Source organism: Streptomyces sp. TBY4 (genome assembly GCF_024213195.1).
Taxonomy (GTDB): domain Bacteria; phylum Actinomycetota; class Actinomycetes; order Streptomycetales; family Streptomycetaceae; genus Streptomyces.
Genome location: NZ_JANAVF010000003.1, coordinates 471,054 through 526,765, shown reverse-complemented (window position 1 = coordinate 526,765; position 55,712 = coordinate 471,054). Strand labels below are relative to the sequence as shown.

At 73.2% G+C, this 55,712-nt stretch carries 51 protein-coding genes (2 of these 51 cut by a window edge); 27 read left to right on the top strand and 24 right to left on the bottom strand.

What is annotated here, in order from left to right; all coding sequences use genetic code 11:
* The 3 genes in view from NLX94_RS10390 to NLX94_RS10380 are tightly spaced (at most 53 nt apart) and all read right to left on the bottom strand, a layout consistent with a single transcriptional unit that may run on beyond the window.
* A protein-coding gene (locus NLX94_RS10390) for a sulfite exporter TauE/SafE family protein (protein ID WP_254382337.1) crosses the window boundary here: on the bottom strand, positions 1-533 show its 5' portion. The gene continues 280 nt to the left of window position 1, outside the view; the window shows 533 of its 813 coding nt (coding positions 1-533); its start codon is at positions 531-533; its stop codon lies beyond the left edge, outside the window.
* Positions 534-586: 53 nt separating this feature from the next.
* Complete coding sequence (locus NLX94_RS10385) at positions 587-1,267, bottom strand: response regulator transcription factor (protein WP_254382336.1); 681 nt, start codon at positions 1,265-1,267, stop codon at positions 587-589.
* Entirely contained in the window at positions 1,264-2,388 is a 1,125-nt protein-coding gene (locus NLX94_RS10380; protein ID WP_254382335.1) for a sensor histidine kinase, read from the bottom strand. Before NLX94_RS10380 ends, NLX94_RS10385 begins: the two co-directional genes overlap by 4 nt.
* Positions 2,389-2,575: 187 nt before the next feature.
* On the opposite strand from NLX94_RS10380, the gene NLX94_RS10375 reads away from it, so the two are divergent.
* The 3 genes from NLX94_RS10375 to NLX94_RS10365 all read left to right on the top strand — a co-directional run bounded on the left by NLX94_RS10375 (position 2,576) and on the right by NLX94_RS10365 (position 5,582).
* Complete coding sequence (locus NLX94_RS10375; protein ID WP_254382334.1) at positions 2,576-2,929, top strand: DUF6223 family protein; 354 nt, start codon at positions 2,576-2,578, stop codon at positions 2,927-2,929.
* A 221-nt stretch (positions 2,930-3,150) separates the two neighbouring features.
* Positions 3,151-4,080, top strand: coding sequence for a hypothetical protein (locus tag NLX94_RS10370; protein WP_254382333.1), 930 nt, complete (start codon positions 3,151-3,153; stop codon positions 4,078-4,080).
* Positions 4,077-5,582, top strand: coding sequence for a hypothetical protein (locus NLX94_RS10365; protein ID WP_254382332.1), 1,506 nt, complete (start codon positions 4,077-4,079; stop codon positions 5,580-5,582). Before NLX94_RS10370 ends, NLX94_RS10365 begins: the two co-directional genes overlap by 4 nt.
* Here the strand turns inward: NLX94_RS10365 and NLX94_RS10360 are convergent.
* Together NLX94_RS10360 and NLX94_RS10355 are read right to left on the bottom strand one after the other, a co-directional pair.
* Positions 5,569-6,525 (bottom strand): sigma-70 family RNA polymerase sigma factor, encoded by a 957-nt coding sequence (locus NLX94_RS10360; protein ID WP_254382331.1) that lies wholly within the window; start codon positions 6,523-6,525, stop codon positions 5,569-5,571. The genes NLX94_RS10365 and NLX94_RS10360 overlap by 14 nt on opposite strands.
* A 10-nt stretch (positions 6,526-6,535) precedes the next feature.
* On the bottom strand, positions 6,536-7,738 hold the full coding sequence (locus NLX94_RS10355) for an NAD(P)/FAD-dependent oxidoreductase (RefSeq protein WP_254382330.1): 1,203 nt from the start codon (positions 7,736-7,738) through the stop codon (positions 6,536-6,538).
* Between the two features lie 251 nt (positions 7,739-7,989).
* Here NLX94_RS10355 and NLX94_RS10350 point away from each other — a divergent pair, with 251 nt between their 5' ends.
* Complete coding sequence (locus NLX94_RS10350) at positions 7,990-8,487, top strand: GtrA family protein (RefSeq protein WP_254382329.1); 498 nt, start codon at positions 7,990-7,992, stop codon at positions 8,485-8,487.
* A 19-nt stretch (positions 8,488-8,506) separates the two neighbouring features.
* On the opposite strand, the gene NLX94_RS10345 is transcribed toward NLX94_RS10350, so the two are convergent.
* Positions 8,507-10,321 (bottom strand): alkyl/aryl-sulfatase, encoded by a 1,815-nt coding sequence (locus NLX94_RS10345; RefSeq protein WP_254382328.1) that lies wholly within the window; start codon positions 10,319-10,321, stop codon positions 8,507-8,509.
* A gap of 89 nt (positions 10,322-10,410) precedes the next feature.
* The gene (locus NLX94_RS10340; RefSeq protein WP_374683931.1) at positions 10,411-11,262 is read right to left on the bottom strand and encodes a helix-turn-helix transcriptional regulator; all 852 of its coding nucleotides are present in this window, start codon (positions 11,260-11,262) and stop codon (positions 10,411-10,413) included.
* A 313-nt stretch (positions 11,263-11,575) separates the two neighbouring features.
* On the opposite strand from NLX94_RS10340, the gene NLX94_RS10335 reads away from it, so the two are divergent.
* Complete coding sequence (locus NLX94_RS10335) at positions 11,576-12,406, top strand: alpha/beta fold hydrolase (protein ID WP_254382326.1); 831 nt, start codon at positions 11,576-11,578, stop codon at positions 12,404-12,406.
* 38 nt (positions 12,407-12,444) lie between these two features.
* On the opposite strand, the gene NLX94_RS10330 is transcribed toward NLX94_RS10335, so the two are convergent.
* Positions 12,445-13,017, bottom strand: coding sequence for a GNAT family N-acetyltransferase (locus NLX94_RS10330; protein WP_254382325.1), 573 nt, complete (start codon positions 13,015-13,017; stop codon positions 12,445-12,447).
* Between the two features lie 12 nt (positions 13,018-13,029).
* Positions 13,030-13,668 (bottom strand): TetR/AcrR family transcriptional regulator, encoded by a 639-nt coding sequence (locus NLX94_RS10325; RefSeq protein WP_254382324.1) that lies wholly within the window; start codon positions 13,666-13,668, stop codon positions 13,030-13,032.
* A 96-nt stretch (positions 13,669-13,764) separates the two neighbouring features.
* Here NLX94_RS10325 and NLX94_RS10320 point away from each other — a divergent pair, with 96 nt between their 5' ends.
* Complete coding sequence (locus NLX94_RS10320) at positions 13,765-14,751, top strand: GlxA family transcriptional regulator (protein ID WP_254382423.1); 987 nt, start codon at positions 13,765-13,767, stop codon at positions 14,749-14,751.
* A 20-nt stretch (positions 14,752-14,771) separates the two neighbouring features.
* Here NLX94_RS10320 and NLX94_RS10315 read toward each other — a convergent pair whose 3' ends face one another.
* On the bottom strand, positions 14,772-15,713 hold the full coding sequence (locus tag NLX94_RS10315) for an alpha/beta fold hydrolase (protein WP_254382323.1): 942 nt from the start codon (positions 15,711-15,713) through the stop codon (positions 14,772-14,774).
* A gap of 132 nt (positions 15,714-15,845) precedes the next feature.
* Here NLX94_RS10315 and NLX94_RS10310 point away from each other — a divergent pair, with 132 nt between their 5' ends.
* Entirely contained in the window at positions 15,846-16,484 is a 639-nt protein-coding gene (locus NLX94_RS10310; RefSeq protein ID WP_254382322.1) for a TetR/AcrR family transcriptional regulator, read from the top strand.
* On the opposite strand, the gene NLX94_RS10305 is transcribed toward NLX94_RS10310, so the two are convergent.
* The 5 genes from NLX94_RS10305 to NLX94_RS10285 form a co-directional block, all read right to left on the bottom strand.
* Entirely contained in the window at positions 16,438-17,919 is a 1,482-nt protein-coding gene (locus tag NLX94_RS10305) for an alpha/beta hydrolase (protein WP_254382321.1), read from the bottom strand. The two genes, NLX94_RS10310 and NLX94_RS10305, sit on opposite strands and share 47 nt — an antisense overlap.
* An 87-nt stretch (positions 17,920-18,006) precedes the next feature.
* Positions 18,007-18,294, bottom strand: coding sequence for a hypothetical protein (locus NLX94_RS10300; RefSeq protein ID WP_254382320.1), 288 nt, complete (start codon positions 18,292-18,294; stop codon positions 18,007-18,009).
* 40 nt (positions 18,295-18,334) lie between these two features.
* A complete protein-coding gene (locus NLX94_RS10295) occupies positions 18,335-19,084 on the bottom strand; it encodes a CbtA family protein (RefSeq protein ID WP_254382319.1) in 750 nt (249 codons plus the stop codon).
* A 50-nt stretch (positions 19,085-19,134) separates the two neighbouring features.
* The gene (locus tag NLX94_RS10290; RefSeq protein WP_254382318.1) at positions 19,135-19,353 is read right to left on the bottom strand and encodes a CbtB-domain containing protein; all 219 of its coding nucleotides are present in this window, start codon (positions 19,351-19,353) and stop codon (positions 19,135-19,137) included.
* Positions 19,354-19,568: 215 nt separating this feature from the next.
* Entirely contained in the window at positions 19,569-20,879 is a 1,311-nt protein-coding gene (locus NLX94_RS10285) for a phytase (protein WP_254382317.1), read from the bottom strand.
* A gap of 127 nt (positions 20,880-21,006) precedes the next feature.
* Here NLX94_RS10285 and NLX94_RS10280 point away from each other — a divergent pair, with 127 nt between their 5' ends.
* Positions 21,007-21,507, top strand: coding sequence for a histidine phosphatase family protein (locus tag NLX94_RS10280; protein WP_254382316.1), 501 nt, complete (start codon positions 21,007-21,009; stop codon positions 21,505-21,507).
* A 66-nt stretch (positions 21,508-21,573) separates the two neighbouring features.
* Here NLX94_RS10280 and pucL read toward each other — a convergent pair whose 3' ends face one another.
* From pucL to NLX94_RS10265, 3 genes are all read right to left on the bottom strand, one after another.
* Positions 21,574-22,491, bottom strand: coding sequence for a factor-independent urate hydroxylase (gene pucL, locus NLX94_RS10275; protein ID WP_254382315.1), 918 nt, complete (start codon positions 22,489-22,491; stop codon positions 21,574-21,576).
* A 257-nt stretch (positions 22,492-22,748) separates the two neighbouring features.
* On the bottom strand, positions 22,749-24,128 hold the full coding sequence (locus NLX94_RS10270; protein WP_254382314.1) for an aspartate aminotransferase family protein: 1,380 nt from the start codon (positions 24,126-24,128) through the stop codon (positions 22,749-22,751).
* Between the two features lie 68 nt (positions 24,129-24,196).
* Entirely contained in the window at positions 24,197-24,949 is a 753-nt protein-coding gene (locus NLX94_RS10265; protein WP_254382313.1) for an SDR family NAD(P)-dependent oxidoreductase, read from the bottom strand.
* 273 nt (positions 24,950-25,222) lie between these two features.
* Here NLX94_RS10265 and NLX94_RS38885 point away from each other — a divergent pair, with 273 nt between their 5' ends.
* From NLX94_RS38885 to kdpC, 5 genes are read left to right on the top strand one after another with little or no spacing between them, the layout of a single operon-like run.
* Positions 25,223-25,348 (top strand): hypothetical protein, encoded by a 126-nt coding sequence (locus NLX94_RS38885; protein WP_302169071.1) that lies wholly within the window; start codon positions 25,223-25,225, stop codon positions 25,346-25,348.
* Positions 25,345-25,434 (top strand): K(+)-transporting ATPase subunit F, encoded by a 90-nt coding sequence (kdpF, locus tag NLX94_RS10260; protein ID WP_215024204.1) that lies wholly within the window; start codon positions 25,345-25,347, stop codon positions 25,432-25,434. Before NLX94_RS38885 ends, kdpF begins: the two co-directional genes overlap by 4 nt.
* A 5-nt stretch (positions 25,435-25,439) precedes the next feature.
* Entirely contained in the window at positions 25,440-27,104 is a 1,665-nt protein-coding gene (kdpA, locus tag NLX94_RS10255) for a potassium-transporting ATPase subunit KdpA (protein WP_254382312.1), read from the top strand.
* A complete protein-coding gene (gene kdpB, locus NLX94_RS10250; RefSeq protein WP_254382311.1) occupies positions 27,101-29,200 on the top strand; it encodes a potassium-transporting ATPase subunit KdpB in 2,100 nt (699 codons plus the stop codon). The genes kdpA and kdpB overlap by 4 nt, the downstream gene beginning before the upstream one ends.
* A gap of 19 nt (positions 29,201-29,219) precedes the next feature.
* Positions 29,220-29,852, top strand: a complete 633-nt coding sequence (kdpC, locus tag NLX94_RS10245; protein WP_254382310.1) for a potassium-transporting ATPase subunit KdpC — start codon at positions 29,220-29,222, stop codon at positions 29,850-29,852.
* Here the strand turns inward: kdpC and NLX94_RS10240 are convergent.
* Positions 29,842-30,225 carry a GPI anchored serine-threonine rich family protein gene (locus NLX94_RS10240; RefSeq protein ID WP_254382309.1) on the bottom strand — a complete coding sequence of 128 codons (384 nt, stop codon included), beginning with the start codon at positions 30,223-30,225 and terminating at the stop codon, positions 29,842-29,844. The two genes, kdpC and NLX94_RS10240, sit on opposite strands and share 11 nt — an antisense overlap.
* A gap of 174 nt (positions 30,226-30,399) precedes the next feature.
* Between NLX94_RS10240 and NLX94_RS10235 the strand changes: the two genes are divergently transcribed.
* The gene (locus tag NLX94_RS10235; protein WP_254382308.1) at positions 30,400-30,954 is read left to right on the top strand and encodes a GNAT family N-acetyltransferase; all 555 of its coding nucleotides are present in this window, start codon (positions 30,400-30,402) and stop codon (positions 30,952-30,954) included.
* Positions 30,955-31,436: 482 nt separating this feature from the next.
* Here NLX94_RS10235 and NLX94_RS10230 read toward each other — a convergent pair whose 3' ends face one another.
* Positions 31,437-33,779, bottom strand: coding sequence for a hypothetical protein (locus tag NLX94_RS10230; RefSeq protein WP_254382307.1), 2,343 nt, complete (start codon positions 33,777-33,779; stop codon positions 31,437-31,439).
* 170 nt (positions 33,780-33,949) lie between these two features.
* Between NLX94_RS10230 and NLX94_RS10225 the strand changes: the two genes are divergently transcribed.
* The 5 genes from NLX94_RS10225 (at position 33,950) to NLX94_RS10205 (ending at position 38,258) form a co-directional block, all read left to right on the top strand.
* Positions 33,950-35,245, top strand: coding sequence for a 3-oxoacyl-[acyl-carrier-protein] synthase III C-terminal domain-containing protein (locus NLX94_RS10225; protein ID WP_254382306.1), 1,296 nt, complete (start codon positions 33,950-33,952; stop codon positions 35,243-35,245).
* A gap of 35 nt (positions 35,246-35,280) precedes the next feature.
* A complete protein-coding gene (locus NLX94_RS10220; protein ID WP_254382305.1) occupies positions 35,281-36,165 on the top strand; it encodes a hypothetical protein in 885 nt (294 codons plus the stop codon).
* Positions 36,166-36,771: 606 nt separating this feature from the next.
* Positions 36,772-37,479, top strand: a complete 708-nt coding sequence (locus tag NLX94_RS10215; RefSeq protein ID WP_254382304.1) for a class F sortase — start codon at positions 36,772-36,774, stop codon at positions 37,477-37,479.
* Between the two features lie 186 nt (positions 37,480-37,665).
* Positions 37,666-38,001, top strand: coding sequence for a hypothetical protein (locus NLX94_RS10210; RefSeq protein WP_254382303.1), 336 nt, complete (start codon positions 37,666-37,668; stop codon positions 37,999-38,001).
* Between the two features lie 98 nt (positions 38,002-38,099).
* Positions 38,100-38,258, top strand: coding sequence for a hypothetical protein (locus NLX94_RS10205; protein ID WP_254382302.1), 159 nt, complete (start codon positions 38,100-38,102; stop codon positions 38,256-38,258).
* A gap of 270 nt (positions 38,259-38,528) precedes the next feature.
* Here NLX94_RS10205 and NLX94_RS10200 read toward each other — a convergent pair whose 3' ends face one another.
* Entirely contained in the window at positions 38,529-38,945 is a 417-nt protein-coding gene (locus NLX94_RS10200) for a hypothetical protein (protein WP_254382301.1), read from the bottom strand.
* 194 nt (positions 38,946-39,139) lie between these two features.
* On the opposite strand from NLX94_RS10200, the gene NLX94_RS10195 reads away from it, so the two are divergent.
* From NLX94_RS10195 to NLX94_RS10180, 4 genes are all read left to right on the top strand, one after another.
* Positions 39,140-39,967, top strand: a complete 828-nt coding sequence (locus tag NLX94_RS10195) for a hypothetical protein (RefSeq protein ID WP_254382300.1) — start codon at positions 39,140-39,142, stop codon at positions 39,965-39,967.
* Between the two features lie 93 nt (positions 39,968-40,060).
* On the top strand, positions 40,061-42,127 hold the full coding sequence (locus tag NLX94_RS10190; protein WP_254382299.1) for an FUSC family protein: 2,067 nt from the start codon (positions 40,061-40,063) through the stop codon (positions 42,125-42,127).
* A gap of 213 nt (positions 42,128-42,340) precedes the next feature.
* Entirely contained in the window at positions 42,341-43,066 is a 726-nt protein-coding gene (locus tag NLX94_RS10185) for a hypothetical protein (protein WP_254382298.1), read from the top strand.
* 15 nt (positions 43,067-43,081) lie between these two features.
* Complete coding sequence (locus NLX94_RS10180; protein ID WP_254382297.1) at positions 43,082-44,338, top strand: HAMP domain-containing sensor histidine kinase; 1,257 nt, start codon at positions 43,082-43,084, stop codon at positions 44,336-44,338.
* A gap of 64 nt (positions 44,339-44,402) precedes the next feature.
* Here the strand turns inward: NLX94_RS10180 and NLX94_RS10175 are convergent, their stop codons facing one another.
* The gene (locus NLX94_RS10175; protein WP_254382296.1) at positions 44,403-46,508 is read right to left on the bottom strand and encodes a PhoX family phosphatase; all 2,106 of its coding nucleotides are present in this window, start codon (positions 46,506-46,508) and stop codon (positions 44,403-44,405) included.
* A 292-nt stretch (positions 46,509-46,800) separates the two neighbouring features.
* On the opposite strand from NLX94_RS10175, the gene NLX94_RS10170 reads away from it, so the two are divergent.
* Positions 46,801-48,315 carry a VWA domain-containing protein gene (locus NLX94_RS10170; protein WP_254382295.1) on the top strand — a complete coding sequence of 505 codons (1,515 nt, stop codon included), beginning with the start codon at positions 46,801-46,803 and terminating at the stop codon, positions 48,313-48,315.
* 22 nt (positions 48,316-48,337) lie between these two features.
* Here NLX94_RS10170 and NLX94_RS10165 read toward each other — a convergent pair whose 3' ends face one another.
* A complete protein-coding gene (locus NLX94_RS10165; protein WP_254382294.1) occupies positions 48,338-49,672 on the bottom strand; it encodes an MFS transporter in 1,335 nt (444 codons plus the stop codon).
* An 85-nt stretch (positions 49,673-49,757) separates the two neighbouring features.
* Here NLX94_RS10165 and NLX94_RS10160 point away from each other — a divergent pair, with 85 nt between their 5' ends.
* Positions 49,758-50,612, top strand: coding sequence for a DUF5937 family protein (locus NLX94_RS10160; protein WP_254382293.1), 855 nt, complete (start codon positions 49,758-49,760; stop codon positions 50,610-50,612).
* A 92-nt stretch (positions 50,613-50,704) separates the two neighbouring features.
* On the opposite strand, the gene aspS is transcribed toward NLX94_RS10160, so the two are convergent.
* A complete protein-coding gene (gene aspS / locus NLX94_RS10155) occupies positions 50,705-52,510 on the bottom strand; it encodes an aspartate--tRNA ligase (RefSeq protein WP_254382292.1) in 1,806 nt (601 codons plus the stop codon).
* A gap of 185 nt (positions 52,511-52,695) precedes the next feature.
* Here aspS and NLX94_RS10150 point away from each other — a divergent pair, with 185 nt between their 5' ends.
* Positions 52,696-54,891 carry a SpoIIE family protein phosphatase gene (locus NLX94_RS10150; protein ID WP_254382291.1) on the top strand — a complete coding sequence of 732 codons (2,196 nt, stop codon included), beginning with the start codon at positions 52,696-52,698 and terminating at the stop codon, positions 54,889-54,891.
* A gap of 52 nt (positions 54,892-54,943) precedes the next feature.
* On the top strand, positions 54,944-55,712 hold the 5' portion of the coding sequence (locus NLX94_RS10145; protein WP_254382290.1) for an AI-2E family transporter. It continues 275 nt past the right edge of the window; the window shows 769 of its 1,044 coding nt (coding positions 1-769); its start codon is at positions 54,944-54,946; the stop codon falls past the right edge of the window.

The window sequence follows — 55,712 nt, the reverse complement described above, 5'->3', positions numbered from 1 at the left end:
GTGGGGATCAGGAGCTCGCCGCCGGCGACGCCCATGAGGGCGGCGACCACGCCGATGCCGAAGCCCGCCAGCACGCCCGCCACGATCTGGACCGGGCCGGGGAGGTCGAGGGACCCGACCGTGGTGGTGTGGGTGAGGACGAGGGCGGCGGCCATGCCCACCATGAGGATCGCGAGGACCTTGTAGAGGGTGGCCGAGCGCATCTTCACCGCCCAGGACGCTCCTGCCCAGGCGCCCAGGAGGCTGCCGGCCAGGAGGTTGGCGGCGATGCCCCAGTGGGCGCCGAGGTCGCCGGAGGAGACCGCGGCGAGGCGGGCCGGCAGGGCGGTGATCACGACGACCAGGCTCATCGCCTTGTTCAGGATGACGGCCGACAGGGCCGCGAAGCCGAACATGCCGATGAGGAGCGGGAGGCGGAACTCGGCGCCGCCGAGACCGATCAGGCCGCCGAGGACGCCCACCGTCGCGCCGGCGGCGAAGACGAGCGGCGCCGATGGGGATCGGACGGCTGTCGTCTGTTCGGTGGCGGTCATATGGGCAGTCTGACGGACCCGGGGGGCCGTCCCCAGTGGACGATCGCACCAGGTCAGCGGGAGGGGGTGTGTGGGGTCCGTGGGGTGATCAGGCCCGATTCGTAGGCGTGGATGACCAGCTGGGCGCGGTCTCGGGCGTGGAGTTTGGTCATGGCGCGGTTGATGTGGGTCTTGGCCGTCAGGGGGCTGATCACCATGCGGGAGGCCAGCTCTTCGGTGGAGAGGCCCTGTGCCACCAGGACGACGGCCTCCCGTTCCCGGGCGGTCAGGCCGGACAGCGCGGTGGCCGGGTGGGAGGTGGGGGGCGGCTGGGTGACGTAGCGGTCGATGAGTTTGCGGGTGATCGCGGGGGCGAGGAGGGCGTCGCCGCGTGCGGCCACGCGTACGGCGTGCAGGAAGTCCTCCGGCTCGATGTCCTTGACGAGGAAGCCGGCGGCTCCCGCGGACAAGGCGTGGAAGACGTACTCGTCCAGGCCGTAGTTGGTGAGGATGACGACGCGTACGCCGGCCAGCGCCGGGTCGGCCGCAATGCGCCGGGTCGTCCCGATGCCGTCGAGGACCGGCATCTGGATGTCGACGAGGGCGACGTCGGGCAGGTGCTGCCGGGCGAGCGTCAGGGCTTCCTGGCCGTCGGCGGCCTCGGCCACGACCTCTATGTCGTCCTCGAGGTCCAGCAACGCGCGGAATCCGCTGCGGATGAGCGGCTGGTCGTCGACCAGGAGGACGCGGATCACGAGGTGCCCCGCAGGGGGAGTTCGGCGCGGACGGTGAAGCCGCCCTCGGCGCGCGGTGCCGCCCGGAGGCGGCCGCCGAGGGCGGTGACGCGTTCGTGCATGCCGAGCAGGCCGATGCCCGGTTCGGGGGCGGCGGCCTGTGTGGCCTTGCCGTCGTCGTCTATCCGGAGGGTGACGGCGTCCGGGCGGTGGCCGATGTGGACCGATGCCGTGGTGGCGTCCGCGTGGCGGGCGATGTTGGTGAGGGACTCCTGGACGATGCGGTAGAGGGTTCGGCCCACGGTGGCCGGTACCTCGTCGTGCAGACGGTCCTGGATCGTCAGGGTGGTGCGGATGCCGGTTCTGCTGGACCGTTCGACCAGTTCCGGGATGTGGGCGAGGCCGTGCGGCGGTGTGGTGTCGTCGTCGCGCAGGGCCTCCAGGGTGGCGCGGAGCTCCCGGGACGCCTCGCGGCCGGCCTCCCGGATGGCCAGCAGGGCCTCCGGGACAGGTTCGCCGCGCTTGCGGGCCACGTGGACGGCGGCCTCGGACTGCACCTTGATCACCGAGATCTGATGGGTGAGCGAATCGTGCAGCTCCCGCGCGATGTGCAGCCGTTCCTCGTCGGCGCGGCGCCGCGCGGTCTCCTCCCGGGTGCGCTCGGCTTCGTCGGCCCGCCGTTCGGCCTGCCGGAGGGCTTCGCCGGCGGCGGCCGCCGCGATGAGCCAGGCGATCTGGAGGGCGCCCCGGGCCTGCGCGAAGGCCTCGCCCGTGTCGTGCCGGCCCGCGGCGAGGGCGGCCAGGGGGAGGGCGGCCAGTACGGTCACGCTCACCGCGGCCGTGATGACGCGGTGCCCCGCCCGCATGGCCGCGTACACCGCGAAGAGGAACGCCACGGCGGCCACGTCGAAGCCCGCCGCCTGGTAGCCCACCGCGCAGACCCCGGTGACGGCGAGGACGGCGACCGGCGCACGGCGGCCCGCCGCCAGCGCCAGGCCGCCGACCGCCAGCAGCACGTAGCCGAGCGGGCCGGAGTGCTGCCCCTGTCCCGACAGGGCGGTGACCAGCAGCGCCGCCGTCACGCCGACGGCGGTCAGCCAGTCCCTGACACCGGGCCGGAGGCGGAAGCGTGCTCTGTTCATGCGCGCACCGTAGCCCGGGGCCGCCGCGGGCGGATCCCGCTCGAGGACGAGTGGGCGGCTACCACGTGCGTGGTAGCTCCGCGCCGCCTGCCGCGGCCGTGGCAGCGCGAAGTGCCCGCGTTCGCGGGACGACCTGCCGCGGCCCGGCCGGGATGCTCGGACCACACCACACCGGAGGAGTGTCCTGATGTCCGCTCGTCACCTGATCACCGCCACGGCCGAGCCGCTCGCCGCAGGCGTCACCGAGTTCAGCGCCGGACGGCTCGGAGCCACCGTCGGCGGGCTGCTGGGGCTGGCAGCCGTGGCCGTCGCCGTGCTGCTGCTGAGGCGACCCGGCACCGGAAACGCGCAGCTCTGGGCCACCGCGGCCAGGGTCGCGGGGGTGGTCGCCATGCTCCTCGGCGGGCTGGTCGCGGCCACCGCCGAGGGCGGACTCGGCACCGGCAACGGGCTGGGCGGAGCCTACGTGGCCCTGCTGCTCGGGCTGACCGGCACCGTCCTGGGCGGTCGGGCCCTGAGCCGCGACCGGACCGGCCGCTGACCGCGGCGGCTGCCTCAGCCCAGGGCGAGCCAGCGAATGCCGAGCCGTTCGATCCGTGCGGCCTCCGCTTCGGCCAGTGGCTCCCGGTTCGGCGTACGGCCCCCGTCCGAGCACCCCGGCCCGGTGTCCAAGTAGCGGAAGGCACCGGCCCTTTGCCGACATGTGCTGCAAAATGGCGTGCGTCGCGCAGGCAGAGGACGCAGGGAACGGGGAGCCGCTCGGTGGGCATAGCCATCTTCGACGCCATGGGGCTGGAGCGGAAGAACGAGAAGCGGCGCAAGAGGCTGGTCGAGCGGCAGGAGCGGCTCGCCGAGCGTTTCGCCGCCGAGAGCGCGGCCCAGGAGCGGGCCCGGCGCAGGGCTTACGGCAAGGCGCTCGTGCCGTTCGCCGAGGTGTTCTCCCGGCTGAAGAACGTGGACCTGGTCGAGCTGACGGCCGTGGCCCGGCCGACGGAGGCGGAGCTGCCGGACCCGGAACTGAGCGGGATCCAGCTGGACGCCGTAACGGCGGTCCTCACACTGGCGGGCGGCGCCGCCGTCGGGGCCGGTGCGGGGGCGCTGACGTTCGCGGCGGTGGGAGCCTTCGCCGCCGCATCCACGGGGACGGCCATCTCCGCCCTGTCCGGAGCGGCCGCGACGAGCGCCACCCTCGCCTGGCTGGGCGGCGGTTCGCTGGCGGCAGGCGGCGGCGGGGTGGCGGCGGGTACGGCGGTGCTGACGGGCATCGTGGCCCTGCCGGTCCTGCTGGCGGTGGGCGGCTTCTTCGAGTGGAAGGGCCGCAACGACAAGCGCAAGCAGCGTGCCGTGGCGGCCGAGCTCAAGAAGCACGCGGCCGAACTCCGCCTCAGGGAGGCCCGGTTCGCGGCCTCGGGCAAGCGCAGCCGTCAGGTGCGGCAGCTGCTGAACGGGATCCGCAAGGAGATGCGGCGCCGGCTGCCCGCCTTCCGGGCCCTGGTGGACGGTCAGCGGGACTACGACGCCTACACGGCGGAGCAGCGCGCCGAGGTGGCGGTCCTGGTCGGGCTGGCCGGTCTGCTGGTCGCCGTACTCGGGACCCCGCTCGTCGATGAGGACGGGCAGGTCACCGACTTGTCGGAGCGCGTGGTGAAGGACACCCGCATCCGGCTCGGAGGGCTCGTGGCCGCCCCGTGAGCCGGAAGGAGGACAAGGAGGATGCGGAGCACTCCGCAGGCCGGTCCCTCCCCGGTGGCGTGGACGCCGCCGCCTGGGCCCTCGCCGACGGCGCGACGCGCCGCCTTGCCGTCGCCACGCTGGAGACGCTGCGGACCCGGAAGACGGCGCAGGCCCTCGCCGAGCGCTACGTGAACATCGGCAACGAGCAGCGCGCGGGGCACCTCTTCGAGGTGATGCACGAGCTGTCCTTCAACCTGTCCGCCGCGGAGAAGGGCTCCGCGGTGCGCGCCGTCTCCACCGAGTGGGCTCCGGGCGGTTCGCAGACCGACCCGGCCGACCTGAACCTGCTCCTCGGAGACCGCGTCGTGGGGCAGGCGCAGGCGAAGCTCTACCAGAACGCGACCGCCACCGCGGAGCAGCTCGCCCGGCCGCACTACGACGGCATGCAGCGCCTGGTGGCCTCCGACCGGCTGGCGGAGGTGGAGAACGTCCTGGACAAGCGGCTCACCCTGCCGTCGGAGGGACTCCGCTACGAGAACTACCAGGACGCCCGCGCCCAGGTGACCGATCACCTCGCATACGGCGACATCCGCAGCGAGGGCGTCACGCTCGACGAGGCGCACCGGGCGGCCCGCGACCCGCTCGGGTGGGCGAACCGGAAGTTCGCGCACGCCGGGGCGCGGCAGATGGCCGCCGCCGCCAAGCCCGCCGCCCTGCTGGGCGGGCTCACCGCCGGGGTGGGCGCGGTCGCACGCGAGACGGCGCGCGTGCGGGCGGGCGAGACCTCGGCCTCCGTCGCCGCCTTCACTGCGGTCGGCTCCGCCGTCGGCGGGGCCGCCCGCTCCGGCGCGACGGCCGCGCTCGGCGAGGCCGTACGGATCGCCGCTGCTGCCGGCAGGCTGCCGGCGGCGCTGGGCGGCGGGACGCTCCCGGGGGCCGCCGCGCAGGCGGCGTTCGCCGTGGCCGAGGCCGGGCTGGACCTCGCACGGGGGAACTGCGGTCCCGGGCAGTTCGCCGCGCGCTCGGCGGCCGCGACCGTGTCGACCGGTCTCGCCTGGGGCTGCGGCGTGGTCGGCCAGACCCTGCTGCCCGTGCCCGTCGTCGGGGCGCTGGTGGGCGGGGTGGTGGGCCAGGTGGCCGCCGCCTGCATCGTCCAGGGGCTCCAGATCGCCCTCCTCGCGGCCCGTGCGGACTCCGCCGCGGAGGCCCGGATCCGGCTCCTGGAGCAGGAGGCCGCCACGGCGGTCCTCATGGCCGATGCCCTGCGCCGGGCGACCGAGGAGCTGGCCGCGGAGCGGAACGCCCACGTCGCCCGCGAGGTGCTCCCCCGGTTCGGCCGCGTGCGGTCCGCGCTGGCCGGCGACCGCCCGGCCGAGGCCCTCGCGGAACTCGCCGCGCTCACCCGGCAGTTCGGCGGGCAGCCGGTCTACGGGACGCAGGAGGAGTTCGACGCGTGGATGCTCGACGGGTCGGCCGTGCTCGTCCTGGACCCCAACGTCACCGGCGTCACCACTCGCTGATCAGCGCTGCCTGCGGTTCCTGCCGCCGCCAGGCCTCGGCGAGGCGCCGGATGCGGGCGGGGGCCGCGATGCCCCGTACGGCCGTGATCCCGTCCTCGGCGACCTCGAAGGTCGTGGCGCCCACGACCTGTTCGCCGAGGACGAAGAGGACGGCGGGGGCGCCGTTGACGACCGCGTAGTGCAGAGCGAGCGTGCCGCCGGCGAGCCGGCGCTTCGCGGGCGTGGAGGTGAAGCCGCCCCGCAGGACGGTGGCGACCCGCCGCGGAGTCTCGTAGCGCACCAGCTTCCTGGCGAGGCCGTTGCCGTCGGAGAGCACGACCACGTCGTCGGTGAGGAGGGCCACCAGCCGTTCGGTACGGCCCGAGGTGGCGGCGGTCAGGAACTCTTCTACGATCCTGCGCGCCGAAGCGGGGTCGACCTCCCCGGCGCCGCGGCGGCGCGTGGCGGTGACGCGGGTGCGGGCGCGGTGCAGGTGCTGCTGGCTCGCGGACTCCGTGATGTCGAGGATCCCGGCGATCTCGGCGTGGCCGTAGGAGAAGGCCTCGCGCAGGATGTAGACGGCCCGCTCGACGGGTGACAGGCGCTCCATGACGGTCAGTACGGCCAGGGAGACCGATTCGCGCTGCTCGTAGGTCTCGGCCGGGCCGAGCATCGGGTCGCCTTCGAGGAGCGGTTCGGGGAACCAGGCGCCGGCGGTGCGTTCGTGGCGGGCCGTCGCCGAGCGGAGCCGGTCGAGGCACAGGTGGGTGACCACCTTGGTCAGCCATGCCTCCGGCACCCTGATCTGCTGCCGGTCGGCGGCCTGCCAGTGCAGGTACGCGTCCTGCACGACGTCCTGGGCATCGGCGGCGGAGCCCAGCAGGCGGTACGCCAGCGAGGCCAGCCGGTTGCGGCCGGCCTCGAACAGGCCTACGTCGAAAGGGTCTTCGCCGATGGTCGCCATACGGGTCACCCTACGACGACTGCGCGACCGCCTTGCGGGCGGATGCGTCCGGCACGGCGGCCAGGCGTCGCCGCCGCACGGGAAGCCCGAAGGTCGGGTGCGCGGCGCCCCACAGCGAGATGCCGAGGATGCCCGCCTTGATCCGCGCGGCCTTCCGGCCTCCGGTGTACGTGGGCTTCGCCCGCGCGGCGCCGTCGACCAGCTGGAGGATCCCGTCCCGCCGCCCGAGGCTGATGTGGTTGCCCGGGTAGGCCAGCTTGACGTGGCCGACCCCGGCGCCGGTCAGGCTTCCCACGACGGCCTTGACCGCCTGCATGGCGGTGAAGCCGGCCGAGGCGCAGGACATGGGCAGCGGCAGGCCGTTCTCGCCGAGGGTGTGGACGGCGTCCCCGGCGGCGTAGACGTCGGGGTGCGAGAGCGAGCGCATGGTGGGGCCGACGAGGATCCGGCCGTCCGCGGTGACCTCCAGCCCTGCGTCGGCCGCGAGGGGGGCGACCGCGAACCCGGCCGCCCACACGGTCGCGTCGGACGGCAGGGCGGCGCCGTCGGCGCACAGCACCCGGCGCGCTTCGACGGCTTCGACGGCGGTGTGCTCCAGGACCGTGATGCCGAGCCGGTCGCAGGCCCGGCGCAGGTGGGCGCGGGCTCCGGCGGACAGCCGGGCGCCCAGCTCCTCGCGGGCGATCAGCGTCACCGACAGGCCGGGCCGGGATTCGGCGATCTCGGTGGCGGTCTCGATCCCGGTCAGCCCGTCGCCGACGACCAGGACGGTCCCGCCCGTCGGCAGGCCGTCCAGACGCTCGCGCAGGCGCAGCGCCGAGGGCCGGGCGGCTACGTCGAAGGCGTGGTCGGTGACGCCGGGGACTCCGCGGTCGTCACCGCGGCTGCCGAGCGCGTAGAGGAGGGTGTCGTAGCCGAGCTCGTCGGCGCGGCCGTTGTCTGCGGCCACCATGACGGTCCGGCGCTCGGGGTCGAGATGGGTGACCCGGCCCAGGTGCAGCCGTATCCCGGTGCCCGCGAAGAGGTCGGCGAGCTTGCGGCTCGCGATCTCCTGGCCGGCCGCCACCTGGTGCAGGCGCAGCCGCTCGACGAAGTCCGGCTCGGCGTTGACCACGGTGATCTCGGTGTCCTCCGGGGACAGCCGGCGGGCCAGGCTGCCCGCCATGGCCGAACCGGCGTAGCCGGCGCCGAGGACGACGATGCGGTGCTTCATGGGGTGCTCCTGTCGGTTGGCCGGTTGCTGGGCTCTCGGTGGGATGAGCGGGACAGCGGGCCGATTCCTGACAGGAACCCCGTGTGACGTGGGTCACGCAGATGCCGTGATGCCGCGAGAAGCAGGGGTGGCGCCATAAACATCTCGTCATGGCGCCACCTGTGTGCCATCATGGCACCACGGCGGCGCACCTCATGGCCCGCGGCCGGAGACCGGGCGTTCCACGAAGTCACCACCGGAGGGGTTGGATCATGGAGACAGTGCAGAGCGGGAAGCCGGCGGGATCCGGCGCCCTCACCGCCTTCTCCCGCTTCATGCTCTGCGGCGGAGGGGTGGGGACGGCCTCCAGCTTCGCCGTCGCGGCCCTCGGCTCCTGGATCCCCTGGGCCCTGGCCAACGCCCTGGTCACCGTCGTCTCCACGCTCCTGGCCACCGAGCTGCACGCCCGCTTCACCTTCGGCGCGGGTGCGCGGGCGACCTGGCGCCAGCACTGGCAGTCGGCCGGATCGGCGGCGGCCGCGTACGCGGTGACCTGCGCGGCGATGCTCGTCCTGCGGCAGGTCGAGGCTTCGCCCAGTGCGGTGCGCGAGCAGATCGTCTACCTGTCCGCCTCCGCGCTCGCCGGAGTCGCGCGGTTCGCCGTGCTGCGCCTCGTCACCTTCGCGCAGGACCGGTCGAAGACCGCGGGGGCCGTCAGCGCCATCAGCACCATCGCCATCGCCCCCGCGGACCTCTGCCGCGCGGCCTGACCCCGCTGCCCGGTGGGCGTCAGGGCGTGACGACCGCGAAGGCGGGGTCGGCCTTCGTCACGTACGAGAACAGGCGGCTGAGCAGCGCCGGGGATCCCGCGGTGGAGAGGGTGTCCGGGGCCCGGCCCGCGAGGACGGCCACGAGCTGGGGCTTGGTGAGGGTGAGGGTCAGGCCGGCCGGCGTGCGCGGATCGGTGACCCTGCGGTGGGTGAGGGCGCCGTTGACGAGGGTGAGGCGGTGATGGGCGCCCTCGTCGGTGAGGACGAGGTCGATGGTGAGGTCCTCGTCCCAGGCCCGGGGGCCGTCGATCCGGACGGCGATCGAGTCGATGAGCATCTCGGTGGTCAGGGCCGGCACCATCTCGGGGTTGGACGTGTCGAGCAGGGGCGCGTTGACCCCGTGGCGCAGTTCCATCGCGGAGCTGAGGTAGAAGTTGCGCCAGGGGCCGTTCTCCGCGCCGTGGCCGAGCTTGTCGTAGACGGCGGCCAGGGACTCCTTGGCGTCCGTACGGCCGGGCTCGGCGAAGACCAGGTGGTTCAGGAGGGTGGCCGCGAAGCGGAGGTCTCCGGAGTCCGCGTAGCCGCGGGCCTTCGTGAGGGTCTCGTCGGGGCCGCCCATCGAGTCGACGTAGCGCTTCGCGAGTTCCACGGGCGGGTGCTCCCAGAGGGTCGCGACGTTGCCGTTGAACCAGCCCAGGTAACGCTGGTAGACCGCCTTGACGTTGTGGGAGAGCGAGCCGTAATAGCCGCGGGCGTGCCAGGAGTTCTCCAGGGCCGGCGGCAGCTGGAGCTCCTCGGCGATCTCCGGTCCCGTGAGGCCGTCGTTGAGCAGGCGCAGGCTCTGGTCGTGCATGTACGCGTACAGGTCCCGCTGGACGGACAGGAACGAGACGACGTTCTCCCGGCCCCAGGTGGGCCAGTGGTGGGAGGCGAAGGCCACGTCGTACCCGTCGCCGAAGTACTCGATCGCCTCGTCGAGGTAGCGCGACCAGATGCGGGAGTCGCGTACGACGGCTCCGCGCAGGGTCAGGATGTTGTGCATGTTGTGCGTGGCGTTCTCCGCCAGGCACAGCGCCCGCTTGTCGGGGAAGAGGAAGTTCATCTCGGCCGGCGCCTCGGTGCCGGGGGTGAGCTGGAAGACGATGCGTACGCCGTCCACCGTCTCCTCCTGCCCGGTGGCGGTGATGTCCACGGTGGGCGGGATGAGGGTGATGGTGCCGGTAGAGGTGGTCATGCCCAGGCCGGCGCCGATCTGGCCGTCCGGGCCCTTGGGCAGCCGGTCCCCGTACATGAAGACGGCGCGGCGGGTCATGGCGTTGCCGGCGTAGACGTTCTCGCTGACCGCATGCTCCAGGAAGCCTTCGGGGGCGAGGACCGGCACGCCCTCCTCCGTGCCGCGCGGGAGCACGCCGCGGGCGCCGCCGAAGTGGTCGCCGTGCGAGTGGGTGTAGATCAGGCCGGTGACCGGGCGGTCGCCCCGGTGCTCGCGGTAGAGCGCGAGCGCGGCGGCGGCGGTCTCCGCGGAGATGAGCGGGTCGATGACGACGACCCCGCGCTCCCCCTCGACGAGGGTCATGTTCGAGAGGTCGAGGCCGCGCACCTGGTAGATGCCGTCGGTGACCTCGTAGAGCCCCTGTTTGGCGGTGAGCTGCGCCTGGCGCCACAGGCTGGGGTTCGCGGTGTCGGGGCACTCGGCCTTCAGGAAGTCGTAGGCGTCGTTGTCCCAGACGGTGCGGCCTTCGGAGTCGGTGACCACGGCGGGCACGAGCGCACCGATGAATCCGCGGTCGGCGTTCTCGAAGTCGGTCACGTCGTCAAAGGGGAGGGTGGCCATCTCTGGCTCCATTCTGCGAGGTTCGACTCCGGGAATATCGCCTCATCTGATCATCAGACCCGTTTGGGTGCACTTTGGGACGGTATGTGTCAACCGGGCTGCGAGAACTGTTCGGTGCCGACGACCCGGAGGAGGTTCAGCCGGTCCGCCGTGTCCGTGCCGGGCGGGGGCGTCAGGAGCAGCAGGCGCTGGTCGCCCTCCGGGGCCAGCAGCACCTGGCAGTCGAGGTCCACGGGGCCGATGACGGGGTGGATCACCCGCATGCGGGTGTGGCGGCGGACGCCGACCTCGTGCAGCTCCCACAGGGCGGCGAACTCCGCACTGGCTTCCCGCAGGCGCTCCACCAAACGGGTGGCGGCCGGATCCGAGGAGCGCCTCGCGACGGCCGCCCGCAGGTCCGCCACATGGAGGCGGCTGTACCGCTCGTGCTCCTCGGCGGGGTACGCGTCCCGCGCGGCCGGGTCGGCGAACCAGCGCCAGACGATGTTGCGGCCGTGCTCGGACACCGTGCACACGCCGCCCAGCAGGGCGCGGGCCATCTCGTTCTGGGCCAGTACGTCGCCCAGGTCGCTCAGCACCTGCGCCGGGGTTCCGGGCAGCTGGTCCAGGAGGTGCAGCAGGCCCGCGCCGACCTGGTCGCCGGCGATCCGCGCGGCGGGCGGGCGGTGCCCGGCGAGCAGGTGGAGGTGGTCGCGCTCGTCGTCGCCGAGGCGCAGGGCGCGGGCCAGGGCGGACAGCATCTGCGGTGAGGGCTGCGGGCCGCGGGCCTGCTCCAGCCGGATGTAGTAGTCGGCCGACATGCCCGCGAGCTGCGCCACCTCCTCGCGCCGCAGGCCGGGCGTGCGGCGCCGGGGCCCGGCGGTGAGGCCCGCGTCCTGCGGGCGGACCCGCTCGCGCGAACGACGGAGGAAATCGGCGAGTTCACGGCGGTCGATCGTCATGATGGCCATCCTGCCGGACCCCTCCGGCTTCGCGCCGTGGCCCTACGGGGTCTCGGGGCGACCCTACGAGGTCCCGGCGCGGCCTTACGAGGTCCCGGCGCGGCCCTCCCGGCTGTGCGTCGCGGCCCTCCCCGCATCGCGTCGCAGCCCTCCCCGCATCGCGTCCCGGACCTCCGTCGTCGCCCCGCGGCTTATCCAGGGATCGGCGGTCCCAGGTTCAGGGGGTCTCTCCCGGCCCCCGGCGCGCGGCGGCAGTGTGGGTTCAGCCGGAGGGGGAACGCCCCCGGCGGTCACCGCACCAGGAGGAGCAGCCATGTCCACGACCCTCGCCACCGCCGCCGGCACCACCACCGCCACCGTGCGCGTCGCCGACGCCGAGGTCCGCTACGGGCGCACCGGCACGGGCCCCGCGCTCGTCCTCGTCCACGGCACCGGCTCGGGCGGTTCCGCCGTGAACTGGGGGCAGACGGCGCCCCGTTTCACCGCCGACCACACCGTGATCACCCCCGACCTCTCCGGCTCCGACGTCACCACGGACGAGGGCGGTCCGCTGACCGTGGAGGGGCTGGCCGCGCAGGTCATCGCCGTCATCGAGGACGCGGACACCGGCCCGGTGGACCTGCTCGGCTTCTCGATGGGCGCGCCGGTGACCGCCGCCGTGGCCGCGCTGCGCCCCGACCTCGTGCGCCGGCTGATCCTGGTCGCCGGCTGGGCCCACACCGACGGCGACGAGTACCTGCGCAACCTCTTCACCCTGTGGCAGCAGCTCGGCGCCTCCGACCCGGCCGCCTTCGGGCGCGCCGTGGCCATGACCGGCTTCAGCCGGGGCTTCCTCAACACGATCGGCCGCGAACAGGTCGAGCTCCTGATCCCGAACATGCCGCCCACCCCCGGCACCCTGCGCCACGTGGACCTCGACACCCGCATCGACATCCGGGAGCTGCTGCCCCGCATCGAGGCCGAGACGCTCGTCATCGGCGCCACCCTGGACATCACGGTCCCGGTGGAGAACAGCCGCGCCCTGCACGCCGCGATCCCGCACAGCACGTACGCCGAGATCGAGGCCGGGCACGTCGCCTTCTTCGAGAAGGAGGACGAGTTCGTCGCGCTGGTCGACGGGTTCACCCTCGGAAGCTGGGCGTAGCGGCGCGGGCGGCCGGGCGCAGCGGGGCCCGGCCCCGCTCAGCGCAGGTCGAGCCGCATCAGGACCCGGGGATGGCCGGCGAGCACCGAGGTGGTGTCGGCGGCGTGGGTGAACCCGGCGCGTTCGAAGTTCTTCCGGATCCCGGCGTACGCCATCGTCAGGTCGACCCTGGCATCGCCGCTGTCCAGCGGGTAGGCCTCGATCACCGGTGCGCCCTGGGAGCGGGCGAACTCGACGGCACCGGTGATGAGCGCGTGCGAGACCCCCTTCTTGCGGTGCCCGGGGCGCACCCGGATGCACCACAGCGACCAGACCGGCAGCTCGTCGACCTGCGGGATCTTGCGGCTGCGCGCGAAGGTGGTGTCCGAGCGCGGGGCGACGGCGGCCCAGCCGGCCGGCTCGCCGTCGTCGTAGGCGAGCACCCCCAAGGGGCTCTGGGAGCGGCACAGTTCGGCCACGTACGCGCCGCGGGCCGGGCCGCGGAGTTCGTTGTTGAGCGCGGACGGGATCCGGTAGCTCAGGCACCAGCAGACGTTGGCCTCGGGAGACTTCGGGCCGAGCACGGCACGGACGTCCTCGAACACGGCAGCGGGGCGGACTTCAATGGCCATGGCCTCACGATGTCACGGCGTGGCGGGCGGCGCCGCCGCTCCGGTGAGGGTATCGACCAGCGCCTGGGCGAGGACGGTCGCGGCGCCGATCCTCGTGTCCTCCCGCTCGTCTCCGGTGACCTTCCCGATCACCGCGTCGCGTACCGACCGGGAGACGTCCAGGCCTCCGTACAGCTCGGGGAAGGACAGGGCCATCAGGCAGACGCCCACGTTCGCCGAGAGGATCGACTGCCCCGCCAGCGCCGGACTCGTGCGCAGCCGGCCGGCGGCGCGGCACCGTTCCACGGCTGCCAGGAGCAGGGCCTGCGCCTCCGCGATGGCCTGCGGCTTGGCCGTTCCGGCCGGGGTGAACATCAGCCGGTAGAGGTGGGGGTTGCCGAGCGCGAAGGCGACGTGGCTGTCCCAGGCCGTCCGCAGGTCCGCCACCGGATCGTCCGTCTGCGGATTGCGGCGCTTGTTGGCGAGGAAACGCTCGAAGCCGAGGTCGGCGACGGCGGTGAGCAGCCCCTCCTTGTCGCCGAACTGGCGGTAGATCTCGGGCATGCCGACCTTGGCCCGGTCGCAGATGGCCCGGGTGGAGATCGCCGGTGCGTCCTTGGTGGCGAGCAGTTCCGCGGTGGCTTCCAGGATGCGTTCTCGGGCCGTTGACATGGCCCGATGCTAGCAGGCTCGTAAGCGATGATTACTTGACATGTTAGCGTTGCCAACATGAGCAACGGACACGGCCCGGACCCTGCTTCCGCGCCCCTGGAGCCCGTCGAGCGGCTGATCGTGGTCGTGCTCTTCGAGGGCGTCGACCTGCTGGACGTCACCGGACCGCCCGAGGTGTTCTCCCTGGTCCCGCGGGAGACGGACGACGAGGCCGGCTACCGGGTGGTCCTGGCCGCGCGGACCCTCGACCCCGTCACCACCTCCGCCGGGGTGCGCGTCCTGCCGGACCTGACCTTCGCCGAGGCCGCCACCCGGAGCATCGACACGCTCCTGGTGCCCGGTGCGGTCGAGCTGGACTCCGCGCGCCGGGTCCACGCCCTCACCGACCCCGAGCTCGTCGAGCAGGTGCGGACGCTCGCCGCCCGCGCGCGCCGGGTCGCCTCGGTCTGCGTGGGGGCGCACCTCCTGGCGGCGGCCGGGCTGCTCGACGGCAGGCGGGCCACCACCCACTGGTCCACCGCGGAGCAGCTCGCCGCCGAGCACCCGGCGGTCGAGGTGGACGCCGACCCGATCTTCATCCGGGACGGGGAGGTGTGGACCGGTGCCGGGATCAGCGCCTGCCTGGACCTCTCGCTCGCCCTGGTGGCGGAGGACTTCGGCGAGGGCGTCGCCCTGCGCGTGGCCCGGCAGCTCGTGATGTACCTGAAGCGGCCGAGCGGGCAGAGCCAGTTCAGCGTCCCGCTGGAGCCCGTCTCCGCGACGCGGCGCGCCGAAGACCTGCGGCACTTCGTCCGACGGCACCTCGGCGGCCGGCTCAGCCTGGCCGACATCGCCGCGTACGCGCACGTCAGCGAACGGCAGCTGGCCCGGATCTTCAAATCGGAGCTGGGCACGACCCCGGCGGCCTACATCGAGTCGGCCCGCGTGGAGCTGGCGCGGGGCCGGCTCGAAACCACCGATGCCACGCTCGAACGGATCGCCTCCGCCTGCGGGTTCGGCACCGCCGACACCCTCGTACGGGCCTTCCGCCGCACGCTCGGCATCACGCCGACGGAGTACCGGCTCCGCTTCCGCACCGGCTGAGCCGGCCCGCTCGAACCGCTCTACGCCGCCCTGTGCCCGGCCGGGTCGAGGGAGTCGACGTCCTCGAAGAAGCTGAGCATCCGGGCGTTGACCAGCTCGGGGTGGTCGAGCTGCGGTCCGTGCCCGGTCGCGGAGACGATCTCGGCGCGGGCTCCGCGGATCACCCGCGGCACCCGCTCCAGCTGGCGCTTCGGGTGCACGAGCAGGCTCCGCTTGCCCATGATCAGGTAGAACGGCAGGCGGATCGTGCCCAGTTCCGCGTCCGACAGCGGCAGCGGGGCGGGCCGCTTGATCCGGAAGGCGCGGACGCCCGCCTGGATCCACCTCCGCAGTTCCGGAACGACCAGCACCGGCTGCTCCAGCCACTTGGCCAGGGTCGGCCGCATCGCCTTGGGGGCGAAGGTCGCGAAGAGGCTGGCGAAGATCCACGCGAAGAACCGCAGCCCCACCTTCTCCAGGCCGCCCGGGTCCAGGGCGGTGACCGAGGCGAGCCGGCCGGGGCGCAGGTGCGCCTGGTTGATGACCAGCCAGCCTCCGTAGGAGGAGCCGACCATGTGGACCCGGTCCAGGCCCAGCGCGCCGAGGGCCTCGTCCATCCACTGGGCGGCGCGCTCGGGCTGCCACATCACCTCGCGCTGCACGCTGCGGCCCGGGTCGCCGGGGGTGTCGAGGGCGTAGACGGGCCGGTCGGCGCTGAGGGCGGCGGTGTTGGGGTACCACTGGGCCGAGCAGCCACCCGAGCCGTGGATCAGGACGACGGGCGTACGGGACTCCGCCGCGGGGTCCGCCGGGCCGTACCGGTAGACGTGCGTGGTCCCGAAGCTCGTCTCCACGTCGGTCTCGGAGCGGGCGGGGGCTCCCATCGCGTACAGGGCGTCGCAGGCGGCGAAGTAGCGGTCGCGCAGCTCGTCGCTCACGTAACGGCCGATGTCACGGCGTACACGGGGCTTGTTGTCGGGCACGGGGGCACCTCCTGGAGGACCGGGGATCCGTTCTTCGTGATACGACCGTACCATGATGTTGATACGGCGGTACCATGAAAACGAGCCGCGGGCTCATCACCCCAGGGCACCGACGGGCGGAGACACCAGAACATGCCGAAACGCGTGGACCACGAGGAACGGCGCACCCAGATCGCCGAGGCACTCATCCGCGTCGCCGGACGGCGCGGGCTGCACGCGGTCGGCATGCGCGACGTGGCCGCAGAGGCGGGGGTCTCCCTGCGCCTGGTCCAGTACTACTTCCAGACCAAGGAGAAGCTGCTCTTCTACGGTCTCCAGCACCTGACCGACCGCTTCACCGCCCGGGTCGGCGCCCGCCTCGCCGCCGCCGGCCCCGATCCCGGCCCGCGCGCCACGATCGAGGCGCTGCTGCTGGCCTCCCTGCCGACCGACGGGGAGAGCCGCACCTTCCACCTCCTCTACAGCTCCTACTCGATCCTGTCCGTGACCGACGAGGCGCTCGCCGCCCAGCCCTTCATCGACAATCCCGACGCCGCCGAGAACGCGGTGGCCGGGCTGATCGGCCAGGCCCAGGAAGCGGGCCTGGCCGACCCCGGCATCGACGCCCGCATCGAGGCGATCAGCCTGCTCGCCATGGCGGCGACCATGGGCACGAGCATCCTGGTCGGCCAGCGGGACCCCGAGTCGGCCGTCGCGGTCCTGCGCCACCACCTGGACCGGATCTTCAGGACCGGCACGAGGCGTCCTTCGCCGGCCGCTCCCCCGTCGTGAGGTAGGCGGTGACGGTGCGGTCCGAGCAGGCGTTGCCGTTGCCGAGGTAGACCCCGTGGCCGCCGTGGTCGACGGTGAGCAGCCGGGCGCGCTGTCCGAGGGCGTCCCGCATCTTCAGGGAGGCGGCGTACGGGGTCGACGGATCGCGGAGGTTCTGCACCATCAGGATGTTCGAGGGGCCCCGGTCATCGATGCGGGTGGGGCGCTCGGCCGGGGCGTCCTTCCAGAAGGCGCACGGGGTGATGTTCGCCGGCATCCCGGCCGTCAGCGGGTGCGCGGCCCGGTCCGCGGCCACCGCCCGCTCGTACCCGGCGACGTCCTTCGGCCAGGCCACGTCATTGCAGATGACACCCACCATCAGCGCCGCGTCCGCATCGGGCAGCACCGCGGCGAGCTCCCGGGGCAGCTCCGGGACCGCGGCCGGGTCCTGCGCCGCGCGCACGAGGCGGGCGAAGGCGGGGAACTGGGCGTCGCCGTAGAGGGCCGTCTGCAGGGCCTGGCGCAGCAGGGTGCCGGTCAGCGGCAGGCCGGGCACGTTCGAGGGCTTCGGGGAGCGGTCCAGTTCCGCCGCCAGCTCCAGGAACAACGGGCGTACGTCGTCCGGGTGTTCGGCGAGCCGCAGCCCCTCCCCCGCCCGCGCCGGGTCGGACGCCCAGGCCGCGAAGTCGGGGAAGCGGTCGTCGGCGCCCTGCGCCATGTTCGCGAGCCAGCCGCGCGCGACCCGCGCCGGATCGGGGTCACCGCTGCTGTCCAGCACCACGCGGTCGGTGCGCTTCGGGAACTTCTGCGCGTACACCGCCGTCACGTAGGTCCCGTAGGAGACGGCCCAGACCGACAGCTTGCGCTCGCCGAGGGCCTCCCGGAAGCGGTCCATGTCGCGCGCCTGGTTGGCGGTGGTGAAACTGCTCAGCACCGCCCCGCCGTTCGCGGCGCAGGCCTCGGCCACCCGGCGGGAGCGGTCGGTGTTCTCCGCGATCCCCCCGTCGGCGCCGGGCCAGGAGCGCAGGGTCGTCAGCCGCCGGTCGGCCGGGTCCAGACCGCATCCGGCGGTGACGCTGCCGCCGACCCCGCGCGGGTCGAGCGCGACGAGGTCGTAGGCGCCGGCCATCTGCCCGGCCAGCGCGGCCCCCTTCTGCGAGAGCCGCTGCACGCCCGAGCCGCCCGGCCCGCCGGGGACCACGGCCAGCGCGCCGCGCCGGACGGCGGGACGGGTGCTGGGCAGCCGGGACACGGCGAGCTCCACCTGCGGGCCGGCCGGGTCGGCGTAGTCGAGGGGGACGGGCAGCTTCGCGCACTGCTGGCCTTCGAGGTGGCCGGTGTGGGTGCACGCCGTCCAGGCCAGGGCGGGCGCGGTGCCGCGGGCGGTGGCCTGCGGGGCGGCGGCGGCCGTGGCGCAGAGGGCGAGGAGTGCGTTCTTGCTGCGGTAAGTGGTCATGGAACGAGGATGGTTGAGCATCCTCGGCCGCCACATCCGGTAGCCGGGAAGGCCGTTCGGGGGGCTAGCCCCCCGGCGAGCCCCTCGTCAGACCACCACGACCGCCACCGCCGCCGCACCCATGAGTGCGGCGGCGGAGTGGATGGCCGCATGACCGTAGTCACCCGACCAGAGGTGGCGGGCCAGCCCGGCGACGGCGGTCAGGCCGGCGATGATGCCGATCTGCGCGAGCAGGGTGACGGTGGTGAAGGGGGTCAGCAGCAGGAGCACCGCATTGAGCCAGAACGGGGCTGCGCCCGTCCAGCCACGCCATTCCCGCACCTGGCGCCACTGGGGTCTTCGGTGGTCCCCGAGCTCTCGGATCGCCGTCGTCACCGCGCCGTCACCAGCCTTTCAGTCACTTGCACGCAAGACGTCAACTCGCAGGCTGTACAGCCTCCTTGGGAGTTCCGGCGGGGACAAGGGCCCGTTCGGCAAGAAATCCGAAAGCCAGGCCGAAAGTGCTCCACATCGCGGCCTGGACGGCGAGCGAGGCGAGCCGGAACTGCCAGACGAGCGCCGCCGGGAAGCCCGCCGGTACCTCGTTGACGCCGGGCAGGAGAGCGTAGGCGATGCCGACGGCCACCACGAAGGCGACCGAGGCGGCGACCGAGGCGTTCCAGTTGCCCAGGCGCGGCGCGAGGCGCCGGCCCAGGATCAGCGCGGCCGCCGCGAGCAGCAGGCCCAGCACGAGCATCAGGACGTAGAGGGTGGTCCGCTGGACGGTGGTCTCGGGGTCTCCGACGGCCGGCGGGTTGGCGGGGTACTTGAAGAACGGCACCAGGGTGACGGTGACGAACAGAGCGCCGGAGACCAGCAGGGCCGTGGCCCGGGGGCCGAAGCGGCCGATCCGGCCCAGGGCGTAGCAGTAGGCGAGCGCGGCGATGCCGCCGAGCGCGATCCCGTAGAGCAGGGTTCCGGTGCCCAGTCCGGCCGTGGCCTGCAGGGCCCGGCTGACGGGGGCGGCCTCGCCGCCGTGGTCGTGGGCTCCGGCTTCCTCGATGGCGATCGCCGCGTCGACCTGGGATTCACCGAGGAAGTACGCGACGAGGAACGCGGCGATTCCGGCCAGCAGGCCGGCGAGCATGCCCCTGATGAGGAGCGCGCGGGGGGAAATGGGGTTCATGGAGTTGTCGGTCCCTTGCGGATCGGCGGATCGGCGGACGGATCGGCAGATCAGTGGCAGGGGAAGCCGAGGAGGTGGCGGCCGTCGTGCATCCACTCGTGCACGGTGTCGCCTTCGAAGATCGCGGTGGCGCCCTGCTCGGCGCCGACGAGGTAGAGCAGGACCAGCATCAGGACACCGGCGAACAGCGCCCAAGGGGCCAGGGCGGAGAGGGAGATGGGCGTGACGGCCAGCGGGGCGGCAGTCGTGGGCACGGCGGAGTCGGCCATGGCAGGTACCTCCAGAGGGAACACGCGTCCCGGTCAGTGGTGCTTGCGACGACGGTGGCGGGTCTGACTTCCCTCCCCCTCCGGGAGGATTCACAGTGGCGCGACCGTGCCGGGTTCTCAACCGGACTTCCGCAGTACCGTCGTCTTGTCGTCCGCCACCGTACCGCTCTTTATGCCGGCCTTACAGCGTCCTCACAGCAGGGCTCCGCCCCGCCTCAGTCGATGGCGTCGAGCACCTCGCCCAGGTCGACGAACTTGAAGCCGGTCGCCTCGCGGTCGCCGTCGCCGGGGGTTTCCCGGCCGTCCTGGACGACGAGCAGGCCGCGGGGGTAGCGCGCGCCGAGGGGGGCGTTGAGTGCGGCGGCGCCGTCGCAGACCTCCGAGCCGTCGAGGGCGGCGGAGGCCGCGGTGATGCGGAAGGCGCCCTCGAACTCGTTGCGGTCCTCGCGCTCGCGGTCGTAGGCGACGAAGGTGTCGTCGCCCTGGCTGGAGGCGAGCAGGTAGCCGTCGCCGTCGGCTTCCGTGACCAGGGTCAGGCCCTCGACGTCGGCCCTCAGGCGCTTGCCGCCGTAGCCGGGGTCGGCGCCCGGCGCGCACTCCTCGGTCTCCTCGTCGTAGGTGCCGGGCACCCCGTACTCGCGCACCTTGTCGATCAGCTTCGGCGTGCCGGTGAGGCCCGCGTCGATGCGCCAGATCCCGACGTCCTCCTGCCCCGCGTACAGGGTGCCGTCCGCGGGATCGACGACCATGCCCTCGATCTGCGGCAGTTCGCCCGGCTCGGCGCAGGGCGTCCAGGCGGCGCCGTTGGGCAGGCGGAAGGAGGAGGGCAGGTCGAGCGTGCGCACCTGGCGGTAGTCGACCGTGCCGGCGGGGGTGGAGATCAGCTCCAGCAGGGCGAGCCGGGTGCGGTTGCGCTGGCTGACCGCCGCGTAGGACCGGCCGGTCCTGCGGTCCGTCCAGGTGGCGAGGCCGTACGCGGTCTTCTGCTCGTTGATCTCGGCCTGGTCGGCGGAGAAGACCGGGCGCGCTGCCGGGTCGGTGACGTCGGTGAGCGGGCCGCCGGGCCGGTTCCGGTCGATCCGGTAGATCCGCAGGCGGTCGTTGCCCCGGTCGCTGACCACCGCGACGTCGGCGCGGACGCCGCCGAGGCGCAGGCCGTTGATGAGGTCGACGTTGTTGAAGCGGCCGGGTGCGTCGTCGGCGCCCGGTCCGGCCGGGGCGGGCAGCGACTGCACCTGCCGGGCCTCCAGGTCGTAGACCCGCAGGCCCCCCTGCTTGGCGGTGGCGATCACCAGGCTGCGGCCCGGGTCGGCGGCGTTGCGCCAGATCGCCGGGTCATCGGCGTTGGCGTCGCCGCCGGCCTCGTCGTCGTACAGCGGAGCGGTCTCGGCCTGGGGCCGGATGCTGCTGATCGAGGAGGCGTGCGCCGGGAGCGCGGCGTGTGCCGGGAGCGCGACGGATGCGGCGAGTGCCGTGCAGAGCGCGAGTACGGAGGCGCGGGCGGAGGCGCGGGTGGCCGAACGCATGGTCAATGTTCTTCCTTCGCAAGGGTTTTGCCCTGAGGGGAAGACGCTCGCCGGGCCGATTGTCATGTCCGCGCCTGGCGGGTGGCCGATGGTTGAACGCGGTGCGAAACCCCGGCACCATCGGACGGTGCACCCCACCACCGTACGCGTCTGGCTCGCGACACCCCCGCTGGACGAAGCGGGGCGCCTCCACCGCTTCCCGTACGCGGATCCCTGCCCCGGGCACGAAGGACTGCGCGGGCAGGATCACGGAGCCTGGGCCGGGCGGGCCCTGGACGAGGTGGCTGGGGAGGATCCCGAGGGGCTGCGGCGGTGGATGACCGACACCGCGTACGCACCCCCGGGCGGCGGAGAGTCGGTGGACGCGCTGATCGCGCGGGTCGGCGCCCACCTGGGCGCGCTGGAGCCGGGGACGCACCGGGCCGTGGTGTCCGGGCAGGGCGTCGTACGGGCGGCCGTGGTGTGGGCCCTGGAGCTGCCCCCGGCGGTCTTCTGGCGGCTCGACGTACGACCGGGGACGGTAACGGTGCTCACGGGGCGCTCCGGGCGCTGGAACCTGGGCGTGGGGCACTCGCTGATGGGCCAAGAAGGAACCCCGGAGGGGGCCGGGGAAGCACCCCCCTCGTGAGAACGCGGAGCGGCCCGGACCCCGCGACGCGGTCCGGGCCGAACTACCGTCTCAGTGGACCGGGCGTTACGCCGTGATCCAGTCGCTCGTCGCGATGACCGGCTGCACGCCGTCGCGGTGCACGGTGCCCTCGATGAGGCCGTACATGCGGTCGGCGGCGAAGTAGACCTCGTTGTCGTTCTTGAGGCCGAAGGGCTCCAGGTCGACGAGGAAGTGGTGCTTGTTGGGGAGGTTGAGGCGCACCTCGTTGACCCGGGGGCAGTTGTCGAGCACGCGCTCGGCCATCTGGTTCAGGGTCTGCTGCAGCGAGTACGAGTAGGTCTCCGCGAAGGCTTCCAGCATGTTCTTGCGGACCTTCTTGTACGACTGGTCCCAGTCGTACTCGGCGTCGTCGGCAGCGAGCGCCGAGTGCGCCCAGCGCGCGGTGACCTTGGTCGCCAGGATGCGGTCGTACGCCTCCTGCAGCGTCGTGTACTTGTCCTTGATGAAGCCGTGGAACTCGGAGTTGGTCGAGTTCATGACGGTCAGGTCCTTCAGACCCGAGATCACCTGGAGACCGGTGGTCTCGCTGTACGTGATCTGCGCGGTGCGCACCTCCTGGCCCTTGAGGGCGAAGGAGTGCTGCTCCTTGCGGGTCGGGACCGGGATCCGCTCCCAGACGTACTCCTCGATGCGGATCTGCGCCTCGCGGATCGCGGACTGGGAGGAGACGAAGTGCTTCGCGAGCAGGATGCCGAAGGCCTCCGGGGAGGCGATGCCGTGCTCCTTGGAGAACGCGTACACCGTGTTCTTGGTGGTGTCGGTGGGGAGGCAGTTGGCGTTGTCACCGGTGAGGTGGACGTCGCGGAACTCTCCGCGGAGCGCGACCGACACGTTGAGGTCGCGGATCTCGTGCCAGGAACCGTCGCTGCCCTTGCGGGTGACCTTGACGATGCGGTTCTCGGCCTTGCCGTACTGGTTCTGGCCGAGGATGTGCTTGCTCATGCGCTGTCTTCCTTCGGGTACTCGGGAACACGGAGTCCGGTTGTCTGGATCCCGTACGCCCGGCGTCCGGCGGACGCGCAGCCCGCCCCCCGCCGTTCGGTCATGCATCTCAGAAAGATGTGGACCGCCCCGGGACTGACGTGCATCCCGGTCCGTAGGTGCCTGTTGATTCCAGCACGTTCACATGCTGTTCGTAAGAGAGCGGATCATCCGAGAACAGGCACCCACGGTTTGGGCGATCTTGCGGTCAGAGCAGGTCAGACGGTGTGCGCATCGGCCACTGTCAGGGCCTCGTCGATGATCCGCAGCCCCTTGGCCACGTCCTCGGCCGAGACGTTGCAGGGCGGCGCGACGTGGATGCGGTTGCCGGCGAGCAGCGGCCACAGCCCGGCCTTCTTCAGGGCCGCCCCGAACTCGGCCATCGGCGCGTTGTCGGCCCCGGCGGCGTTGTAGGGGACGAGCGGCTCGCGCGTCTCCTTGTTCCGTACGAGCTCCAGGGCCCAGAACGTGCCCAGACCCCGCACCTCCCCGACGGACGGGTGGCGCTCCGCGATGGCGGCGAGGCCCGGCCCGAGCAGCTCCGCGCCGGTACGGGCGGACTGCTCGACGATGCCCTCCTCCTCCATGACGTTGATCGTCGCGACGGCGGCGGCGCAGGCCAGCACGTGCCCGGAGTACGTCAGCCCGCCCGGGTAGGGGCGGCGGGCAAAGGTCTCGGCGATGGCGGCCGAGATGGCGACCCCGCCGAGGGGGATGTATCCGCTGGTCACGCCCTTGGCGAAGCAGATCAGGTCGGGGCGCACGTCCCAGTGCTCGGAGGCGAACCACTTACCGGTGCGGCCGAAGCCGACCATGATCTCGTCGAGGATGAAGACGATGCCGAAGCGGTCGCAGAGCGCGCGGACCCCGGCCAGGTACCCGTCGGGGTGCACGAGCACGCCGGGGGCGCCGCCGACGGTCTCCAGGATGATCGCGGCGATGGACTGCGGCCCCTCGAAGACGATGGTGTCCTCGAGGTGGCGCAGCGCGCGCTCGCACTCCTCGGCGGGGTCGGCCGCGTAGAAGGGCGAGCGGTAGGCGAAGGGCCCCCAGAAGTGCACGACGCCGGCGGTGGCGGTGTCGTTGCCGAAGCGGCGCGCGTCCCCGGTGAGGTTGATCGCGGTGGAGGTGGCGCCGTGGTACGAGCGGTACGCGGAGAGCACCTTGGGGCGGCCGGTGTGCACCCGGGCCATGCGGACGGCGTTCTCCACGGCCTCGGCGCCCGCATTGGTGAAGAAGATCTTGTCGAGGTCGCCCGGAGTGCGCTCGGCGATCAGCCGGGCGGCCTCCGAGCGCACGTCCACGGCGAAGCCGGGCGCGACGGTGCAGAGCTTGCCGGCCTGCTCGGCGATGGCCGCGGCCACCTTCGGGTGCTGGTAGCCGATGTTCGTGTAGACGAGGGCGCTGGAGAAGTCGAGGAAGCGGTTGCCGTCGTAGTCCCAGAAGTAGGAGCCCTCGGCGCCCGCCACGGCGAGCGGGTCGATGAGCTCCTGGGCCGACCAGGAGTGGAAGACGTGCTTGCGGTCGTCGTCCTTCACGGTGGCCTTGGCGGAGGTGGCGAGTGCGGCGGCGTCGCGGGCGTCGGCTTCAGCGTTCATATTCCGAGGGTAGTTGTCCACGATGTGGAATCCGTTGGGGATGGCCGTGAGCGGGCGTCGCACGCGCCTCAGACGATGTGCCGGCCGCCGTCGACGGTGAGCACGTCGCCGGTCGTGTACGCGGCGTCGGCCAGGTAGAGCGCGGCCTCGGCCACGTCCTCGGGGGTGCCCACGCGGCGCAGCGGGGTGTTCTCGGTGATCCACTCCCGCGAGCTCTCCCAGACCTGGTCCTCGCCCTCGTACCAGGGGGTGTCGATCAGGCCGGGCGCGATCGCGTTCACCCGGACGGCGGGTCCGAGCTGGGAGGCGAGGAGCCGGGTCATGTGGTTGACCGCCGCCTTGCTGACGGCGTAGGGGATGGAGCTGCCCAGCGCGCGGGTCGCGGAGACCGAGGAGATGTTGACGATCGAGCCCGGCGAGCCGTTCGTGGCGGAATCCCGCAGGTGCGGGGTGGCGGCGGTGATCATCTGCCAGGTGCCGACGACGTTGACCTCGAAGATCTCGCGCCAGGCGTCGGCGTCGGCCGCGTCCAGGTCGCCCAGGGGGATGAAGCGGGTGACCCCCGCGTTGTTGACCAGGATGTCGAGCCGCCCGTAGGTCTCGATCGCCGTCCGGACGATCCGCCGCGCGTCCTCGGCGTCCGCGACGTCGCCCCGTACGTAGACCGCGTCGGGCAGCTCGGCGGCGAGCGCCTTGCCCGCGCTCTCGCTGCGCGCCGAGTTCAGGACCACGCGGATGCCGGCGGCGGCCAGCCTGCGGGCGATGGCCGCGCCGATGCCGGAGGAGGAGCCGGTGATCAGGGCGACACGGGTCTCGGACATGGCATTCCTCCTGGCAGGGGTGGGCTCGCGCGTGCGGACGGCCGGAGCATAGCGCGGATACCGCATGTCGGAAAAAGATTTCCGTAAGACGGAATTGAACCTTCCATTCCTGGTGCGCGATATCGCCACATATCAGGCATGTCACCCCACACCCGCCTAACCTGAGCGCACGGCGCGTCAACCCGCGTTAGAGACCCGTCAAGGCCGCACCGGCGGGCGTATGGGCCCCGTCAAGGAAGCCTGTGAGGCCCCGAATAGGCGTTCCACTCAGAGATGTCCGAAAACGCCCGCCCTCGAACACCCCGGGAGCCCCCGATGGCCGATCTGGCCTTCGTCGTCACCACGATCGCGGTCTTCGCGCTGGTGGTCCTCGTCGCCAAGGGGGTGGCCAAGCTGTGAACGCCGAAAATGTCGTCGGCCTGCTGGTCGCCGTCGCCCTGCTGGGTTACCTCGTCGTCGCCCTCGTCTTCCCGGAGAGGTTCTAGCGCCGATGAGTCCCGTCCTCGCCGGGGTGCTCCAGCTGCTCGCGCTCGCCCTGGCCCTCGCCCTCGCCTATCGCCCGCTGGGCGACTACATGGCCCGCGTCTACTCCTCGAAGAAGCACTGGGCCCCCGAGAAGTGGATCTACAAGGCCATCGGCGCCGACCCGAACGCCGAGATGCGCTGGCCCGCCTACCTGCGCGGCGTCCTCGCCTTCTCCGCGGTGGGCGTCTTCTTCCTCTACCTCCTCCAGCGCCTGCAGGGCCACCTGCCCGGCTCGCTCGGCTTCGTCTCCATCAAGCCGGACCAGGCCTTCAACACGGCCGCCTCCTTCGTGTCGAACACGAACTGGCAGTCGTACGCCGGTGAACAGGCCATGGGCCCGCTCGTGCAGACCGGCGGCCTGGCCGTGCAGAACTTCCTCTCCGCCGCCGTGGGCATGGCCGTGGCCGTGGCCCTCGTACGGGGCTTCGCGCGCTCCCGCACGGGCGAGCTCGGCAACTTCTGGTCGGACCTGGTGCGCGGCACCGTCCGCATCCTGCTCCCGCTCTCGCTGATCGCGGCGGTCGTACTGGTGGCCTGCGGGGTCATCCAGAACTTCGCCGGGATCCACGGGGTCGGGCAGTTCATGGGCGGGCAGCAGCAGTGGAACGGCGGGGCGGTGGCCTCGCAGGAGGCCATCAAGGAGCTGGGCACCAACGGCGGCGCCTACTTCAACGCCAACTCCGCCCACCCCTTCGAGAACCCGACCCCCTTCTCGAACCTCTTCGAGATCTTCCTGATCCTCCTCATCCCCTTCGCGCTGACCCGCACCTTCGGCCGGATGATCGGCTCGGTCCGCCAGGGCTACGCGATCCTCGCCACGATGGTCACCATCTGGCTCGGTTTCACCGCCCTGATGATGTGGACGGAATTCAGCCACCACGGCCCGGCCCTCCAGGCCGCCGGCGGGGCGATGGAGGGCAAGGAAGCCCGCTTCGGGATCGGCGCCTCCGCGATCTTCTCGGTGGCCACCACGCTCACCTCCACGGGCTCGGTCAACTCCTTCCACTCCTCGTACACGGGACTGGGCGGCGGCATCCAGCTGCTCGGCATGCAGCTCGGCGAGATCGCGCCCGGCGGCGTCGGCTCCGGGCTCTACGGCATGCTGATCATGGCGATCATCGCGGTGTTCATCGCCGGCCTGATGGTCGGCCGCACCCCCGAGTACCTGGGCAAGAAGATCGGCACCCGCGAGATCAAGTTCGCGGCCTGCTACATCCTGATCACCCCGGCCCTGGTGCTCGGCTTCACGGCCCTGGCGATGGCCCTGCCCACCCCCGGGCACTCGATGTCCAACGGCGGCGCGCACGGCTTCTCCGAGGTCCTCTACGCCTACACCTCCGCCGGCAACAACAACGGCTCGGCCTTCGCGGGCCTGAACGCCAACACCCAGTGGTTCAACACCACCACCGGTCTGGCGATGCTCCTCGGCCGCTTCCTGCCGATGGTGTTCGTCCTGGCACTGGCCGGCTCCCTCGCCGAACAGCAGCCGGTCCCCGCCACCGCGGGCACCCTGCGCACCGACAAGCCGCTGTTCACCTTCCTGCTCGTCGGCACGATCGTCATCGTCACGGGCCTCACCTACTTCCCGGCCCTGGCGCTGGGCCCGCTCGCCGAAGGGCTCGCCTCATGAGCACCGTCACCTCCACCCGAGCCCCGCACGGGGACCTGCCCAGCGGCCACAAGCCCGAGAAGGCCAAGGTCGGCGGCGGCATCTTCGACCCGCAGCAGCTGCTCAAGTCCTTCCCGGACGCGCTGCGCAAGCTCGACCCCCGGGTGATGGTCAAGTCGCCCGTCATGTTCGTGGTGCTGATCGGTTCCGTACTGACCACCGCGCTGGCCATCGCGGACCCCGGCAACCTCTTCGGCTGGGCGATCACCGCCTGGCTGTGGCTGACCACGATCTTCGCCAACCTCGCCGAGGCGGTGGCGGAGGGCCGCGGCAAGGCCCAGGCCGAGACCCTGCGCAAGGCCAAGACCGACACCGTGGCCCGCCGCCTGAGCGGCTCGGTGGAAGAACAGGTCCCGGGCACGGAGCTCCGTATCGGCGACCTCGTGGTCTGCGAGGCCGGCGACATCATCCCCGGCGACGGCGACGTCGTCGAAGGAGTCGCCTCGGTCGACGAGTCCGCCATCACCGGCGAATCCGCCCCCGTCATCCGCGAGTCGGGCGGCGACCGCTCGGCCGTCACCGGTGGCACCAAGGTGCTCTCCGACCGCATCGTCATCAAGATCACGACGAAGCCCGGCGAAACCTTCATCGACCGCATGATCAACCTGGTCGAGGGCGCCGCCCGGCAGAAGACACCCAACGAGATCGCGCTGAACATCCTCCTCGCCTCGCTGACCATCGTCTTCCTGCTCGCCGTCGTCACCCTCCAGCCGTTCGCCATGTACGCGGGCGCCAAGCAGTCGATGATCGTGCTCACCGCCCTGCTGGTCTGCCTGATCCCGACCACGATCGGCGCCCTGCTCTCCGCCATCGGCATCGCCGGCATGGACCGGCTCGTGCAGCGCAACGTGCTCGCCATGTCCGGACGGGCGGTGGAGGCCGCCGGCGACGTCTCCACGCTGCTGCTCGACAAGACCGGCACGATCACCCTCGGCAACCGCCAGGCCTCCGAGTTCGTCCCCGTGACCGGCGCCAAGGCCGCCGAACTGGCCGACGCCGCACAGCTCTCCTCCCTCGCGGACGAGACCCCCGAGGGCCGCTCGATCGTGGTCCTCGCGAAGGAGAAGTACGGCCTGCGCGAACGCCACCAGGGCGAACTGGCCCACGCCGAATGGATCCCCTTCACCGCGCAGACCCGCATGTCGGGCGTGGACGTGGACGGCCGCAAGGTCCGCAAGGGCGCCGCCAATTCGATCACCGCCTGGGTCGGCGAGCAGGGCGGTACGGTCGCCCCGGACGCGGGAGCCAAGGTCGACGAGATCTCCGGCGCCGGCGGAACCCCGCTGCTGGTGGCCGTCGAGGACGAGAAGGGGGCCAGGGTCCTGGGTGTCATCCACCTCAAGGACGTGGTCAAGGAGGGCATGCGCGAACGCTTCGACGAGCTGCGCCGCATGGGCATCAAGACCATCATGATCACCGGCGACAACCCGCTCACCGCCAAAGCCATCGCCGAAGAGGCGGGCGTCGACGACTTCCTCGCCGAAGCCACCCCCGAGGACAAGATGGCCCTCATCAAGCGGGAGCAGGCGGGCGGCAAGCTCGTCGCGATGACCGGCGACGGGACGAACGACGCCCCCGCGCTCGCCCAGGCCGACGTCGGCGTGGCGATGAACACCGGCACCTCGGCCGCCAAGGAGGCCGGGAACATGGTGGACCTCGACTCCAACCCCACCAAGCTCATCGAGATCGTGGAGATCGGCAAGCAGCTGCTGATCACCCGCGGCGCACTGACCACCTTCTCCATCGCCAACGACGTCGCGAAGTACTTCGCGATCATCCCGGCCATGTTCGCGGCGGTCTACCCGGGCCTGGACAAGCTCAACATCATGGGCCTGCACTCCCCCGACTCCGCGATCCTGTCGGCCGTCATCTTCAACGCCCTCGTCATCATCGCGCTCGTCCCGCTCGCCCTGAAGGGCGTCCAGTACCGGCCCACGAGCGCCGACAAGATGCTCCGGCGCAACCTCACCCTCTACGGACTCGGCGGCCTCGTCGCCCCGTTCATCGGTATCAAGGTCATCGACATGCTCGTCTCCCTCATCCCCGGCCTCTCCTGATTAGGAACGTGCTGACCCCATGAACAACTCCGTAGGCAACACAGCACGGTTGATCGGGGCAGGCCTGCGGGCCCTGCTGGTCCTCACGATCGTGTGCGGCGTGATCTACCCGCTCGCCGTCACCGGGATCGCCCAGGCCGCCTTCGGCCGGAAGGCCAACGGCTCCGAGATCAAGGACGAGAGCGGCCAGGTCGTCGGCTCCTCCCTGATCGGCCAGTCGTACGGGGAGGACCTGCGCTGGTTCCAGGGTCGCCCGGCGGCGGGGCTCGGCAAGAACACCGTCAACACCCAGTCCGAGCTGCTGGTCTCCGGCGCCACCAACAAGGCGGCGGACAGCCCGGAGCTGCTGAAGTCGGTGCAGGAGGCCAAGGCCAAGGTCCTGCTCGACAACACCGTCCCCGGATACGCCCCGCGGCTCGATGAGATCCCGGCGGACGCGGTGACCTCCTCCGGCTCCGGCCTGGACCCGGACATCTCCCCGGCCTACGCCGAGCTCCAGACGGCCCGCGTGGCCCAGCGCAACGGGCTCCCGGTCGCGCAGGTCGCGAAGCTGGTGAAGGCCCACACCGAGGGCCGCACCCTCGGCTTCATGGGCGAGCCGCGGGTCAACGTCCTGGAGCTGAACACGGCCCTGCGCGACCTCAAGCGGTGACGGTGACCGGCTGGCTGTAGGCGTCGAGGGTGCCGGTGGCGGAGGTGACCAGGACGAGGTAGCGGCCCGGGGCGAGGTCGGGGACCGTCACCGTGGCACCGGTGTGGTGGGTCGGGACGCCGGTCGCGAGGACGGACTCCGTCCGGCTCCGGGCGCCGTCCATCGTGACGAGCTCGATGTCCACCACGTCACCGGCCGGGCCCACCACGTACCAGGCGACGGCCTGCCGGCTGCCGCAGTGCCAGACCGTGCCCGGTCCGGGGGTGTGCACCAGGATGTTCTCCGGCTCCAGGAGCACCGCCGCGCCGGGCCGGTTCAGGCCCTGCCAGACGCGCCGGGCGAGGGACTTCAGGGAGGAGGCGGTGGCCGACATGGTTCTCCTTCGCGGGTCTGAGGTCTTTACACCCCTTTGAGAATGACCGCCGGGTGTCCTGCCCCGCCTCGTCCTTTCGGCCAGTCCCCTGTGGCCGGTCCCCTTGGCCGGTCCCCTGCGGTCCGGCGCCGAAATCCCGGTGCCGGACGCCGGGCCCGCTGGCACACTCCCCGCATGGACGCCACCGGCGCGGGGGAAGCCCGCCACTCCGTACGTGAGATGACCGAGAGCGACATCGACGCCGTCGCCGCCGTGCGCGTGAGCGGATGGCGCCACGCCTACGCCGGGCTGATGCCGCAGTCCTACCTGGACGGGCTCAGCGTCACCGCGTACGCGGAGCAGCGGCGCGCCACCTTCGCCGACCCGGGCAGCGCGGTGACCAACCTGGTGGCCGAGGGCCCGGACGGGGCGGTTGTCGGGTGGGCCGCCTTCGGCCCCGCGCAAGGTTCGGATCCCGAGGGCGAGGCACCGGACGAGGACGAGGGCGAGCTCTACGCCCTGTACGCGCGGCCCGACGTCATCGGCACCGGCGTCGGCCGGGCCCTGCTGGACGAGGTGCTGCGCCGGGCGCCCTACCCCGCCGTACGGCTGTGGGTGCTCGAGGGCAACGCCCGGGCACGCCGCTTCTACGAGCGAGCCAGCTTCCGCCCCGACGGCGGTGTCCTCGTCGACGAGGCCGACGGCTTCCCGGTGCCCGAGCTGCGCTACCGCCGAGCCGCCCGCCGCTGACCGACACCCTGCACTGACCAGCAGCCCGCCCTGGGGGCCCGGCGGCGGGCAGCGCCCCGGCGGCGGCTGGCAGCCCGCGCTGGGCGGCGGCCCGCGCTGGGGGGGGCCCGACGGTGGGCAGCAGCCCGGCGGCAGCTGGCGGCCCACGCTGGGCTGCACCCCGCGCTGGGCGGCGGCCCGCGCCGGGGGGCCCGACGGCGAGCAGCAGCCCGGCGGCAGCTGGCGGCCCGCACTGGGCTACACCCCGCCCTAAGCAGCACCCCGCGCTGGGCGGCCGCCCGCGCCGGGGGGCCCGACGGTGGGCAGCAGCCCGCACTGGACGGCCCGGCGGTGGGGGGCCCGGCGGTGGGGGGGCCCGGCGGTGGGGGGGCCCGGCGGCGGCTGGCAGCCCGCACTGGGCTGCACCCCGCCCTGAGCAGCAGCCCGTGCTGGGCGGCGGCCCGCGCTGGATTGGCCGTCGTGTTCGCGGCAGCCGGCGCCGTTCATGGCAGGCGTTCCGCCAGGGCTCGGGCCATCGCGAGGGTCGGGACCGCCTCCCGTGTGCGCCGGTACGGCGTCAGGTCGCGCAGCAGCCGGCCGAGTGCCTCCCGTACCGCACGCGACTGCACCGCCGGGGCGGCCGTGAGGAACGCCCGCCAGTGCTCGCACGCCCGGGTGAGGTGCCCGAGGCGCAGCAGTGTCTCGGCGAGCGCGGCGTGCGTGAGGGCGGTCGCCCGGTGCTGGCCCGCGGCGCGGCCGCGCAGGGACCGCTCCAGGGCCTCGGCCGCGGCCGGGAACTCGCCGAGGGCGAGGTGGGTGCGGGCGCGGGCGAAGTCGAGATCGGCCCGGCCGTACGAGTCGAAGGGCCCGTCGGGCGGCTTCACCGCGTGCCGCCCGTGCAACCGGTCGGCGGCGGCCAGATCCGCGGCGGCGGCCTCCCGCTGCCCGGCGTGCGCGTGCGCGGCCGCGCGCTGGACCAGGAGGAACGCCAGCGTGCCGGGCTCCCCGTCGGCCGGTGCCGTCTCCACCGCCGTCCGGGCGAGCCGTACCGCGTGCGCGGGCTGGCCGAGGCGGCCGGCGTGCGCGCTCATCGCGCGCAGGGTGATGGCGTACATCCGCCGGTCCCCGGCCTGCCGGGCCAGCCCGAGGGCGATGCCGTGGTACTCCTGCGCGAGCCCGTGGTACCCGGCGTCCGCCGTCATCTCGGCGAGCAGGTGCGCGAGTTGGGCGTACCCCCGCCAGACGTCCGCCACCCCGCGCCCGACGGCCCCCGGGCCGTCCGCGTGGCGGGCCGCGAAGGCGCCGGCGTCCTGGGCCAGCCAGGCCGCGAGAGCCGTGCGGGTGTGCACGCCGCCGTGGGTGAGGTAGAGCCCCGAGAAGCTCCCCGCGAGCGCCCTCAACTGCTCGGCATGCGCCGCAAGATGCCGCCGCGCGGCAAGCTCCGCGATGCCCGTGCCGGGAGCGGGGCCGGAACTGGTGGCTGCGCCCGTGCCCGGAGCAGTGCCGGAACTGGTGCCCGTGCCGGTGACGGCACCGACACCGCGAGCGGCGCCCCTACCGGCAGCCATGCCGCGGCCGGTCGCTGCACCCGCGCCGACGCCGGCACCCCTGCCGGTCGCGGCGTCCCCGCCGGTGGCCATGCCCGTACCGGAAGCGGCGCCGACGCCGGTGCCGGCACCCCTCCCGGCCGCAGCGCTCCCGCCGGTGGCCATGCCCGTACCGGAAGCGACGCCGGTGCCGACACCCCTGCCGGTGGCCGCGCCCCTGCCGGTGGCTGCCCCCGCGCCGGGAACGATGCCCCGGCCGGTATCGGCGCCCGGGCCGGTGCCCGCACCCCTGCCGGGAGCGATGCCGGTGCCGGGAACGGCGCCCGCGCGGGTGCCGGAACCCCTGCCGGTCGCGGCACCCGCGCCGGTGGCACTGTCCGGAACGGCACCCGCCCCGGTGGCCGCGCCCGTGCCGGGAACGATGCCGGTGCCGGGAGCCGCGCCGGTGCCGGGAGGCGTGCCCGGGCCGGTCCCCCTACCCGCTGCCGTGCCGGTGCCGGGAGGGGTACCCAGGCCAGTCCCCATACCCGCAGCCGCACCCGTGCCGGGAGGCGTACCCGGGCCAGTACCCGCAGCCGCGCCGGTGCCGGGAGGTGTGCCCGGGCCGGTCCCCGTACCCGCAGCCGCACCCGTGCCGGGAGGGGTACCCGGGCCAGTACCCGCAACCGCGCCCGTGCCGGGAGGCGTACCCGGGCCGGTCCCCCTACCCGCAGCCGCGCCCGTGCCGGGAGGCGTGCCCGGGCCGGTCCCCGTACCCGCCGCCGCACCCGTGCCGGGAGGCGTGCCCGGGCCGGTCCCCGTACCCGCAGCCGCGCCGACGTGTGCAGCCGGCCGTGCAGGCGGGTGCGGATCTGCGTCGGCGGGATTCGGCGGGGGTGGGTCCCATGTCGGTGTGGGGACCGGGGTCGGCTGGTACGGGCTGCGGAGCAGTGGGGGTCTGCTGTGCGGGTCCATGTCCGCGCGGGCCTGGAGGGCGAGGCGGAGCAGCTCCCCGGCGCCGTCTGCGGCCTCCGCCGCGCCGGGGGCGGGCTTCGCCGGGGCCGGGTCGAGGCCCGCCTCCGCCACGGTGACCAGCCGTCCGCAGCGCTCCGTCAGCGCCGCCGCTATCAGTTCCGGCACGGGCCGCCGCGGACGGGTGCCCGACAGCCAGTGCGCGACGGCGGTCCGGTCGTAGCGCAGGGGCAGCCCGTGCAGGGTGCCGAGCGCGTTCACGGCCCGCGCCAGCTCCGCCCCGCTCCACCCGGCCTCGGCCAGCAGGCCCCCCAGGCGGGCGTTGGCGACCCGGCCCCGCCCGCTCACGGCGCCCACCCCGGGAGGGACCACGACCGCGATCCGGTTCCGGATCCGGTTCCGGTTCTGGTTCCGGTATTCAACGCTTTCACCACTGCACCCCCTGGATTCCCTTCTCCGCACCCTCCCGCTGGTGTTCGCTGGAGCCGTCCCCATCGGATTCGACGGACCGGAGAACCATGTCTGCCTCGGAAACGGCCAATCCCCCCGCCCCCGCCGCGTACGCGTACCCGTTCCCCTATCGGATTTCCGGTGTCGGCGCCCAGATCGGCGAGGTCATCTCGGTCGAGGACTGGGCCCGGCTCGCGCACATCCCGCACCGCAAGCGGGAGGGCGAGGAAATCAGCGGCCGCGATATCCAGCGGATACTCGGGGTCGCCTCCAAGAGCTGGGACCGGGAGCGCTTCGCCTCGCTCGACACCGTCGTCGACGTCGCCCGCTCCGCCCTGCGCTCCGCCCTCGCGGAGCCGGAGGACATCGACGCCGTCTTCGTCGCCACCTGCACCCCGTACGAGATCATGCTCGACCAGGACGCCTTCAACCTGCTGCGCCGCCTGCGCATCCCCGACAGCGTGCCCCCCTTCCAGCTCGGCGCGGGCTGCGGCGGGCTCTCCCGCGTCGCCGCGCACCTGGCCCGGACGGGCACCCGCCGCGCGCTGGTGATCTCGTACAACGCCGCAAGCCCCATCGGGGTCGACGAGAACGGGATCATTTCCCAGTACAGCGGCGCCGACGGGGAGCATCCCTTCGCGCACACCCTGTGGTGTTCCGGGGCGCTGTTCTCCGATGCCGCGACCGCCCTGGTATTCGAGCGGGACGAGAGTTTCGAGGCCGGACTCGGTTTCTATTCGCGCGATTCCCTCGATTTCGGGGGCGAGCCGGGATTCAGCGATCCGCTCATCCATTACCCCGGCGGCGGCGCCGCCCACCCGCCGGGCTTTCCCGGCTCCGCCGAACTCTCCGCATTCGGCCTCAACGGTCCGGAACTGGCCCGCTATTACTCGCGCGGCATGATGCTGAACCAGGAGACCATGGACGCCCACCGCCCCGGTTTCGTGGACGAGGTGCGGCGGATCTACACGCACCAGGCCGGCCCGGCCCTGGTCGAGGACTACCACAAGCTCGCCGGCCTGGACACGCGCAAGGCCCCCGCGCACGCCCGCGAGCTCGGCAACCTCGTGACCTCCGCGACCCCCGTCCTCTTCTACACGGACGTGATCAACGGCCTCGTCGGCACCGAGGACACCGTCTGCTTCTCCGTGATCGGCGCCGGTCCCGAGCGCGGCGCCTTCCTCACCCGGGTCGCGATCCCCGGCGAGGTCACCGTCACCGCACCGCTGCCGCCCGTCCCGGCCGCCGCCGAGTTCGCGGGAGCGGTGAGGGCCGCCGGCTCCCCGGGAGCCATCCGCACCACCGCAGGCGCCACCACCACAGGCGCCACCACCGCCGGAGCCACCGTCACCGCCACCGCGTAGGAGCACGCGCCCACCTCCTTCGAAACGAGTCCGCCGTGCACATCGCCCTCGCCGGGGCCGCCAGCCCCACCGGCATCCGGCTCGCCGCCGAACTGCTCGGCCGCGGCCACCACCTGACCCTGCTCACCGCCACCGACGCACGGCAGAGCAGGCTGCTGCTGGCCCGTCAGCTCGCGCTGATCGGGCTGTATCCCGAGTACGTGGACCTCCTCGCGGCCCGGCTCGACGCGCGCCGGGGCGCCGAGGTCCTCGCCGGACCCGGGGTCCCGGCCGGCGCCGGGACCCCGGCCGGTCCCGCCCCCGGCGGCCGCTTCGACGCCGTGTGGTGCGTGGAGCAGCCCGCCGCCACCGCGGCCGCGCTGCTGCCCCTCGCCTCCGGAGGGGAGAGGCGTACGGCATTCCACCTGGTCACCGTCGGAGACGCCGGTCCGGCCGGCCGCATGGTCGCCGCCGCGGCCGTCCGGGACGGGTTCCCGGCCGGGGTGCACTGCCTGGCCCCGACCGTCAGCGACCTGGCCGACCACGCGGAGCTGCCCCGGCCCGCCTTCACCCGGCTCGCGGTCGCCGAGTCCGTGCGGGCCGCTCCGGCCGAGGCGCGGGCGGCGGGGGCTCCCGCGACGGTCCGGCTGCTGCCTCTGGCCCTCGCCGCCCGCGCCCTGGCGGAGGCCGCCGGAGAGCCGGGCTGGTCGGGGCTGCGCCGCATCGGCTGGGTGCACGCGCACCCCACCGAGGCCTCGGCGTTGATCCGGGCGGTCGGCCCGGAGCTGGCCCCCGGCCTGCTCCGGCGGCTCTCGGAGCTCCAGCCCGTCGCCACGACCGAGCTGGACGGCCCGCCGCTCGGCGCCGGGTACCTCACCCGGGCTGCGGCGCCGGTCCTGCCTCCGGCCCGGCGGCCCGTCCGGACACCGGAGCGGGTGTGAGCGCGGCGGAACGCCCCTGGCGGGAGCGGCGCGTGGTGGACGGCCTGGCGGACGCCCTGCGGGAGGCGGTCTCGGACCGCTTCCTGGGCAATGGCCGGACACCGGCGAGGACGAACCCGGCATCGACATCGGCATCGGCGTCCGCGTCCGCGTCCGCACCGGCACGGGAATCCGCTGCGGACGCCGTCGGAAGGCTCGAGGGGCCCGGAAGGCCCGGAAGGCCCGGAAGGCCATGAGTCCCCATGGCCAGGGCGTATGCGTACGGATCATTCATGATCCAAGAACAAGCCGCCCTCCCCCGGGCCGCAACTCAGGCCGACGGACCGTCACATCGTCCCGCTTGACAGGTTTTCGCATGTGGCAGAACGTGCCGCCGATCCGACACGCCCAAGGTCCTCCCTTGACGTTCTCACCCGTTCGGGCGCACGCCCCCCGCACCCGCTCCGGCCCCGGCCCACCGGCCGCCAGCTGCGAAGACGCCTCCGGAGGAGGGCCGCACGCCGATGACGCACCGTCCGTTCGCCGTGTTACGCGCACCACCGGGGGGCCGGGAGGGGTCCACTGCTCTCGGGACCGGCCGTCCGAGCCGGACCAGGAGGGATTCCCATGCCCCGCGCCCAGTGGGTGGTCGGCGTACTGACGGTGACTCTGCTGTGCACCGGACTAGGGGTGTTGCACACCACCGAGGGCGGCCGCCCGGCCGCCCCGACCGCGGGCGACGCCCTGACCTCGCGGGTCCTGGGACTGTCCGGCCCGCGCCGGGTGGCCCGGCAGCTGGAGCACTCCGGCGGCCACACCACCGGCAAGGGATCCCGGCGGCCCGGGCGTTCGGGGGTGACGGCCCTGCCGACCGCGCAGCCGCTGCGCCTGGTCATCCCGGCGCTCGGAACGGACGTACCGGTGACGGAGGCACCCCTGCCGGACGGCGCGCCGCCCGGCGGGGGGAACGCCGGGCGGCGCGAACCCGGCCGCCACGAGCCCGGCCGGCCGTACGCGGCGGACCCCGAGCCCGGGGCCGCCGACGCCAAACCCCCTGCCCCGGAGGTCGCCGTATGGGACTCCGCGGGCCCGGCCCCGGGCGCGGCCGGCACCGCCGTGGTCTCCGGAGACCTGCCCCGGCTCGGCGAACTGCGGCGCGGGCAGGCGATCGAGGTGGCCCGCGCCGACCAACGCACGGCCGTGTTCACCGTGATCCTGGTCTCCCCCGGGGTCTCCGGGCGGGGCGGGCCGTCCAGCCGGGCCCAACTCCGCCTGATCAGCGGTGAAACGGCCGTCCTGGCCCGCCTCACCGGCCATCGCCGCACCCTGCGCTGACGGGTGGCGGCCCCGAAAGGCGGACACCCCCTGCGGCCACCTGACAGCCGCGGGGGGTGTCTTCATCCCCCGGTAGGGGGGATCTGCGGTCCGGTGGGAGAGTCCGCCCGCGTGTCGGGGCACACCCTCCGCATGAGCGGGATGCGACCTGCGCGACAAGCACGAACGGCATCGGCCAGGGCCCTGATGACGGCCCTGACGGTGCTCTGCGTCGTGCTGCTGTGCCTGTTCGGCGTCGGCGGGACCGGTCCGTCCGCCGCGACGGCCGAAGGCCCCCGCTCCGCCCCCACCGCCCCGGCCGAGCCCACCGAGGCACCCTCGGATCCGGCCGGCGATCCGGAAGTACGGGCGGCCGTACGGGTCCCCGCGCGCGGGGTCCCGGGCGTACGCGGGCTGCAGCGTCCGGTGTTTCACGTGAAACCTCCCCGGTCCCGCCTCTCGGGCCCGGTCACGCACGCACCGGGGGCCGGAGCACCGACCGTGTCCCTGCGGGCGGTACGGAGTGTGGTCCTGCGCTGCTGACCGGGCCGGGAGTCCGAGCAGCAGCACTGCGCGCCCGGCCCCTCGGGCACCCCTGGCGCGCATCCCCCCACACCCCCGAAACACCGTGAGGTTCCGCCATGCCTTTCGACCCCTACCTCGCCCTGAACGCCATGCTCCGCGCCGAGGCCGCCCGCTTCTCCCCGCCGGCCCCGCCCGTGCGCAAGCCGGAACCGGAGTCGGCCAAGACCGCCCACACCACCACGGAGACCCCGGCCGGTGACGACACGGCCGCGTAGGACACCGCCCGGGCCGCGGAGGACATCGCGCAGGGCCAGGACGGCATGAGGAGGCACCGGTTCCCGCGCCCTCGGCAACGGAGAGTGGTCACGTGAGGTTCGACCACGGAGCGCGGGAACCGGCGCCTTCACCAGTCTCAGCCACCGGCCCACCCGCCCGCGTCGGTCTTTTGTCCGGATTCGCCCGGCCGAAAGTACCGCGCGGCGGAGTTGTCCCCAGCAGAGACCTGCTCCGGAGCACATGCCCCGGAGCAGGTGTGCGGACACCCCCTAGGAGGCGTGGCGCGTGTGGTAGCGGTAGAAGGCCGCCGCGCCGACGCCCGCGCCGACGAGCAGGCCCAGGCCGGAGCTCTTCAGGATGGATTCGCCGGCCAGGCTGTACAGGTAGCCGAAGGAGATGCCCGCGAAGATCCCGTACGCCGCCGCGTGCGGCTCCTGCGCCAGCCGCGGGCCGATCCGGGCCAGGACCATCAGGCAGGCTGCGAAGATCGCGCCGCACAGGATCCCGTAGAAGACGTTGCCCGCGTCGACGGGCCCCATCTGACGTTTCATGAAGGCGGCGTAGACGCCGTAGACCAGGCCCATGAGCAGCGGTCGCATCAGGGCCGACCTGCTCATCGTGTGGGCCGCCGTGCCGGACGCCGGCTGCCGGTGCCCCCGGGGGGCGGTGGGTGCCGCATGTGCCATGACGGGCTCCTCTCTCCCATCCTCCAGGGCACACCCGCGCCCCTGAACCGGCAACCCGAGCGGCCTAGGCCGTACGGTGCGCAGGTTGGCGACGGCCTGCCCGGCCTGGGCGAGGTACGCGACACGCCCGCCCGCGCCACCCGCCCGCAGCAACCCGGCTCGCGCCGCGGGCCCGGGCCCCTTTCCCTGGTGACGTGCGGACCTACCTCTCGGCGGTACTCATCGCGCTCGTGGCCCTGCTGGTGCCCGCGAGCGCCGTCGCGTACTGGGCCGATCACGAGCTCGGCAGCGCGGACCGCTACACCGCGGCCATGTCCCCGCTCGCCTCGGATCCCGCCGTGCAGAACGTGGTCGTCACCCAGGCCGGCCGGGCGATCTCCGGGCAGATCGACGCCGGCCCCTTCCAGGGCGGGGTCGACACCCTGCTCGGCGAGGCCCTGCGCTCCTTCGTCGGCACCCAGGCCTACCGAACGGCCTGGGACGCCGCGAACCGCGCCGCCCACGGCGCCTTCCTCCAGGCCCTCACCACCGGTGACGGCAACGCCGTGACCATCGACCTCGCGCCCGTGATCGCCAGCATCAAGGGCGACCTCGTCGAGAACGGCGTGCCGTTCGCCGACCGCATCCCCGAAACGCACCTCTCGGTGAAGGTCATGGAGTACGACAACCTCGGCGCACTCCGGAAGGGCTTCCGCATGCTGCAGATCGCCGGGGTCTGGCTCCCCGTGCTCACCGTGGTGCTGGCCGCGGTCGCCATCGCCGTCGCCGTCCGGCGCCGCCGGGCCGTCCTGGCCACCGGGCTGGGGCTGGCCGTCGGGGCCGTCCTGCTGTGGGTCGCCCTGGTCCTGTGCCGCCGGCTCACCCTGGACGACCTGCCGGCCGACATCGACCGGGCGGCCGCCGAAGCGGTGTACGACGCGCTCACCGCGTTCCTGCGGACCACCGCCTGGGTGGTGCTGGCCGTCGGCCTCGCCGCCGCACTGGCCGCCTGGCTGAGCGGCCGACTGCGCCGCACCCCATAAGCTCGGAACGGGCGGATTGGCACGCAAATCCGTAGAAGAATCCTTAGAGCAGCACAGAAGAACCGATTCACGAGCGGCGGCACGGAAGCGGGAATGAGCACCGAACGCACCGAAGACATACCGCCCGGGCGGGCCGGAGGAACAGCGCGGGCCGGACGGGCCGGAGGGACGGCGCGCGCCGGGCAGCCGCCCGGACGGTTCGGCCCGCTGGCCCCGCCCGCCTGGCTGCTGAAGGGGCTGCGGCCCAGTTCCGCACCGGTCCCCTGGGCCGCCGCGCTGCGCGCGGCCGTCGCCCTGGCCGTGCCGCTGGCCGTCGGCTTCGCCGTCGACGAGCCGGAGTACGGCGCGCTCGTCTCGATGGGCGCCCTGTCCGGGGTCATCGGCGACACGGCCGACGCCTACCGGATGCGGATCCTCAACATCGCCGTGCCGCAGCTCTTCGGGGCCGTGGGCGTCGCGCTCGGCACCCTGGTCTTCGGGCACGGCTGGGTCGCCGTCGGGGTCCTCACCCTGATCGCCCTGGTCTCGGGGATGATCTCCTCCATCGGCACGGTGGCCTCCGTCTCCGGACTGCTGCTCCTGCTGAACGCCGTGGTCGGCGCCGGCCTCCCGATGCCCAGTCCCTGGTGGACGGCCCCCCTGCTGCTGACCGCCGGCGGACTCTTCGTCCTCCTGCTGACCCTGCTGGGCTGGCCCCTGCGCGGCCGGCAGCCGGAGCGGGCCGCCGTCGCCGCCGCCTACCGGGCCCTGGCCGACAGCCTGGAGGCCGCCGGCAGGCCGGGACCCGCCTACGAGGAGCGCCGCCAGCAGGTCACCCAGGCCCTGAACCACGCCTACGACCTGGTGCTGGGCCGCCGGGCCCGGGTGCACGGGCACAGCCCCTCGCTCGTGCGGATGCTGGCCCAGCTGAACGTCCTGATCCCGCTCGTCGAGGCCGCGCCCGCCGCGCACCTGCGGCGCAGACCCCTCTCCCCCGCGATCCCGGAGGCCGTACGGGTCCTGGCGACGGCCGTCGAGGAGGGCCGCACGGACATCCCCGTACTGGACCTGCCCGCGCCCGACGGCCAGTCCGAGCGGGCCATCGACGCGGCCCTGCGGCACGCCGCGACCATCGTCCCGCTGGCCGAGCCCGACATGCACAACGTGGACGACCGGCTCGGCCGCCCCGCCGCGCTGCGGGTCCGGGCCCGCCGGGCGGTGCGCGACATGATGTTCTCCGAGGCCTCCTGGCGGTACGGGCTGCGGCTCGCGCTGTGCATCGGGCTGGCGCAGTCCCTCGTATCGGTGGTGGAGATCGAGCGCTCCTACTGGGTCGCGCTGACCGTCACCTTCGTCCTCAAGCCCGACTTCGGCTCGGTGTTCTCCCGGGCCGTGCTGCGCGCCCTGGGCACCGCCGGCGGGCTCGTCGTCGCGGCCGCCGTGCTCTCGGAGGTGCCGCGGGGGTGGTGGGACGTCCCCGTCATGGTGGTCCTCGCGGCCCTCATCCCCGTCTTCTCGGTCAAGGGCTACGCCTTCCAGACCGCGGCGATCACCCCGGTCATCCTGCTCCTCTCCGACCTGCTCAACCACCAGGGCTTCGACCTGGTCCGGCCCCGGCTGCTCGACAGCCTGATCGGCTGCGCCATCACCCTCATCGCCGGGTACCTGCTCTGGCCCGAGAGCTGGCACACCCGCATCGGCGACCGGCTCGCCGACACCGTGGACGACGCCGCCCGGTACGTGGAGCGCGCCTTCGGCGGCCACCCCGACACCGATGCCGGGCTCCGGGCGGCCCGCACCGCCCGGCTCCAGGCCCGCCGCCGCATCTACCGGGACCTGTCGGGCGTGCGCAGCGAGTTCCAGCGGGCGCTGACCGAGCCGCCGCCGACCGGGGAGCGGGCCGCCGCATGGTGGCCCCTGGTGGTCGCCGTCGAGCGGATCGTCGACGCGACGACGGCCGCCCGGGTCCGCGTCAACCACGGTGCGCAGCCCCCGGCCCCGCAGGAGGTCGACGCGATCGCCGAAGACCTCCGCGCCCTGGCCCACGGCGTCCGCCGCGCCGACAACCCCGCCCAGCTCCACCCCACCCCGCCCCCCGAGATCGACGAAACCTCCGTCCTCTCCCCCGTCCGCCAGGAACTGACAGCAGCCCGAGCCATCGCCGACCCCACCCGCAGCTGAATCCAGCCCCGCCGGCGTTTGAGGCGCGGGGGTCCGGGGGCGGAGCCCCTGGCAGCGGCGCCGCACCCACCCACCGGGCCCAGCCCGAATCCAGCCCCGCCGGCGTTTGAGGCGCGGGGGTCCGGGGGCGGAGCCCCTGGGACCGGCGGCGCCGCGTCCCCCCAATGGCCCTGCCCCCGGGCCACCCCGCTCCCGGCGGGAGAGCATCAGCACATGAGGCCCTCCCTCCGGCGCAGCCGGGCCCTCCTCCTGGCGGCCGTCCTCGCGGCCGCGGCGGGCTGCGCCGACGTGGAGGGCCTGCGCAACGACGGCGACCTGGGCACGGCCCGCGCCCCCCGCTCGCTGTGGGACGACATCCGCCCCGACCCCCCGGCCCCCGGCCAGCAGTCCGGCACGGCCACCGCCGTCCCCGGTCTCGCCAAGGTCCCGGACCTGTCCATGAAGGGCGTGAACGCCGTGGAGGTCGTCCGGGCCGACATCACCGCCGCCACCGCCGCGGACGCCGGCACCGGCCGGCTCGTCGACCCCCGGGCGATCCAGCGCATCGCGCTCTGTACACAGGCTGTGGACGGCGGCCCGGACTGCCCCGTCCGACCGGCGGTCCTCGCCGATGTGACGGGCGACGGCAGGACCGAGCTGATCACCGCCCTGGACATCGACGGCCGCCTCAGCGAGCTGCGCGTCTACACCGTCCGGGACAACGGGACGATCACCCGCATCCTGTCCCGGCGCGGGGTCCTGGAGGGCGTGGAGGTGGCCGCCGAACACCTCGCGGTGCGCGAGCCGACCTCGAACCCGAAGAAGGTCTCCATCTCCGACTACGTGTGGGACCCGGAGGCCGGGATCATGAACCTCTCCCAGCTCACCCTCGACGAGTGCCCGAACCAGGGCGACGCCTCCCCCTGCCCGGGCCCGGGCGCCGGCCCCGGCACGGCCTGAGGAGCGGGGACCCCGATGCGCCGCACGAGCAGCCTGCGCTGGAAGATCGCCATGACCACCACGGCGGTGTGCTGCGCCGTCGCGGCCGCGCTCGGCATCCTCGTGCACAACGTGGTCGCCCGCCAGATCGTCGGCGAGGTCCGCAAGGACGTGGACCGGGATCTGGACTACGCCCTGAGCCAGTACGAGTACGGCACCGCGCACGGCGGCGGGAACAGCGCCCTCGACCCGCCGGGCCTCCCCGCCCCGCTGCGCGACCTGGTCGCGCGCGGACTGACCGGCAGCATGACCGGCACCCAGGACGGCAAGCCCGTCATGTGGGCGGCCGGACCAGCCGACGGCAAGCCCCTCGCCGTCTGGGTCCCCTACGACAGCACCCGCACCCGGCTCCGGGAGATCGACGCCGCCATCCTGGTCTCCGCCGTCCTCGCCGCCGGGGTGGTCGCCCTCGCGGGCATCTTCCTCGCGGGCCGCATCAGCCGCAGGCTCGCCACCACGGCCGCCGTGGCCCGCCGGATCAGCGCCGGGGACCTCGACGCCCGCGTCGGCTTCCCGGCCGACGGGGAGGGACAGCGCCCGCGCTCCCGCGACGAGGTCCGGGACGTGGCCCAGGCCCTCGACTCGATGGCGGCCTCCCTGCAGGCGCGGCTGGAGGCGGAGAAGCGGTTCACGGCGGACGTCGCCCACGAGCTGCGCACCCCGCTCACGGGTTCGCTGGCCGCGGCCGCCCTGCTGCCCGAGGGCCGGCCCAAGGAGATGATCAACGACCGCCTCAAGGCCCTGCACCTGCTCACCGAGGACCTGCTGGAGATCTCCCGGCTGGACGCGGGCGTGGAACGGGCCGACCTGGCCCGGGTGGAGCTCGGCCGGGCGGTGGAGCGGGCGGCGGCCGGCACCCGGCTGCCCGTGACGGTACGGATCGAGCGGGACGCCGTGGTCCTCACCGACCGGCGCCGGCTGGACCGGATCCTGGCCAACCTGCTGGTCAACGCCCACAAGCACGGGCGGCCGCCGGTCGAAGTGACCGTCACCGGCCCGCTGGTGACCGTACGCGACCACGGGCCCGGCTATCCGGCCGAGCTGATCGAGCAGGGCCCGCGGCGGTTCCGTACCGGGGATCCCGGACGCGGCCGGGGCCACGGGCTCGGCCTGACCATCGCGGCCGGGCAGGCGGAGGTGCTGGAGATCCAGCTGCGCTTCGCCAACGCCCCCGACGGGGGCGCGGTGACCACCCTCCTGCTCCCGGTCGGGCGCCTGCCGGAAGGAAGTTGAGCGGGCGCAGCCGTTGTTTCACGTGAAACAACGGCTGCGACCGCACGGTTCAACTCACCTCGGCTCAGACGCCGATGTTCTTGCCGTCCTTGCGCCAGACCGAGACGACCGACGGGCGGACGATCTTGCCCGGGCCGTCGGGCCACACCGACTGCGGGTTCTCGACGGACGCGCCGTCGATCTCGCCCGGGTGCTGCACGGCGACCAGGACGCGCTTGTCCTGGATGATCGGGCCGCAGGTCTCGGCACCGCGCGGGACGGTCAGGAACTGCTTCAGCTCACCGCGGCGCTCACCGGCGGTCGCGACACCGAACAGGCCGTCGTGCGAGCCGAGCTGGTTGCCGTCCGTGGAGATCCACAGGTTGCCGTGCGGGTCGAAGGCCACGTTGTCCGGGCAGGAGATCGGGCTGACCTTGTCCTTCGGGAAGCCCGCGAAGTAGGTGGCCGGGTCGTTCGGGTCACCCGCGACCAGGAAGAGGCGCCAGGCAAAGCCGTCGCCGGCCGGGTCGTCGAAGTTCTCGGCGAGCTCCAGGATCTGGCCGTGCTTGTTCAGGTTGCGCGGGTTGGCCTCGGTCGCCCCCTCCGCCTTGCCGGGCTTGCCGCGGTCCGTGTTGTTCGTCAGCGCGATGTAGACGCGGCCGGTGCGCGGGGACGGCTCGACGTCCTCGGGACGGTCCATCTTGGTCGCGCCGACCTTGTCCGCGGCCAGGCGGGTGAAGACGGACACCTCTTCGGCGCTCAGGCCCTCGACGTGCGAGACGTTCCCGGAGGGGGAGGCGGTGAGGAGCTTGATCCAGACACCGGAACCGTCGAACTCGCCGTCGGAGGGGAGCTTGCCGGAGCCGTCGATCTCGGCGGCCGGGGAGTCGCCGGTGAGCTTGGCGACGTAGAGGGTGCCCTCGTCGAGCAGCGTGAGGTTGTGCTCCTTCGCCGCGCGCGAGTTGCCCTTCTTCATCTGCTTCGACGAGACGAACTTGTAGAAGTAGTCGAAGCGCTCGTCGTCGCCCATGTAGACGACCGGGCGGCCGTCCTCGGTCAGGCGGGGCTGCGCGGCCTCGTGCTTGAAGCGGCCGAGCGCGGTGCGCTTGCGCGGGACGGAGTTCACGTCGTACGGGTCCAGCTCGACGACCCAGCCGTGGCGGTGGGACTCGTTGGGCTCCTGCGCGACGTCGAAGCGCTTGTCGAACCGCTCCCACTTGCGCTCGGTGGCGCCGGCGGTCACGCCGTAGCGCTTCAGCCGGGCGGCGGCGGTCGGCTCGGTGACCAGGCCGGCGTTGCCGAAGTACTGGTTGAAGTTCTCCTCGCCGTGGAGGGTGGTGCCCCACGGGGTGGTGCCGCCGGCGCAGTTGTTGAGGGTGCCGAGCACCTTGGTGCCGGTGGCGTCGACCGAGGTCTTCACGAGGTCGGAGCCGGCGGCCGGACCGGTCAGCTTGAACTCGCTGGTGGCGGTCAGGCGGCGGTTGAGGCGGTGGCGGCTGACGGCGGTCAGCTTGCCGCTGCGGTGGTCCTCCTGGACCACGACCACGGACAGGCCGTGCGCGGCCCAGGCGATCTCGACCTGCTCGCGGGTCGGGTTGGCCGCGTCGTACGCCTTGAACATGAGCTGCTCGTCCGTGTACTCGTGGTTGGCCACGAGCAGCTGCTGGCGCTCGTAGTCGCCGCCGAGCGGGAGCAGGCTCAGGAAGTCGTTGTTGTAGCCGAACTGACCGGCCTGGGCGGCGGCGGTCTGCTTGTCCGGGTTGAAGCCGGGGGCGCCCTTGATGATCGGGTCGCCCCAGCGGATGACCACGTTCTGCTCGTGGCCCTCGGGGACCGTGACCTGGTCGGCGGTGTTCGGCGCGACGGGCTTGAAGCGCAGGCCGCGGGCACCCTGGGCGTTGACACCGGCGGCGCCGGCGCTCTGCGCCTCGAGGGCGGGCTCGGCGGAGGCGGGAGCGCCGTTGCCGCTCAGCGTGAGGGCGGTACCGGCGGCCGAGGCGACCGTGACGACCGCGGCGGAGCGGAGCATCGCGCGGCGCGAGTAGGCGCGGGCTATGACGTCGCCGGCGTACTCGTTGTCGCTGGTGTTCGGCACCTCGTGGAAGCAGGCGTCGCCGCAGCGGTAGCGGCAGGTGAGAGCGGAACGGCCGCCCCCGTGAGATGAGCCGATGAGCGGCAGGAGCTTGCGCACGAGTGTCCTCCGTTGATGCACGGTCCCCGACAACGTGTCGGAACAATCCGTCGGTGACGCTATGGGCGGGTTGCGCCGAAGCGGCGGACGGTGGATGAACGGCCGGTGAATCCGGCACGTCGGGGCGGCAGTTCGGGGGCGGAACGGGTGTGTTTGAGCAGTGGGCGCCACGAAAGGTGCCCCTCCCGAAGTTCCAGCCAAGGGGCCGATAACCTTACGTGTCCACTCTGGGCAGGGATCTACCGCGCAGCACGGACAAATGACGCACGCACTCATGCGAAAGGCCTGGCCCATGGGTATTCGGAGCTTGTTGCGCAAGGTGTTCGGACGGACCTCTGAACCGGTTTCGGAGACGACCGGCGCCCCTTCGGCGGCCCTCCCGAGCCAGACCGAACGCACCCCCCTGGACGCCGCGGCCGAACTGGTCGCCGCCTCCTTCGACAACCCGACCGTTCCCCCGCAGTCCACCCCCCGGGACCTCGAACCGGGCACCGTCCTCACCGCCCCGGCCCCGGCCCCCGCCCCGGACCCCACGGTCCCGGAAGCCCGCCGCTCGTCCACGGGTGGCCCGTCGTCGACCCCTGCGACCCCGCCCCCGGCCGAGCCCGTCACCGCGGAAGCGGAACCGGCCGCCGAGCCCGAGGCCATCGCCACTCCGGCCGTCGAAGCCGAGGCGGAGGCCGAGCCGATCGCCGCCGAGCCCGAGGCCGAACCGGCCCTGGCCGCAGCCCCGGAGGCGGAGCCCGCCGCGACCGAAGCCGAGGTCACCACGGAGGCAGAGCCCGCCGCAGCCGAGGCGGAGGTCGTCACCGAGGCGGAGCCCGCCCCGGCCGAGGCCGAGGTCACCACGGAGGCGGAGCCCGCCCCGGCCGAAGCCGAGGTCACCACGGAGGCGGAGCCCGTCGCGGCCGAGGCCGAGGTCACCACCGAGGCCGAGCCCGAGCCGCAGGCCGCCGTCGAGGTCGAGCCCGATCCGCAGGCCGCCGTCGAGGTCGAGCCCGAGCCGCAGGCCGTCGTAGGGGCCGAGCCCGAGCTCGTGTCCGCCGACGCCGACGCACCGCAGCCGCAGCCGCAGGCCCAGGACACCGAGGCGGAGCCCGAGGCGGCCGAGGCCGAACTCCTCCCCGCCGACGCCGCCCCCGAAGGCGGCCCCGCGCACACCCTCGCCACCGTCAAGCGGCAGGCACCCGCGATCGCAGCCCCGTACAAGGCCGCCGGACAGGCGCTCCGTACCAAGGGCAGGGCCGGCGCCCGCGCCACCGTGTTCCTGGTGCTCGACCGGTCGGGCTCGATGCGCCCGTTCTACAAGGACGGCAGCGTCCAGCACCTCGCGGACCACGCCCTCGCCCTCGCCGCGCACCTCGACGAGGACGCCACCGTCCACACGGTCTTCTTCTCCACGGACGTGGACGGCACCGCCGACCTCACCCTCGACGGCCACGACGGGGCCTGGGTCGAGACCCGCCACGCCGAGCTCGGCCGGATGGGCCGCACCAGCTACCACGTCGCCGTCGAGGCCGTCGTGGAGCGCTACCAGAAGGACGGCGGCGAGGGCCCGGCCCTGGTCGTGTTCCAGACGGACGGCGCGCCCGACAACGTCCGCCCCGCCCGCCAGGCGATCGCCGACGCCGCCACCGCGGCCCCCGGCATCCACTGGCAGTTCGTCGCCTTCGGCGACCACGACGCCAAGGCCTTCGACTTCCTGCGCAAGCTGGATGCCGACAACGCCGGCTTCTTCCACGCCGGCCCCGCACCGGCCGAACTGACCTCGGCGGCCCTCCTCAAGGGCCTGCTGGAGAAGTTCTAGGCGGACCCGGTCCGGCTGTCGTTCACCCCAGGGGCGAGCGACAAGCCGGACCCTCCTCGGCCGGCAGGACCCGGCGCGGGAGTTCCCGCATGCTCCGCAGCGGTGACAGGAGCAGGGGCAGTACGGCGGCCAGCTCGCCCAGGGCTCCGATCCACAGGGCCGGCCGGGCGCCCAGGTGCTGTCCCAGGACCGCACCGGCCAGCGCTCCGACGGGCATGACGCCCCACACGACGAAGCGGAACGTCGCCGTCATGCGCCCGAGCATCGGCTCCGGGCAGAGCTGCTGGCGGAACGAGACCGACGTGATCTTGAAGGTCATGAACGCGGTCCAGCCCAGGCCCTGTAGGGCCACGGCCAGAGCCAGCCGCCCGTCGCTCTGGAAGCACGGGACGGCCGCCAGCCAGAGCACCCCACTGGTGACCACGGCCGCGCACATGGCCGGTCCCTGCCCCAGTCGGCGGGCGATCCGGGTGGTGAGGAGACTGCCGAGGAACCCGCCGGCCGCCTCGGCCGTGAAGACGAGGCCGCACAGCAACGGGGACAGCCCGAGCTCGCCCGCGAGCAGCACGAGCAGCATCGCGGCGCCCATCGTCCCGAAGAGGTTGGAGACCGCGGAGCCGAGGGTGAGGGCCCGCAGCAGCCGGTTGCCGAGGACGAAGCGGAGCCCTTCGGCGATGTCGGCCCACAGGCTCCGGGCCGTACCGCGCACGGCATCACCCGGAACTCCGCCACCATCCGGCACGACGGCACCCGGTACGGCGTCGGGGCGGCGGATGCGGGCCAGGAGCGCCGCCGAGGCGAGGTAGCTGGCGGCGTCCAGGACGAGCGCGACGGGAGCGGTCAGCACCCCGACCAGTGCCCCGCCCGCACCGGGCCCCGCCGCCTGGGTCAGGGTCCGGCCGGCCTCGATCCTGACGTTGGCCTCCACCAGCCGGTGCGGTTCGACGAGCCGGGGCAGCTGGCTCTGCGCGGCCACGTCGAAGAAGACGGTGCACACGGACAGACCGAAGGCCACTGCGTACAGCTGGACCAGGGACAGCACGTCCAGCCAGGCCGCGGCCGGGACTGAGCCGAGGAGCGCGGCGCGCCCCAGGTCTCCGGCGATCATCACCCGGCGTCCGCGGGTCCGGTCCACCAGGGCGCCGGCGGGCAGTCCGAGCAGCAGGAAGCCGAGGTACTCGAAGGCCACGAGCAGGCCGGCCTGGAAGGCATCGGCGTGCAGGGTGCTGATGGCGACCAGCGGCAGCGCGAGGAGCGTGACGGCGGTGCCGGCCTGGCTGACGGCATCGGCCGTCCAGAGCCTGCGAAAGTCGGGGTCGCGGAAGAGTCCGGTGTCGGCCGGACGGGAGGCGGTCATGGGCGGGAGCATCGCCAGCCCCGGGCCGGTCCGGCCAATGTTTTAGTCTGGCCGAAATGCTCAGGCGGCCGGAGGGCGTACGGGGATGGGCGCGGTGCGGTTCGGGGTCGGTGACCTGGCCCAGCTGAGGTTTGCGGTGTCGCCGCTGTGGGAGACCGTCGCGAGCCTGCGGGCGGCGGCGGATCCCGGCCGCCACGCCGTCCATCTCCCCTGGATCAAGCAGGCGTTGACCGTCCGGGAGGACCACGGGGAACTGCTCGCCCGGCTGGCCGGCTTCGTACCGCCCGCCCCGCGGTGCCCGCTGTCCGAGATCGAGGAGGAGCTCTCGGCGCGACCCGGTCCTGCCGGGGCCCCCGACGCGGTCCTGGCGTGGTGGCGGGCGGCCGTACGACCGCACTGGCCGCGGATCCGCGCGGTCCTGGAGGCGGACATCGCCTACCGGACCCGGCAGTTGGCCGAGGACGGCATCCAGGAGGTGCTCGCCCGCCTGCACCCGGAGGTGCGCTGGACCGGCGACCGACTGGTGTCGCAGGGGCTCCCGGCCGGCGAGGCGCGCCTGGACGGGACCGGGATCACTCTGGTGCCGAGTGCGTTCGCGGCCCGCTGCCGGCTGCTGGAGGGCAGCGGCGGGACGCCGCCGTCCCTGGTCTACCCGGCGCGCGGCGTGGGCACGCTGTGGGAGCGGCACTGCGGTCCGGGAGAGGGTCTGGCCCGGCTGCTCGGCCGCAGCAGGGCGGGACTGCTCGCCCGGACCAGCTCGCCGGCCACCACCACGCAGCTGGCCGTGCGCACCGGTTTGAGTCCGGGCGCCGTGTCGCAGCACCTCGCGGTGCTGCGGGACGCGGGCCTGGTGACGGGTCACCGCTACGGCCGCGAGGTGAACTACAGGGCCACCGACATGGGTCTGGCGCTGCTGGGAGACGGGGACGGCAGAGCCTGAGCCCCACCGGGCCCCACCGGGCCCCACCGGGCAACGCCGAAGGGCGGGGCTCCGTACGGAACCCCGCCCTTCGTCACACCGCCCGCACCGGCTTACTGGTGGGGCTTCACGGCCTTGTCGACCGGCTCGCCGGTCTTCGTCTCGACCGGCTTGCGCAGCGCGATGTTCAGCTCGCGCAGGCGGGACTCCTCCAGGATGGTGGGCGCGCCCATCATCAGGTCCTGCGCGTTGCCGTTGAGCGGGAAGGCGATGGTCTCGCGGATGTTCGGCTCGTCGGCGAGCAGCATCACGATGCGGTCCACGCCCGGGGCGATGCCACCGTGCGGCGGGGCGCCGAGGCGGAAGGCCCGCAGCATGCCCGCGAACTCGCGCTCGACGGTCTCCGCCTCGTAACCGGCGATCTCGAAGGCCTTCAGCATGACCTCGGGCTCGTGGTTGCGGATGGCGCCGGAGGACAGCTCGATGCCGTTGCAGACGATGTCGTACTGCCAGGCCAGGATGTCGAGCGGGTCCTTCTCCTCCAGGTCCTTCATGCCGCCCTGCGGCATGGAGAACGGGTTGTGGGAGAAGTCGATCTTGCCGGTCTCCTCGTCCGCCTCGAACATCGGGAAGTCGACGATCCAGCAGAAGCGGAAGACGTCCTCCTCGAACTGCCCGGCGCGCTTGGAGGCCTCGACGCGGACGCCCGCCATGATCTTGGAGACCTCGTCGAACTCGCCCGCGCCGAAGAACACGGCGTGACCGGCGGCCAGGCCGAGGCGCTCGGTGAGGACCTTGACGTTCTCCTCGGTGAGGAACTTGGCGATCGGGCCGGTCAGGCCGCCGTCCTCGCCCACGCGGACCCAGGCCAGGCCCTTGGCGCCCAGCGAGATCGCGTACTCGCCGAGGCCGTCGAAGAACTTGCGCGGCTGGGCGGCGGTGTCCGGGACGGCCAGGGCGCGCACGTGCTTGCCGGCGAACGCCTTGAACTCCGAGCCCTCGAACACGTCGGTGATGTCGACGAGCTCCAGCTTGGAACGCAGGTCGGGCTTGTCGTTGCCGTACTTCATCATCGACTCGCGGAAGGGGATCCGCGGGAACGGCGAGGTGACCGGGCGGCCCTTGCCGAACTCGGTGAAGATCTCCGTCATCAGCCGCTCGATGGGCTGGAAGACGTCCTCCTGCTCGACGAAGGACATCTCGACGTCGAGCTGGTAGAACTCGCCCGGCGAACGGTCGGCGCGGGCGTCCTCGTCGCGGAAGCAGGGCGCGATCTGGAAGTACCGGTCGAAGCCGGAGATCATCAGCAGCTGCTTGAACTGCTGCGGCGCCTGCGGGAGCGCGTAGAACTTGCCCGGGTTCAGACGGGACGGGACGACGAAGTCACGGGCGCCCTCGGGGGAGGTCGCGGTGAGGATCGGGGTCGCCATCTCGTTGAAGCCGAGGGCCACCATCTTGGAGCGGATGGAGGCGATGACGGCCGAGCGCAGCATGATGTTGCGGTGCATGCGCTCGCGGCGCAGGTCGAGGAAGCGGTACTCCAGACGGCGCTCCTCGTTCACCCCGTCGTCCGTGTTGATGGTGAAGGGCAGCGGGGCGGCGGCGCCGAGCACCTCGACCGAGCTGACCTCGACCTCGATGTCGCCGGTGGCGAGCTCGGGGTTGACGTTGTCCGCGCCGCGGGAGACGACCTTGCCGTCGATGCGGACGACGGTCTCCTTGGTGACGCTGCTGAGCGCCTCGTTCGCGGCGGTGCCGGGACGGGCGACGAGCTGCGTGATGCCGTAGTGGTCACGCAGATCGATGAAGAGGATGCCGCCCAGGTCTCGACGATTGTGCAGCCAGCCGCTCAGCCGGACGTCGGAGGCGACGTCGGAGGCTCGGAGCTCGCCGCACGTGTGGGACCTGTACCGATGCATCAGTCATCCAGTTCTACGTGATACCAGGGTGGATTCAACCGTCCCAAGGTTACCGTCCGGGGCGGGAGCACGTGCGGGCCCGCTCACCCGGGGTGGTGAGCGGGGTCGGGACCGGGGTCGGAACCGGCGTCGCGACCGGGGTGGTGAACAGGCACGTCAGGCGGATGACCTGTAAAGATGACCAGGTGCGCACAGAGGACGTCCTGGCCGCCATCGCGACCGGTTTGTGGCGATGGGACAACGCCTCCGGGACGGTCACCCTCGACAGCGAGGCCGCCCGGCTGCTCGGGCTGCCCGCCGAGCCCGTCGCGCTGTCCGAGGTCGCCGTGCGCTCGCGCTTCCATCCGGTGGACTGGAACGAGATCAACGGCATCGTGAACCTCGCGGTCGCCGAGGGCACCCTCGCCGAGGCCCGGCTGCGGATCATGGACGAGGACGGGCGCGTGCTGCGCACCGTGCGCAGCCGCTCGAAGCCGCTGGAGAACCGCACCGCGGACGGCCGCCTCGACTACGAGCTGATCGGCACGATCCAGGAGATAGCCGAGGCCCAGCCCGGCACCACGGCCACGCACACCCCGATCACCGGCGACTGGCGCCGCTCCCGCGAGGCGTTCCTCCTCGACGCCGGCCGGGCGCTGGCCGAGGCCCGCTCCACCGCCGAGGTCCTGCGGGTGGCGGCCTCGCTGTCGATGCCCGGGTTCATCCCCGACGGGCTGGCCGTGTTCGGCGTGTCCGGGGACCGGCTGTCGATCATCGGGCACCACGGGCACGACCCCGGGGACGAGGGCCCCTTCGCGGACATGCCGCTGCTGACCGACTACCCGGCCGCGGAGGTGGTCCGCAGCGGGCGGGCCATCTACCTCCCGAGCCCGGAGGACTACAAACGGCGCTTTCCGGCCACCTGGCCGCTCGCCCAGCGCTTCGGCAGGATCTCCTGGGCCTTCCTGCCGCTGATCGTCGCGGGGCGCACCATGGGCGCCTGGATGGCCGCCTTCAAGCACCCGGTGTCCTTCTCCCCCGACGAGCGCTCCGTCCTGACGACGGTGGCCCGGATGCTCGCGCAGGCCCTCCAGCGCGCCGGAGTGGCCGAATCCGAGCGGGAGCTCACCACGGGCCTCCAGCGGTCGATGATGCCGCAGCTCGGCCCCGAGATCCCCGGGATGACCCTCGCCGCGCGCTACGTGCCGACCGGCGGCGGGCTCCAGGTCGGCGGCGACTGGTACGACATGATCCCGCTGCCGTCGGGACGGTTCGCGCTGGTCATCGGCGATGTCCAGGGGCACGACGTCCGCGCGGCCGGCCTCATGGGCCAGCTCCGGATCGCGGTCCGCGCGTACGCCTCCGAGGGCCACCGGCCCGACGCGGTGCTCTCCCGCGCCTCCCGCTTCCTGGCGGGCCTGTGCTCGGAGCAGGACACCGGCTCGGGCCCCGGCAAGGGCGACGGCGGCGAGGCGGACTCCGATTTCCGGAGCCCGCGCTTCGCGACCTGCCTGTACGTGGAGTGCGATCCGCAGACCGGCCTGCTGGAGGTGGCCCGCGCCGGGCACCCCGACCCGGCGGTGCGGATGGCCGACGGCACGGTCCTGATGCGCCCCACGGCGGGCGGGCTGCCGCTCGGCATCGTGCCGGACACCGACTACCCGACGACCCGGTTCACCCTGGAACCCGGCGAGACGATGATGCTCTGCACCGACGGGCTCATCGAGACGGGCGGCCACGACCTCGACACCGGCTGGGCCCGGCTGCGGGCCATCCTGGAGTCGCACGGCCCCGACCCCGCCGACCCGGAGCCCCGCCACCTGGAACGCCTGGCCGACCTGCTGGTCCAGGCGGTGCACGGCCCGTCCTCGCACCACACCACCGGCCCGCTGGCCGACCGGCGCGAGGACGACATCGCCGTCGTCCTGCTCTGCCGCGAGGGCGAGGGCTGCGGCTGCGAGACCCCGCTGCTGCACCCGGCCCGGCCGGCCCGGCGCACCATGACGACCGTCGCCCAGGCCGAGCCGGAACGGGTCGCGGGCGTGCGCCAGCAGATCCGGGAGCTGCTGCACGACTGGGCGGACCCGGAGCAGGTGGACTCGGCGGTGCTGATGGTCTCCGAGATGCTGACGAACGTACTGGTCCACACGGACGGGGACGCGCTGCTGATCGCCGAGGCGGTCGGCGAGCTCGGCTCGCGCCGGCTGCGCGTGGAGGTGGCGGACGCCTCCGACGAGCTGCCGCACAAGCGGCACCCGGGAGAGATGGCGTCGAGCGGGCGGGGCGTCCTGCTGCTGGAGATGCTCGCGGACGACTGGGGCGTCGACCCGCGCGGCGAGGGCAAGTCCACGTGGTTCGTGCTCCGCGAGCAGTCCAAGCCCGCTGCGGCGGAGACTGGCTGAGGGACCGGCGGGGCGCAGCCGGGGAGGGCTCTCCGGAGTGTTTGTATGAACCGTGCCGACAACTCCCCTGCTGCCCGAGCCCGTACGCCGACTCGCCGCCTGGTGCGTCGTCGTCCTCCTCGCCACCGCCGTGCTCGCGCTCGTCGTCTGGCTCTGCACCGTCTTCCGTACGGTGGTCACTCCCGTGCTGCTCGCCGTGCTCGGCACGGCCCTGCTCGGGCCGATGCACAAGCGGCTGATCCGCATGAAGGTCAACCGCTCGCTCGCCGCGGCCCTCACCTGCCTCACGGTGGCCGCCGTGGTCGGCGGGGCCGGCTACATCGTGGTCCTCGCGCTCATCGAGACCGGCGACCAGATCATCGACTCCCTGCGGAAGGCCGGCACGGACCTCGCGGAGCACTTCGGGGCGCTCGGCACCTCCCTGGAGGACGTGGCCAAGAACTCCAAGGACCTGCTGGCCAAGTTCGGCGGTACGGCCGCCTCGGGCGTGGTCACCGGGCTCAGCGTGGTCGCGACGATGATGGCGACGGCCCTGCTGGCCATGGTGCTGATCTTCTTCTTCCTCCGCGACTCCGACCGGGCCGTGGGCACCCTGCGCTCGATGGTGCCGAGCCGCTCGGGCGACCTGATGGAGGCGATGGGGCGGCGCGCGTACGAGGCCGTCGAGGGCTTCATGCGCGGGACCACCTTCGTGGCGCTGGTCGACGCGATCCTCATCGGGGCGGGTCTGCTGATCCTGCAGGTCCCGGGCGCCGTGGGGCTGGCCGCCCTGGTGTTCGTGACCGCCTACATCCCCTACCTCGGGGCCTTCCTCTCCGGCG

Bases quoted from the DNA above. Each gene is read 5' to 3' on its own strand.
- NLX94_RS10380 (WP_254382335.1), bottom strand. From the start codon at position 2,388: ATGAACAGAGCACGCTTCCGCCTCCGGCCCGGTGTCAGGGACTGGCTG.
- NLX94_RS10375 (WP_254382334.1), top strand. From the start codon at position 2,576: ATGTCCGCTCGTCACCTGATCACCGCCACGGCCGAGCCGCTCGCCGCA.
- NLX94_RS10360 (WP_254382331.1), bottom strand. From the start codon at position 6,525: ATGGCGACCATCGGCGAAGACCCTTTCGACGTAGGCCTGTTCGAGGCC.
- NLX94_RS10355 (WP_254382330.1), bottom strand. From the start codon at position 7,738: ATGAAGCACCGCATCGTCGTCCTCGGCGCCGGCTACGCCGGTTCGGCC.
- NLX94_RS10350 (WP_254382329.1), top strand. From the start codon at position 7,990: ATGGAGACAGTGCAGAGCGGGAAGCCGGCGGGATCCGGCGCCCTCACC.
- NLX94_RS10345 (WP_254382328.1), bottom strand. From the start codon at position 10,321: ATGGCCACCCTCCCCTTTGACGACGTGACCGACTTCGAGAACGCCGAC.
- NLX94_RS10340 (WP_374683931.1), bottom strand. From the start codon at position 11,262: ATGACGATCGACCGCCGTGAACTCGCCGATTTCCTCCGTCGTTCGCGC.
- NLX94_RS10335 (WP_254382326.1), top strand. From the start codon at position 11,576: ATGTCCACGACCCTCGCCACCGCCGCCGGCACCACCACCGCCACCGTG.
- NLX94_RS10330 (WP_254382325.1), bottom strand. From the start codon at position 13,017: ATGGCCATTGAAGTCCGCCCCGCTGCCGTGTTCGAGGACGTCCGTGCC.
- NLX94_RS10325 (WP_254382324.1), bottom strand. From the start codon at position 13,668: ATGTCAACGGCCCGAGAACGCATCCTGGAAGCCACCGCGGAACTGCTC.
- NLX94_RS10310 (WP_254382322.1), top strand. From the start codon at position 15,846: ATGCCGAAACGCGTGGACCACGAGGAACGGCGCACCCAGATCGCCGAG.
- NLX94_RS10305 (WP_254382321.1), bottom strand. From the start codon at position 17,919: ATGACCACTTACCGCAGCAAGAACGCACTCCTCGCCCTCTGCGCCACG.
- NLX94_RS10295 (WP_254382319.1), bottom strand. From the start codon at position 19,084: ATGAACCCCATTTCCCCCCGCGCGCTCCTCATCAGGGGCATGCTCGCC.
- NLX94_RS10290 (WP_254382318.1), bottom strand. From the start codon at position 19,353: ATGGCCGACTCCGCCGTGCCCACGACTGCCGCCCCGCTGGCCGTCACG.
- NLX94_RS10285 (WP_254382317.1), bottom strand. From the start codon at position 20,879: ATGCGTTCGGCCACCCGCGCCTCCGCCCGCGCCTCCGTACTCGCGCTC.
- pucL (WP_254382315.1), bottom strand. From the start codon at position 22,491: ATGAGCAAGCACATCCTCGGCCAGAACCAGTACGGCAAGGCCGAGAAC.
- NLX94_RS10270 (WP_254382314.1), bottom strand. From the start codon at position 24,128: ATGAACGCTGAAGCCGACGCCCGCGACGCCGCCGCACTCGCCACCTCC.
- NLX94_RS10265 (WP_254382313.1), bottom strand. From the start codon at position 24,949: ATGTCCGAGACCCGTGTCGCCCTGATCACCGGCTCCTCCTCCGGCATC.
- NLX94_RS38885 (WP_302169071.1), top strand. From the start codon at position 25,223: ATGTCCGAAAACGCCCGCCCTCGAACACCCCGGGAGCCCCCGATGGCC.
- kdpA (WP_254382312.1), top strand. From the start codon at position 25,440: ATGAGTCCCGTCCTCGCCGGGGTGCTCCAGCTGCTCGCGCTCGCCCTG.
- kdpB (WP_254382311.1), top strand. From the start codon at position 27,101: ATGAGCACCGTCACCTCCACCCGAGCCCCGCACGGGGACCTGCCCAGC.
- kdpC (WP_254382310.1), top strand. From the start codon at position 29,220: ATGAACAACTCCGTAGGCAACACAGCACGGTTGATCGGGGCAGGCCTG.
- NLX94_RS10240 (WP_254382309.1), bottom strand. From the start codon at position 30,225: ATGTCGGCCACCGCCTCCTCCCTGAAGTCCCTCGCCCGGCGCGTCTGG.
- NLX94_RS10235 (WP_254382308.1), top strand. From the start codon at position 30,400: ATGGACGCCACCGGCGCGGGGGAAGCCCGCCACTCCGTACGTGAGATG.
- NLX94_RS10225 (WP_254382306.1), top strand. From the start codon at position 33,950: ATGTCTGCCTCGGAAACGGCCAATCCCCCCGCCCCCGCCGCGTACGCG.
- NLX94_RS10215 (WP_254382304.1), top strand. From the start codon at position 36,772: ATGCCCCGCGCCCAGTGGGTGGTCGGCGTACTGACGGTGACTCTGCTG.
- NLX94_RS10210 (WP_254382303.1), top strand. From the start codon at position 37,666: ATGACGGCCCTGACGGTGCTCTGCGTCGTGCTGCTGTGCCTGTTCGGC.
- NLX94_RS10205 (WP_254382302.1), top strand. From the start codon at position 38,100: ATGCCTTTCGACCCCTACCTCGCCCTGAACGCCATGCTCCGCGCCGAG.
- NLX94_RS10200 (WP_254382301.1), bottom strand. From the start codon at position 38,945: ATGGCACATGCGGCACCCACCGCCCCCCGGGGGCACCGGCAGCCGGCG.
- NLX94_RS10190 (WP_254382299.1), top strand. From the start codon at position 40,061: ATGAGCACCGAACGCACCGAAGACATACCGCCCGGGCGGGCCGGAGGA.
- NLX94_RS10185 (WP_254382298.1), top strand. From the start codon at position 42,341: ATGAGGCCCTCCCTCCGGCGCAGCCGGGCCCTCCTCCTGGCGGCCGTC.
- NLX94_RS10180 (WP_254382297.1), top strand. From the start codon at position 43,082: ATGCGCCGCACGAGCAGCCTGCGCTGGAAGATCGCCATGACCACCACG.
- NLX94_RS10170 (WP_254382295.1), top strand. From the start codon at position 46,801: ATGGGTATTCGGAGCTTGTTGCGCAAGGTGTTCGGACGGACCTCTGAA.
- NLX94_RS10165 (WP_254382294.1), bottom strand. From the start codon at position 49,672: ATGACCGCCTCCCGTCCGGCCGACACCGGACTCTTCCGCGACCCCGAC.
- NLX94_RS10160 (WP_254382293.1), top strand. From the start codon at position 49,758: ATGGGCGCGGTGCGGTTCGGGGTCGGTGACCTGGCCCAGCTGAGGTTT.
- aspS (WP_254382292.1), bottom strand. From the start codon at position 52,510: ATGCATCGGTACAGGTCCCACACGTGCGGCGAGCTCCGAGCCTCCGAC.